General features: G+C 72.7%; 30 protein-coding genes and 1 pseudogene (1 of these 31 cut by a window edge). 25 read left to right on the forward strand and 6 right to left on the reverse strand.

The window, feature by feature from the left end; translation table 11 throughout:
• Window positions 1–250, forward strand: partial view of an OB-fold nucleic acid binding domain-containing protein gene (locus IF83_RS0105190; protein WP_030542824.1) — the 3' portion only. Its footprint begins 152 nt before the window's first position; only the last 250 of its 402 coding nucleotides appear in the window; its start codon lies beyond the left edge, outside the window; the stop codon is at window positions 248–250.
• A 3-nt stretch (window positions 251–253) separates the two neighbouring features.
• Window positions 254–1,192 (forward strand): DUF3159 domain-containing protein, encoded by a 939-nt coding sequence (locus IF83_RS0105195; RefSeq protein ID WP_078843179.1) that lies wholly within the window; start codon window positions 254–256, stop codon window positions 1,190–1,192.
• A gap of 172 nt (window positions 1,193–1,364) precedes the next feature.
• Here the strand turns inward: IF83_RS0105195 and IF83_RS0105200 are convergent, their stop codons facing one another.
• Window positions 1,365–2,036 (reverse strand): potassium channel family protein, encoded by a 672-nt coding sequence (locus IF83_RS0105200; protein WP_030542826.1) that lies wholly within the window; start codon window positions 2,034–2,036, stop codon window positions 1,365–1,367.
• Entirely contained in the window at window positions 2,033–2,701 is a 669-nt protein-coding gene (locus IF83_RS0105205) for a potassium channel family protein (protein WP_030542827.1), read from the reverse strand. The genes IF83_RS0105200 and IF83_RS0105205 overlap by 4 nt, the downstream gene beginning before the upstream one ends.
• A gap of 249 nt (window positions 2,702–2,950) precedes the next feature.
• On the opposite strand from IF83_RS0105205, the gene IF83_RS0105210 reads away from it, so the two are divergent.
• Both IF83_RS0105210 and IF83_RS0105215 read left to right on the forward strand, forming a co-directional pair.
• A complete protein-coding gene (locus IF83_RS0105210) occupies window positions 2,951–5,062 on the forward strand; it encodes an APC family permease (RefSeq protein ID WP_078843180.1) in 2,112 nt (703 codons plus the stop codon).
• Window positions 5,063–5,132: 70 nt separating this feature from the next.
• Complete coding sequence (locus IF83_RS0105215; RefSeq protein WP_030542829.1) at window positions 5,133–6,479, forward strand: class I SAM-dependent RNA methyltransferase; 1,347 nt, start codon at window positions 5,133–5,135, stop codon at window positions 6,477–6,479.
• A gap of 308 nt (window positions 6,480–6,787) precedes the next feature.
• Here the strand turns inward: IF83_RS0105215 and IF83_RS29885 are convergent.
• Window positions 6,788–7,456, reverse strand: a pseudogene (locus IF83_RS29885) (nucleotidyl transferase AbiEii/AbiGii toxin family protein).
• Window positions 7,457–7,461: 5 nt separating this feature from the next.
• Entirely contained in the window at window positions 7,462–7,854 is a 393-nt protein-coding gene (locus IF83_RS0105225; RefSeq protein ID WP_030542830.1) for a hypothetical protein, read from the reverse strand.
• Between the two features lie 709 nt (window positions 7,855–8,563).
• Here IF83_RS0105225 and IF83_RS0105230 point away from each other — a divergent pair.
• Window positions 8,564–9,238 (forward strand): lytic polysaccharide monooxygenase auxiliary activity family 9 protein, encoded by a 675-nt coding sequence (locus tag IF83_RS0105230; protein WP_463607009.1) that lies wholly within the window; start codon window positions 8,564–8,566, stop codon window positions 9,236–9,238.
• A gap of 548 nt (window positions 9,239–9,786) precedes the next feature.
• On the opposite strand, the gene IF83_RS0105235 is transcribed toward IF83_RS0105230, so the two are convergent.
• Window positions 9,787–10,920 (reverse strand): EcsC family protein, encoded by a 1,134-nt coding sequence (locus IF83_RS0105235; protein ID WP_030542832.1) that lies wholly within the window; start codon window positions 10,918–10,920, stop codon window positions 9,787–9,789.
• A 349-nt stretch (window positions 10,921–11,269) separates the two neighbouring features.
• Between IF83_RS0105235 and IF83_RS0105240 the strand changes: the two genes are divergently transcribed.
• From IF83_RS0105240 to IF83_RS0105255, 4 genes are read left to right on the forward strand one after another with little or no spacing between them, the layout of a single operon-like run.
• Window positions 11,270–12,802, forward strand: coding sequence for a TIGR02677 family protein (locus IF83_RS0105240; RefSeq protein WP_244176851.1), 1,533 nt, complete (start codon window positions 11,270–11,272; stop codon window positions 12,800–12,802).
• Entirely contained in the window at window positions 12,799–14,115 is a 1,317-nt protein-coding gene (locus IF83_RS0105245) for a TIGR02678 family protein (RefSeq protein ID WP_030542834.1), read from the forward strand. The genes IF83_RS0105240 and IF83_RS0105245 overlap by 4 nt, the downstream gene beginning before the upstream one ends.
• Entirely contained in the window at window positions 14,112–18,245 is a 4,134-nt protein-coding gene (locus IF83_RS0105250) for a TIGR02680 family protein (RefSeq protein ID WP_030542835.1), read from the forward strand. Before IF83_RS0105245 ends, IF83_RS0105250 begins: the two co-directional genes overlap by 4 nt.
• Window positions 18,242–19,492, forward strand: a complete 1,251-nt coding sequence (locus IF83_RS0105255) for a TIGR02679 family protein (protein WP_030542836.1) — start codon at window positions 18,242–18,244, stop codon at window positions 19,490–19,492. Before IF83_RS0105250 ends, IF83_RS0105255 begins: the two co-directional genes overlap by 4 nt.
• A gap of 184 nt (window positions 19,493–19,676) precedes the next feature.
• Here the strand turns inward: IF83_RS0105255 and IF83_RS0105260 are convergent, their stop codons facing one another.
• Entirely contained in the window at window positions 19,677–20,846 is a 1,170-nt protein-coding gene (locus tag IF83_RS0105260) for a cytochrome P450 (RefSeq protein ID WP_030542837.1), read from the reverse strand.
• Window positions 20,847–20,929: 83 nt separating this feature from the next.
• Here IF83_RS0105260 and IF83_RS0105265 point away from each other — a divergent pair, with 83 nt between their 5' ends.
• The 16 genes from IF83_RS0105265 (at window position 20,930) to pepN (ending at window position 56,814) form a co-directional block, all read left to right on the forward strand.
• Window positions 20,930–21,547 carry a TetR/AcrR family transcriptional regulator gene (locus tag IF83_RS0105265; RefSeq protein WP_030542838.1) on the forward strand — a complete coding sequence of 206 codons (618 nt, stop codon included), beginning with the start codon at window positions 20,930–20,932 and terminating at the stop codon, window positions 21,545–21,547.
• 600 nt (window positions 21,548–22,147) lie between these two features.
• The gene (locus tag IF83_RS0105270) at window positions 22,148–23,572 is read left to right on the forward strand and encodes a non-reducing end alpha-L-arabinofuranosidase family hydrolase (RefSeq protein WP_030542839.1); all 1,425 of its coding nucleotides are present in this window, start codon (window positions 22,148–22,150) and stop codon (window positions 23,570–23,572) included.
• A gap of 924 nt (window positions 23,573–24,496) precedes the next feature.
• Complete coding sequence (locus tag IF83_RS0105280; protein WP_244176853.1) at window positions 24,497–25,060, forward strand: formyltransferase family protein; 564 nt, start codon at window positions 24,497–24,499, stop codon at window positions 25,058–25,060.
• Window positions 25,061–25,154: 94 nt separating this feature from the next.
• Window positions 25,155–25,907: a 2OG-Fe(II)-dependent halogenase WelO5 family protein gene (locus tag IF83_RS0105285; protein WP_208605847.1), complete on the forward strand. Its 753-nt coding sequence runs from the start codon at window positions 25,155–25,157 to the stop codon at window positions 25,905–25,907.
• A gap of 2 nt (window positions 25,908–25,909) precedes the next feature.
• Window positions 25,910–27,013: a branched-chain amino acid aminotransferase gene (locus tag IF83_RS0105290; protein ID WP_030542843.1), complete on the forward strand. Its 1,104-nt coding sequence runs from the start codon at window positions 25,910–25,912 to the stop codon at window positions 27,011–27,013.
• Window positions 27,014–27,026: 13 nt separating this feature from the next.
• Complete coding sequence (locus IF83_RS0105295) at window positions 27,027–27,251, forward strand: MbtH family protein (protein WP_030542844.1); 225 nt, start codon at window positions 27,027–27,029, stop codon at window positions 27,249–27,251.
• Window positions 27,248–27,952, forward strand: coding sequence for a thioesterase II family protein (locus tag IF83_RS0105300; RefSeq protein WP_030542845.1), 705 nt, complete (start codon window positions 27,248–27,250; stop codon window positions 27,950–27,952). Before IF83_RS0105295 ends, IF83_RS0105300 begins: the two co-directional genes overlap by 4 nt.
• Before the next feature lie 34 nt (window positions 27,953–27,986).
• Window positions 27,987–34,253 carry a non-ribosomal peptide synthetase gene (locus IF83_RS0105305; RefSeq protein WP_030542846.1) on the forward strand — a complete coding sequence of 2,089 codons (6,267 nt, stop codon included), beginning with the start codon at window positions 27,987–27,989 and terminating at the stop codon, window positions 34,251–34,253.
• 8 nt (window positions 34,254–34,261) lie between these two features.
• The gene (locus IF83_RS0105310; RefSeq protein ID WP_030542847.1) at window positions 34,262–38,158 is read left to right on the forward strand and encodes a condensation domain-containing protein; all 3,897 of its coding nucleotides are present in this window, start codon (window positions 34,262–34,264) and stop codon (window positions 38,156–38,158) included.
• A 20-nt stretch (window positions 38,159–38,178) separates the two neighbouring features.
• Window positions 38,179–39,528, forward strand: coding sequence for a serine hydroxymethyltransferase (locus tag IF83_RS0105315; protein ID WP_051722475.1), 1,350 nt, complete (start codon window positions 38,179–38,181; stop codon window positions 39,526–39,528).
• Between the two features lie 14 nt (window positions 39,529–39,542).
• Window positions 39,543–43,508, forward strand: coding sequence for a non-ribosomal peptide synthetase (locus IF83_RS0105320; protein ID WP_051722476.1), 3,966 nt, complete (start codon window positions 39,543–39,545; stop codon window positions 43,506–43,508).
• Complete coding sequence (locus IF83_RS0105325; RefSeq protein ID WP_051722477.1) at window positions 43,505–44,398, forward strand: homoserine O-acetyltransferase/O-succinyltransferase family protein; 894 nt, start codon at window positions 43,505–43,507, stop codon at window positions 44,396–44,398. Before IF83_RS0105320 ends, IF83_RS0105325 begins: the two co-directional genes overlap by 4 nt.
• A 30-nt stretch (window positions 44,399–44,428) precedes the next feature.
• Complete coding sequence (locus IF83_RS0105330; RefSeq protein ID WP_030542851.1) at window positions 44,429–50,776, forward strand: AMP-binding protein; 6,348 nt, start codon at window positions 44,429–44,431, stop codon at window positions 50,774–50,776.
• A 191-nt stretch (window positions 50,777–50,967) separates the two neighbouring features.
• Window positions 50,968–52,014: a phenylalanine--tRNA ligase subunit alpha gene (gene pheS / locus IF83_RS0105335; protein WP_078843181.1), complete on the forward strand. Its 1,047-nt coding sequence runs from the start codon at window positions 50,968–50,970 to the stop codon at window positions 52,012–52,014.
• On the forward strand, window positions 52,005–54,098 hold the full coding sequence (locus IF83_RS0105340) for a phenylalanine--tRNA ligase beta subunit-related protein (protein ID WP_030542853.1): 2,094 nt from the start codon (window positions 52,005–52,007) through the stop codon (window positions 54,096–54,098). Before pheS ends, IF83_RS0105340 begins: the two co-directional genes overlap by 10 nt.
• Before the next feature lie 73 nt (window positions 54,099–54,171).
• Window positions 54,172–56,814 carry an aminopeptidase N gene (pepN, locus tag IF83_RS0105345; protein ID WP_030542854.1) on the forward strand — a complete coding sequence of 881 codons (2,643 nt, stop codon included), beginning with the start codon at window positions 54,172–54,174 and terminating at the stop codon, window positions 56,812–56,814.
• Window positions 56,815–57,671 lie beyond the last annotated feature (857 nt).

Genomic DNA, 57,671 nt, shown 5'->3' on the forward strand with positions numbered 1-57,671 from the left:
CCGCGAGGTCGTCAAGGTGACCGGTACGCTCCGCACGGTCACCCAGCGTCCCAGGGCGGGGGTGCCCGCGCTGGAGGCCGAGCTGTACGACGGGTCCGCGCCGCTGGACGTGGTCTGGCTGGGCCGGCGCTCGATCGCCGGCATAGAACCGGGGCGTCGGCTGATCGCGACCGGACGGGTCTCGACGAGCCAGGGCCGCCGCGTGCTGTTCAACCCCCGATACGAACTCCGACCTCCCGGACAGGAGTAGCCGGTGGCGTCCTTCGACAAGCCGACTCCCACGACCGCAGCAGAGACCGCCGGCGAGAGCCCGGACCAGGACCAGGACCAGGGCGCGGACCGGGGCCCCGCGGGGAGCCGGGCCGCCGCCGACACCGCGCTGCTGGAGGCGTTCGGCGGGGTGCGCGGCATGGTGGACACCACCGTGCCCGGTCTCGTCTTCGTCCTCCTCTTCACGATCAAGCGCGACATCAACCTGTCGGCGATCGCCGCGCTCGGGGTGACAGCGGTGCTCGCCGCCGCGCGGCTGGTCCGGCGGGACACGCTCAAACACGCCTTGAGCGGGCTCTTCGGTGTGGCCTTCGGCGCCGTCTTCGCGATGATGTCCGACAACGCGAAGAACTTCTATCTGCCGGGCATGCTCTACACCCTGGGCCTCTCGGTGGTGTACATCCTCTCGGCGGTCTTCCGCTTCCCGCTGATCGGCCTGCTGCTCGGCCCCATCCTGCGGGAGAACCTCTCCTGGCGCACCCGCAACCCGGGCCGCTTCCGCGCCTACACCCGGGCCACGTGGGCCTGGGGCCTCATCCTGCTCGGCAAGTCGGCGATCCTCTTCCCGCTCTACTGGTGGGGCGACGCCACCCAGCTCGGCTGGGTGAAGGTGGCGCTCGGCATTCCGCCGTTCCTCCTCTGCGTCTACCTGACCTGGATCTTCCTGGCCAAGGCCCCGCCGCCGATCGATGTGATCGCCGAGATGGAGGCGGAGGAGCGGGAGCGCGAGGAGCGCGAGCGGGCCCACCACGAGGGGGAGGACGCCTTCGAACGGCTGGCGCACGAGGTCGTGGACGACGCGGTCGAGCGGCTGTCCGGACATGGCGGCGACGGCGGGCAGACCGGCCGCACCGGCCCGGAGGGCGCCGTCCGGGCGGACGGGGCGGAGCCGCCGGCCCGCCGCCGGCACGCGCGCGACTGAGCGGACGCGGGCGGCGCGCGGGCGCTGCCTGTGTTCCGTGTCTGTGTTCCGTACGGCCGAGGGGCCCGGATACCGATGGTTCGACCACCGGTTTCCGGGCCCCTCGGCCGCGTGTCACGGGCGCGTACGCCCCGGGCGCCGTGCCCGCCGTACGCGCCGTCGGGCCGCCGGGTCAGCCGCCCTGACGGCGCACCGACAGCAGTTCCTCCAGCCGCTCCTCACGGGCCGGTGCCGCGACGAACAGCAGTTCGTCACCGGCCTCCAGGGCGTCCTCCTGGCTGGGGACCAGCACCCGCGTGCCGCGGATGATCGTGACCAGCGAGGTGTCCTCCGGCCAGTCCACGTCGCCGACGCGGGTGCCCGCGAGGGCGGACTCGGGCGGCAGCGTCAGCTCGACGAGGTTGGCGTCGCCGTGGCTGAAGCGCAGCAGCCGGACGAGGTCGCCGACGCTCACCGCCTCCTCCACCAGGGCCGACATCAGGCGCGGGGTGGAGACCGCCACGTCCACGCCCCAGGACTCGTTGAACAGCCATTCGTTCTTGGGGTGGTTGACCCGGGCCACCACGCGCGGCACCCCGTACTCGGTCTTGGCGAGCAGCGACACGACCAGGTTGACCTTGTCGTCACCGGTCGCCGCGATCACCACGTTGCAGCGCTGGAGCGCGGCCTCGTCCAGCGAGGTGATCTCGCAGGCGTCCGCCAGCAGCCACTCGGCCTGCGGCACCCGCTCCACCGAGATCGCCGTCGGGGCCTTGTCGATCAGCAGCACCTCGTGCCCGTTCTCCAGGAGCTCGCCCGCGATGGAGCGGCCCACCGCACCGGCACCCGCGATCGCCACCCTCATCGCCGTTCCTCCCCGGGGCCCTCGGAGAAGACCGCCTCGACCTTGTCCATGTCGTCGACGCGCATCATCACATGCACCAGGTCGCCTTCCTGCAGCACCGTCTGGGAGGTGGGCAGTATGGCCTCGCCGAGCCGGGTCAGGAACGCCACCCGCACGCCCGTCTCCTCCTGGAGCCGGCCGACCTTGTGGCCGACCCATTCGGTGGAGACGTGCACCTCGGCCAGTTGCACCGCGCCGCTCGGGTCGCGCCAGAGCGCCTCGGCCCCGGACGGCAGCAGCCGGCGCAGTATCTGGTCCGCGGTCCAGCGGACGGTGGCCACGGTGGGAATGCCCAGCCGCTGGTAGACCTCCGCGCGCCGCGGGTCGTAGATGCGGGCCGCCACGTTCTCCACCGCGAACATCTCCCGCGCCACCCGGGCCGCGATGATGTTGGAGTTGTCGCCGCTGCTCACTGCGGCGAACGCGCCCGCCTCCTCGATACCGGCCTCGCGGAGCGTGTCCTGGTCGAAACCCATTCCGGTGACCCGGCGGCCGCCGAATCCCGAGCCGAGGCGGCGGAAGGCGGTGGGGTCCTGGTCGATGACGGCGACCGTGTGGCCCTGTTCTTCAAGCGTCTGTGCCAGGGCCGAACCGACCCGGCCACAGCCCATGATCACGATGTGCATGAGGACTTACCCCGCGCCTTCCCCTGCCGTTGTGACCTGGACACACATCGCCCATCATCCTTCCGTCCCCGCCGGGGTGCCACTGATCCGTGCTGTCCCCGGCAACGCTACCCCTCCGTGCTCGGGCGGACGCCCTCGCGTACCCGGTCTCACCTCCCGTGTTCCCCCGGTGTTCGAATCGCGTCAAGGAGTTCCGTCATCCGGACCACAGGAGCGGTCGCCGCCGCCGGCGGGCTTACGATCCTCAGCGTGTCCAAACTGACCGACGTGCCCAAACGGATTCTGATCGGCCGGGCGCTGCGCAGCGACAGGCTCGGGGAGACGCTCCTCCCCAAGCGGATCGCCCTTCCCGTCTTCGCCTCCGACCCGCTCTCGTCCGTGGCCTACGCGCCGGGAGAGGTGCTGATCGTCCTCTCCGTCGCGGGGGTGTCGGCCTATCACTTCAGCCCGTGGATCACGGCCGCCGTCGTGCTGCTCATGTTCATCGTCGTCGCCTCGTACCGGCAGAACGTGCACGCCTACCCCAGCGGGGGCGGCGACTACGAGGTGGCCACCACGAACCTGGGGCCGCGCGCCGGACTCGCCGTCGCGGGAGCGCTGCTGGTCGACTACGTCCTCACCGTCGCCGTGTCGATCGCGGCCGGGGTGGAGAACCTGGGCTCGGCGGTGCCGTTCGTGGCCGAGCACCAGACCGCGTTCGCAATCGGCACCATCGTGGTGCTGACCCTGATGAACCTGCGGGGCGTGCGGGAGTCCGGCAAGCTCTTCGCCGTCCCGACGTACGTCTTCGTCGCCGCCGTCTTCCTGATGATCTTCTGGGGGGCCGTCCGCGGGCTCGTTCTCGACGAGGAGATGCGCGCCCCCACCGCGGACTTCGAGATCGCCGCGGAGGAGCAGAGACTCGCCGGCTTCGCCCTGGTGTTCCTGCTGCTGCGGGCGTTCTCCTCCGGCTGCGCCGCGCTCACCGGCGTCGAGGCGATCAGCAACGGCGTCCCCGCCTTCCGCCGCCCCAAGAGCCGCAACGCCGCGACCACCCTGGCCCTGATGGGCTCCCTGGCCGTCACCATGTTCGTCGGCATCATCGCGCTCGCCATGGCCAGCGACGTCAAGATGGCCGAGCGGCCGGCCCACGAACTGCTGCGGGACGGCGTCCCGGTCGGCGCCGACTACCACCAGGACCCCGTCATCTCGCAGGTCGCCGCGGCGGTCTTCGGCGGGGGCTCGCTGCTCTTCCTGCTGCTGGCCGGGGCCACGGCGCTGGTGCTGTTCCTGGCGGCCAACACCGCCTACAACGGATTCCCGCTGCTCGGCTCGATCCTGGCCCAGGACCGCTATCTGCCGCGCCAGCTGCACACCCGCGGCGACCGGCTGGCGTTCTCCAACGGCATCGTGATGCTGGCGGGCGCCGCCGCCGTGCTGGTGTACGTCTACGACGCCGACTCGACCCGGCTGATCCAGCTCTACATCGTCGGCGTCTTCGTGTCCTTCACGCTCAGCCAGGCCGGCATGGTCCGGCACTGGAACCGGCATCTGGCCCAGGAGACCTCCCCGGAGGCCCGGCGCCGCATGCGGCGTTCGCGGGTGATCAACTTCGTCGGGGCCTGTATCACCGGGCTGGTGCTCGTCGTGGTGCTGGTCACCAAGTTCACCCACGGCGCCTGGGTCGCCCTGCTGGGCATGGTGATCTTCTACGGGGTGATGACGGCGATCCGCGGTCACTACGACCGGGTCGCGGAGGAACTGGCCGCGCCCGACGAGCCGGACGACGGGACCACGCGCCCCTCGCGGGTGCACTCGATCGTCCTGGTCTCCAAGGTGCACAAGCCGACCCTGCGCGCGCTGGCCTACGCGAAGCTGCTGCGCTCCGGGCCGCTGGAGGCGCTGAGCGTCAACGTGGACCCGGAGGAGACCCGGGAGCTGCGGGCGGAGTGGGAGCGGCGGGGGATCACCGTTCCGCTGAAGATCCTGGACTCGCCGTACCGGGAGGTCACCCGGCCGACCATCGAGTACGTCAAGGGGCTGCGCCGGGACAGCCCGCGGGACGCGGTCACCGTCTACATCCCGGAGTACGTGGTCGGCCACTGGTACGAGCATCTGCTGCACAACCAGAGCGCGCTGCGGCTGAAGGGACGGCTGCTGTTCACGCCCGGGGTGATGGTGACCTCCGTGCCGTACCAGCTGGAGTCCTCCGAGCGGGCCAAGGCGCGGGCGAAGCGCCGGGCCGACTGGAGCGCGCCGGGCGCGGTGCGGCGGGGGCCGGCGGGGCCGGCGGGCTCGTCCGGAGGGGCCGAACGAGGGCTTCCCGGGCCGGAGTTCCGCACCGACTCCGGTGTGGACGGAGGGCCTCTGCCGGGGGCGTAGACTGGAGGGCTGCGGTCGGCCCGGCCCGCCCCGCTCTTCACCTCACCACCAGCTCAGGAGCATCCCCGCTGTGACGACACCATCCACCCCTTCCGCCTCCGCAGCCCCCTCGCTCGTCGGCGAGGAGTACGAGGTCGAGGTCGGGCCCGTCGCGCACGGAGGCCACTGCATCGCCCGCACGCCCGGCGGCCGGGTGCTGTTCGTCCGGCACACGCTGCCCGGTGAGCGGGTGCTCGCCCGGGTCACCGAGGGCGACGAGAGCTCCCGCTTCCTGCGGGCCGACGCGGTGGAGGTCCTGGAGGCCTCGCCGGACCGGATCCCCGCGCCCTGCCCGTTCTCCGGCCCCGGCAAGTGCGGCGGCTGCGACTGGCAGCACGTGGCGCCGGGCGCGCAGCGGCGGCTCAAGGGCGCCGTGGTCGCCGAGCAGCTCGCGCGGCTGGCCGGCCTGATGCCGGAGGATGCCGGCTGGGACGGGACGGTCGAGCCCGCGCCCGGCGACAAGCTGCCCAAGGGCGAGGTGCCCGCCTGGCGCACGCGGGTGCAGTACGCGGTGGACGAGGACGGGCAGGCGGGGCTGCGCAAGCACCGCTCGCACGAGGTGCAGCCGGTCGACCACTGCCTGATCGCGGCGCCGGGCGTCAGCGAGCTGGGTGTGGAGAAGCGGGAGTGGCCGCAGATCGCGGGGGTCGAGGCCATCGCGGCCACCGGCTCGAATGACCGGCAGGTCATCCTCACCCCCCGGCCCGGCGGCCGGCTGCCGATCGTCGAACTCGACCGCCCCGTCTCGGTGATGCGGGTGGAGGAGAAGGACGGCGGGGTGCACCGGGTGCACGGCCGTCCCTTCGTCCGGGAGCGGGCCGCGGGCCGCACCTGGCGGGTCGGCTCGGGCGGCTTCTGGCAGGTCCACCCGAAGGCGGCGGACGTGCTGGTGGAGGCCGTGATGCAGGGCCTGATGCCGCGCAAGGGTGAGATGGCCCTCGACCTGTACTGCGGCGTCGGCCTGTTCGCGGGCGCCCTCGCGGAGCGGGTGGGGGAGACCGGCGCGGTGCTCGGCATCGAGTCCGGCAAGCGCGCGGTGGAGGACGCCCGGCACAACCTCGCCGACCTGGACCGCGTCCGCATCGAACAGGGCAAGGTCGAGCAGGTGCTGCCGAAGACCGGCATCACCGAGGCCGACCTGGTCGTCCTCGACCCGCCGCGCGCGGGCGCGGGCAAGCAGACGGTCGCCCGCATCGCCGCCCTGGGCGCCCGCCGCGTCGTCTACGTCGCCTGCGACCCGGCGGCCCTCGCCCGCGACCTGGCCTACTTCCGCGAGGGCGGCTACAAGCCGCGCAAGCTGCGGGCGTTCGACCTTTTTCCGATGACGCATCACGTGGAGTGCGTGGCGGTCCTGGAGCCTGCTGCGAAGAGCGCTTGACGTGCGGCTTTGTGGCGCAGGCCGGCCGGCCTAAGGCGGCCACATTCGACGCCTGGAGCGGGATCCCTCCTCTGGAATAGACGCCGTGCCCACTTTCGAAGCCCTCGCCAAGGCGTCGGAGGAGCACATCGTGTTCACGGCGAGGAGAAGCGGTTCATCGTGAACCATGTGGGACAGCACCTGTAGTCGGCCACCGGCGGGCACCTTGCATCCGTGGGCACCCACGGTGACCACCCTGGCGCTGAGCGGTACGGCGGATTTCGGCGCGCAAGCCTCGTAGTCTCATCGCGAGCTCTCTCCGGACGTGATCAGTCGATAGGCGGATCATCGGACTCTTCGAGGAGGCGAGCCGCGAGGTCGTCGGCCCACTCCACAGCCCATGCGCGGAGAGCGGTGATCGTGGCGTCATCGAGGCCATAGGCAGCGAAGGCTTCGTCGTCGGTCCACTCGGCGCCCGTGAGGTTCGACTGCAGATCCTCACGCTCGAAGCGGCCGCGGGCGTGGCGGCGGCCGAACTCCTCGAGTTCGGCATTGGTCCAGCGGCGGGAGGCCGCGAACACGTCGATCAGGTCGCGGGGCGCTCCGCGGTCGGCGAGGGCGCGGACCTTGGTCCCGATCACGTCCTCCTCCGCGAGGACGGGCCCGTACGGGCTCTGGGCGACCGGCCGTCAGAAGATCTCCTTGAGGACGTCGACCTCGCATTCCTGCCCGGTGTCCGGATCGGACACGGTGAAGCGGGCGGACAGCGGGGCGGTCTCCAGCGCGTGCACCTTCCAGCCGTGGGCTTCCAGGCCGGCGCGGAGCGTGGCGGCGATGTCGGCCATGGGCGCCGGGTTCTCGGTGGCGACGTCGAGGTCCTGGCTTGGGCGGTTCACGAGGCGGTGTGCCCGCACGGCGTATCCACCTGTGAGAACCAGTGGATACGGGGAACCGAGCGCGATCACGTCCGCCAGGAGCCGCGTGTGCAGCTCCGGCATGTCCGTCACGCGGCTGCCCGGGTGCGGGAGGCGAGCTGAGGGAAAGCGTCTTCCCAAACGGCGCGCACGGTGCGGCCGACGAGGGTGCGCAGCACCGGCCACAGCTGGAGGAGCAGGTCCTGGTTGAGGTAGCGGGGCAGGTCGTCGTGCAGGCCCTCGTGCAGGACGGTGCGGTACAGGCCCATGCGCTGGCGAGGCTTGGCCAGGTCGTACGAGGTCATCCCCGACCAGGCCATGTGCAGTGGCAGCTCCACGACCCCCCGGGTCGGGCCGTGCAACTCGTCCAGCGACTCCGGCAGCCGCCGCCGGAACTTCTCCCGATACAACTCGAGGTCCTCGGCATCCGCGGGCGAGAAGCCCCTTGATTCGTATGCGGAGTGCTGTGGGCTGGAAGACATGAGTCCATTATGGCGGCCGGAGAGGTGGTGCAGGCCATGATGTGGGGACCGAGGTCTGGAGCGAGCGAGGTGGATCCCTCGGAGTGATCTGGTTGCCGCGGGCTGTTCCGCCCTGAGCAGCACGGACTGTCCGCCGTGACGCTCGTACGACGCTCTGGGCGCCTTCAAGCTGCAGAGCGAGCCGAGAGAGCGTCTCTGATCTGGCTTTCTCTGTGGCTCGCTCAGCCCGGCACCTTTCCGATGACGCACCACGTGGAGTGTGTGGCGGTGCTGGAGCCCGCTGCGAAGGGCCTCTGCCCTGGTGGCTTCCTGAACGCCCGGGTTTCGGGCGGGCGCGTCGACATGATTCCCCGGGTGGACGGCGTGAAGTGCGCCGCTTGTCGGGGGAAAACCGCCTGACCTGCGGTTTCGACCCGTGGCATTGGAGGACGTCGAGGGTGGTCCCCGTCTTCCCGGAGCGGCGTGCAGCAGTCTTGAGGTTTGCCTGACGCACATGCTGATTGTGCGTCAACTTCTACGGCCGAGGCCGGCGTCGGGGCCGTCGGCCGGCTCGGCCGGCGCCCTGGGTCCGTGGTGGGGCGAGCCGCCGCCGCTCCCGCTCGCCGCCCACCCATGTGATCAACTCCGTTTGTTTCATTGACATTTCACTCAGAAGTCGTACCTTGGGAGCGCTCCCATGGCGCTTCGCAACTCGAAGGAGTTCCCCCACATGCGCAATCAGAGCCCTTCAACCGGGCGTTCCCGGTCGGTCCTCCGCCGGCCTCTCCAGGCACTCGTCATGCTGTTCGCTGTGGTTGCCGGCGCCCTGGCCTGGTCGGCCCCCGCCCAGGCTCACGGCACCATCGTCAACCCCGCCACCCGCGCGTACCAGTGCTGGGAGAAGTGGGGCAGCAGCCACACGAACCCGGCCATGCAGGCCGAAGACCCCATGTGTTACCAGGCATTCCAGGCCAACCCCGACACCATGTGGAACTGGATGAGCGCGCTCCGCGACGGCCTCGGCGGCCAGTTCGAGGCGCGGACCCCCGACGGGACGCTCTGCAGCAACAACATCGCGAGGAACGCCAGCCTGAACAAGCCCGGGGACTGGAAGGCGACCAACGTCAGCGACAACTTCACGGTCCAGCTGCGCGACCAGGCGTCCCACGGTGCCGACTACTTCAAGGTCTATGTGAGCAAGCAGGGCTTCGACCCCAAGACCCAGACCCTTGGCTGGGGCAACCTCGACTTCATCACGCAGACCGGCCGCTTCGCCCCGGCGCAGGACATCAGCTTCAACGTCAACACCTCCGGCTACAGCGGACACCACATCGTGTTCATGATCTGGCAGGCCTCGCACCTCGACCAGGCCTACATGTGGTGCAGTGACGTGAACTTCGGCTGAGCCGGAGAGCACCGCACACCGCACACGGCACCGGCCTCTGCCAGGCGCCGGTAAACCGCCGCCCGGCCGGCCGAGCTCCGCCGGGGCAGGGGACCCATGTGGTCACCCTGCCCCGGCGGGGCTTCCTGCGCTCCTGGTGAGAACGCACGCAACGGCCGGTGAGAATTCCCGGCTCCGTCGGCCCACCGGGGCGCGTCGCGCCGCCCGGCCTCCCGGTCGCGGTCCGGATCCCGCGGGTGTCCTCGTCCTCGAACGGCATGGCGTCTGCTCGCGTCAGCCCTCGGCGGTCTCCGTCATGTCGTTGATCAACGGCACGAGGAGCGGGTCGACGGAGAAGCCGGAGGCGCGCATCGGGGGTCCGGCTGGAGCGGCTCGTCGGGGGAGTCGCCGTCACCGGGCAGGCCGTGCGCGCGCGATTCCAGGAAAGTGACGTGCCCTCACTTCCCTGTCGAGTGGGAGGGTTGGTCGCGGTCCGTGCGGTACGCGGCGGGGGCTGGACCGCATTGTCCCGGCGGTCGCGTGAGGACGTTCACCGCCGGGACACCGGTTCAGTGGAGGTCGGGTCCCCCCGCCTCGACGATCTCGTCGAGCACGCTGATCTCCTCGTCGGCGTCTTCCGGCGCGTCGGAGTCGTCGCCGGCAAACGGTCCGGGTGCCTCCTCGTCAGCGAGACGCGGATACTTCTCCAGGAGGAACCGCCGCCGGTACGCCATCTCGGCGGCGTCGACGATGCCCTCCAGAGTGGCCCAGTTGAGGGTGCCGCCGACGACGATCCCGAACGCGGGTACGGCCTTGCCGAGGCCCTTCTTGGTCAAGCGGAAGCCGAACGCCTTCGCGAACTGCTGGGAGACTTTGGTGACGACCGACTCGCTGAGGACGTCCCAGGCCTTGCCGCGGAAGAGTGCCTGGGTGAGCCGCGAGAGGTCGGCCATCGCGGCATTCTTGGCGGTGGCCGAACTTGCCGTCCCGACGTTGACGACAGACATCACGAAGAGCTTCTCGGCAGGCTCTTCCGGGTCGTAGCCGTAGAACAGTGAGACCTGGCCGACGGCGCGGGAAGCGAGTCCGAGGACGGCAGCGGTATCGGCGGCGAACGCGCCCGTGATCGCACCTCCCGAAGGCGCTGCGGCGGCGCCGGCGGAGGCGGCGAGGACGAGCTCTCCTCCGGAGATCACCAATCCCGCGCCCGCTCCCGAGAGCGCCGCGGCGGCCGGGTAGTACCAGCCGGCCCTCCGTCCACGGACGGCGTCGACCTGCTCGAGATCGAGGCGGCGCAGGCCGGAAAGCGACTCGACCTCGTGCCCGCGCTTCCTGTGGAGTGCCACGACGCGTTTGGAGGAGAGTCCCGCTCGCGAGACGCGCCCCAGGGTCTGCCGTATGGACTGAACGGCCGTGCCGCTCCAGTCCGGCAGGGCGTCGGCCGCCCCGCGAGCCCCGGCACCGACCTTCTGAGCGCCCCTGGCGGCCGCTTTCTGTCCACGCGAAACGGCTGACTGGGCACGTGGATGGTTCTCCAGTTGCTTCGCGGCGCGCTTCCCGAGTCTCGCGAGGCCGTTGGCCACATGTTCGCCGGCGTTGTTCATCGCTCGTGACAGTGGGCGGCCCCTGAAGTGCTGGATGGCGCGCCATGCCTCGAGCTCGTAGTCGGAGGGAAGCCGATCGGGCTGCTGCGGGTCGCTCATGGTCCGTGGAGCTCCTGTCTCTGGGACGAGCTGTCGGGCGAGGTGGCGGGGGCTTTGGCCAGGAGGCGGGGTGAGCGTGGAGGTGTAGGTCTCGTCGTCCACGAAGCTTCTCCGGGTTCAGGCCGGCGGCGGCCATGCGGGTCGCACTCGGTGAGAACGAGCCGCTAAGGCCGACGGAAGCGTATCTGTTGACGGTGTTAACGTGCATGCGGTTGTCGGCGTCGGCCCGCATCGGTTGTTCCGGGACTCGCCCCGGAATGTCGGAGTCGGCCTCTACGGTGGAGATTCCGGAGGCCGCCGAGGCGACGGGGGAGGGGAACACAGGCGCGTGCGTAGGATTCCACCGGAGATGTTCCGGTTCACGACGGTGGAGACGTCCGACCTGTACGGGGCGGTCCTGGAGGCCTTCGGTGTGGCCGGCGAGCATCTGGAGACCGCGCTCGGGCTCGACGAGGTGCGCGAGCGGCTGCGCGCGGTGGGCTGGGCGGCGGCGGTCGAGGACGAGGAACTGCAGGAGAAGCTCAAGAAACTCGTGCAGTGGGAGCTCCTGGACGTGGTGCACAACCACGCGGAGAACTACCGCACGGCCGAGGAGTACGAGCGGCGCAACCTCCAGTACTCGCTGACCCGCCGGGGCGAGGCGGCTCTCGCCGGCGTGCGGCACGCGCTGGAGGTTCTGGCCTCCACGGGGGCGCTGCAGACCGCCGTGCTGGAGGCCATCGCCGACCGGCTGGACGAGCTGTTCCTGCTGTCCGGTGAGCCCGCCTCGGCCGATCGGCGTATCTTCACCACGCTGCGCGAGCTGGAGGGGCACCTGGAGGCGCTGGTGGAGAACACCAAGGCGTTCAACGGCGAACTCCAGCGCCTGCTGCGCGCCGAGGGCGCGGACCTGGAGGTGTTCCGCGAGGTCAAGGCCGCGACCGTCGCGTATCTGCGGGAGTTCCTGGTCAACCTCGACCGGCGCGGGCAGGCGATCGCTGCCGCCGTGACCCGGGTCGAGGAGCGGGGGAGCGCCGTGCTGCGCGAGCGAGCCCTGCGCGGAGCCGAGCTGCCGCCGGTGGCCGGTGAGGATCCCGCGGCCGGCTGGCTGGAGAGCAGGCGGGCGCGCTGGGCGGGTCTGCGGGCGTGGTTCCTGCCGGACGACGGGGCGCGGCCCCGGATCGAGCAGCTGCACGACATCGCCCGGCGGGCCATCGTCTCGCTCCTCCAGGTCCTGGAGCGGATCAACGAGTCACGGCGCCGCTCCTCCAGCGCGGTGCAGGACTTCCGGGAGCTGGCGCGCTGGTTCGCCGCGGCCCCCGCGGAGGAGGATCTGCACCGGCTGTGGTCGGCGGCCTTCGGGCTCGGCCCGGCACGTCACGCTCACCTCGCCCAGCCCGACCCGGAGTTGATCCCGTCGTCCCACTCCTGGTCCGAGGCTCCGCCGGTGGAGGTGTCGGCGCTGCTGCGGACCAGTGGACGGACGGAGCGCTTCACGCGCACGGCCAGGGTGCGGGACGTCGCGGCGGTCAGGGCCGAGCGCGCGGAGCGGGCCCGCGCGGAGCGGGCGGAACTCGCCCGTGCCTGGGAGGTGCTGGAGACGGACGGCCCGGTGCGCCTGTCCTCCTTCGGCGCGCTGGATCCCGCCGTTTTCGACCGGCTGCTCGACCTGTTGGGCCGGGCCCTGTCCGCCCGGCCGGACGCGGGCGGCCTGCGGCGCGCCGTGACAGGGGACGGCCGGGTGGAGATCGCGCTGTCCCCGCCTCCCGAGGAGAGCACCGCCGTCCTGCGTACGGCGAAGGGCGCACTGGCCGGACCGGACTACGTCGTGCACATCATGGCGGCGGGCGGAGCGAGCGCCTTCCCGCGCGTCCGCCCCGCGCGGAAGGAGGCGGCCGGATGAGTACCCTCGCCAACCAACTCGCGGCTGCGGAGCGTGAGGAGGTCGCCCGCGCCATCCGTCTCCTGCTGGCCCGGCCCCTGCTGACCGAGGCCGCCGACCCGGCCGGCTTCGAACTGGTACGCCGCCGTCGCGAGCCGCTGGCCCAGTGGTTCGACTACACCTGCGGCTGGAGCCTGGTGGTGGAGCCGCGCCGCGGTTACGCCCGCCTCGGCAAGGTCCGCGCCGACCCGGACGCTTCCCGCCCCGCCCGCAGGGCACGCTCCGGCCGGGCCCCGTTCGACCGCCGACGCTACGTGCTGCTGTGCGTGACCGCGGCGGAGCTGCTGTCCATGCCGATGACGACCATCGGCATGCTCGCCGACCGTGTCGTGCAGGCCACGGCGGCCGACCGTGCGCTGGCCGCCTTCGACCCGGTCCACCGGCCGGAGCGGATGGCGTTCGTCGACGTCCTGAAGCTGCTGGAGTCGTACGACGTGCTGCGCGCGGTCGACGGAGCCACCGAGGCGTACGTCGAGTCCGCGGAGGCGAAGGTTCTCTACCGGGTGGACGCCACGCTGCTGATCCGGCTGCCCGCCGCGCCCGTCGGCGCCTCCCGGCTCGCCCTGCCCCCGGACAACGTGTCCGCGCGGTTCGGGGAACTTCTCGCGGGTCTCGTACAGGAGCGCCGCTACGGCGGCACGCTCGCCGACGGCACGGAGGACGAGGCGCACGGCGAGACCGCCGCCACGGACGCACAACGCAACCTGAGGCTCCGCCACTCGGTGCTGCGCCGCCTCTTCGACGACCCGGTGCTGTACCGGACGGACCTCACCGGCGACGAGCTGGCGTACGTCACCTCCCTGACCGGGCGCCAGATCCTGCGCCGCTCGGTCGAGCAGGCCGGCTTCCTCCTGGAGGAACGAGCCGAAGGCTTCCTGCTCGTGGACCCGGAGGGGCTCGCCACCGATGTCCGCTTCCCCGACGACACGTCCACCGCCCGGGTGGCCGCGCTGCTTCTCCTGGAGCCGCTGTGCGCCGCGCCGGCCGGGCTGCTGCCCGAGCAGCTCGCCGAGGCCGGAGCGGACCTGCTGCGCCGCTTCCCGCGGTGGGCGAAGGCGTATCGGTCCGAGGACGGTGCGGCCCGGTTGTCCGGCGACGCCGTACGCGTGCTGCGTGACGTCGGCCTGGCCCGCCGGACCGGGGGGCGAGTCGTCGCGTGCCCGGCCGCGTACCGCTACCGCCTGACGAAGACGGTGAGTTCGCGTACGGAGGACACGCCGACGGCAGTGGGCACGGCTTCCGGTGACGTTGCCGCAGAAGGAGACCAGCAGTGAGCGTGACGGAGCTTCCCCTCCCGCGGCGGCCGGAGGAGTCCACCGAGCCGTCGGCGAGAGCGCCGGAGGCCACCCGCAGCCGCTGGCAGCCGCACCGCGCGGGCATCCTCAATGTCTGGCGCTACTACGACGAGACGTTCACCTTCCACCAGGGCCGCCTGCTGCTGCGCGGCCAGAACGGCTCGGGCAAGTCCAAGGCCCTGGAACTTCTGCTGCCGTTCCTCTTCGACGCCAGTCTCCGCCCCAACCGCCTGTCCACATTCGGCGGTTCGGAACGCACCATGCACTGGAACCTGCTGGGCGAGGGCACCTCAGGCAAGACCCGCGTCGGGTACGTGTGGATGGAGTTCCGCCGCATCGGCGACGACGGCACTGAGCGGTGGTTCGGCTGCGGGGCGCGCCTGCAGGCGAGCGTGCACACCAGCGCGGTGCACGCCGACTACTTCACCACCGGCTCCAGAGTCGCCCACCCCGGCGGTGTGCTCCTCGTCAACGAGGCGGGACAGCCACTGACCCGGGCGGCCCTCGCCGAAGCCCTGCGCGACCGTGGCGACGTCCACGCCTCTGCCACCGACTATCGCACCGCCGTACGGCGTGAACTCTTCGCCGGCATGGGGGAGCAGCGGTACGAGTCGCTGCTGTCCGCCCTGCTCCAGCTGCGCCAGCCCAAACTGTCCGAACGGCTCGACCCGTCCCTGCTCTCCACCCTGCTGTCACGCGCCCTGCCCCCGCTGGGCGAGGGGGAGATCGCCGAACTCGCCGAGGGCTTCGAGCGGCTGGACCGGCAGCGCGAACACCTCAGGCGGCTCGACGAGGAGGTGACGGCGGCCGAGACCGTCGCGTCCCGGCAGCGCGCCTACGCACGACGGGTCCTGCGTGCGGGTTCGGCCGCGCTCATCTCGGCGACCACCGAGATGGACAACCTCACCCGCGTCGCCCGCCAGAGCGCCGAGGAGCTCGAACAGGCGCTGGCGGAGCGCGAGTCGGCTCAGGGCCGGCGCGAGGAACGGGAGCTGCGCGCACACGCCCTGGAGGAGACCATCGAGGGCCTGCGCGAGCGTGACGCGTACAAGCAGGGCGAGGAACTCGACCGGCTCCGCCGTCGTACCGAAGACACGACAGCCGCCGCCGGGAGGCGGCGAACCGCTGCCCAGGCGGCTCAGGCCCGGGCGAGGGAGGACCGGCGAGACGCCGACGATGCGGCGGGCCAGGCCCGCACACTCGACGAGCACGCGCGCGAAACCGCCGCGGAAGCACACAGGTCGGCCCGTGCGGCAGGGCTGGAGTCCATCCACCACGAGGTGAGGACGGTCCTCGACGCGGACCCCGCGATGGCCTTCCCCGGCGGCACGGGACGCCATCAGGGCCCCGGCGCCCCGAGCCCGGCACCGGAGAACGGGGCGGGACAAGCCCGTCGGCTGCAGCGCGGCGCGGTCACCGTCCGACGCCGGCAGGTCACCCTCGTCACCGAGACGATCGACGAGCACGATCGAGCGGTACGCGACCGAGCCGCCGCGGAGGAACTGCTGGACGAGTCCCGCACCCGGCTCGCGGAGGCGATCGCCCGGCGGGACGAGGCGGCCGGCGCCTGGGACGACGCCGTCGCCGTACAGGCGGAACGGCTGCTCGCCTGGGCTGCGGACTGCACGGAGCTGCGCTTCACCGACTCCGGGGAACTGGCGGCCCGAGCAGCGGCCGAGGCCGAGGTGACGGCCCTGACCGAAGCCGCCGCGCGCCCGCTGGAACAGGAGATCGCCACAGCGGAGGCCACTACCCGAGCCGAACGCCAGGGTCTGCGGGACGAGCAGAGCCGGCTGGAGGAGGAGGTGCGACGGCTCAGCGGTGAGACGGACCTGCCGCCCGTGCCCCCGCCCACCCGCACCACCGTCCGCACGGCCACGGCGGGAGGACCCCTGTGGCGGTTGGTCGCCTTCCGCGAAGGTGTCCCGCTCGCCGTTCAGGCCGCGGTAGAGGCCGCACTGGAGGCGTCGGGTCTCCTGGATGCCTGGGTCAGTCCCTGTGACGGGATCACGTTGCCGGGTCACGACACCCGCGCCGAGGCGGCCCTGGCCGCGACCGTCCCGGGGCCCAGCCTGCTCGAGGTGCTCAGGCCCGAGGAGGACATCCCCGTCCCGGCCGACACCGTGACCCGCATCCTCGCCGGCATCGCGTACGGATCGACCCTGCCCGGCGGGCACCCCGCTGCCGTCTCCGCCGACGGCGCCTGGCGTCTCGCGCTCGCCACCGGGACCTGGACCAAGCCCGAACCGGCCCACATCGGAGCCCTCGCGCGGCAGCGGGCCCGGCAGCGCAGGATCGGCGAACTGATCGACCTCATCGGCGAGACGAACGCCTCCCTGGCCACGCTCGCCGACCGGTTGCGCGACCTCGCCGCTCGCCGTGCCCGGCTGGATGCCGACCGCGCCGCGCGCCCCGACCACCGGGAACTCGCCGCCCGACGGCGGGAATGGGACCGCGCGGAGGAAAGGGTGGCCGCTCGGGACGACGCCGCGCGCGACGCGGCCGCGCGTCTGGCGCGGTGCGAGAGCGAGGTGGCGGGCGCTCTGCGCACGCTCGACCGCCGGGCCGCGGAACACGGGCTGCCCACCGGCCGCGACCGTTTGCGTGAACTCTCCGCTGCCATCGACGGCTTCCGGGACACCGCCGACAGTTGGGTGGACGCCCACCTCGCCGCGACCGCCGCCGCCGACCGGGCCCGCCAGAGGGCCGCTGAGGCAGAGCGATCGCGCAGCACCGCCGAGGAACAGGCCGAGGACGCGACCGCCGCCGAAGCGGAGGCCGCGGGGCTCAAGGCGCGTCTGGAGGCGGTGGAAGCCACCGTCGGCGAGGACTACCGGCAGATCGTCGCACGCGTCGCCGAGGCGCGCGCCGAGCTGCGTCGCTGCCGTGACGAGGCCGGCCGGGAGGCCGAGCTCCTGGTGAGCCTGGAAGGACGTATCGGAGAACTGCGCGCCACCAGCGGCCAGGACGCCGAACGACGGGAACGGGCCGTCGCGGCCCGGGACACCGCGGCGCACCGGTTCCGGAACCTGTACCTGGCCGGGCTGGCGGAGGACGCCGGTATCGCGCCGGACCTCTGTGCCGGCGACGGCACCAGGGCCACCCTGGAGGCCGCGCGCGCCACAGCGGCGAAGTGGCCGAACATCCCGCACGCCCCGCGCAACCTGGGCGACGCCGCGACCCGGCTGTCCGAAGCGGTCCACGAGGCCCGCCGGCACCTCGGCGCCCGCGCCGACCTGGACATGGAACCCGACGACGACATCCAGCTCTTCACCGCCACCCTGGACGGCGTACGCGTGGGGGCGACGGGCCTGCTCAGCACGCTCACGCAGGAGCGCGACCGCAGCCGGAACGACATCACGACCGCCGAACGGCGCCTGTTCGACCAGATCCTCACCGGCGACATCCGCCGCCACCTCGCGGCGCGCATCCGTCAGGCCGGTGAACTCGTCGACCGCATGAACGGGCACCTGGAGCGGGTCCGCACCGCCTCCAACGTCGCCGTCCAACTCGTCTGGGACGTCCGTCCGGACCTTCCGGACGGCACCCGCACCGCCCGCCAGCTGCTGCTGAAGGACCCCGGCCGGGTCACCGAGACCGACCGGGAGGCCCTGCACGCCTTCTTCCGCGCCCGGATCGAGGAGGGCAAGGGCAGTGACACGGCAGCGAGTTGGGAGGAACAGCTCGGGGAGGTGCTCGACTACACAGCCTGGCACCGTTTCACCGTGCGCCTCGACCGGGCGAACGGGGCCGGCTGGCAGCCGCTGACCAAGAAGCTGCACGGCGCGCTCTCCGGCGGGGAGAAGGCCATCGCCCTGCACCTGCCGCTGTTCGCCGCGGTCGCCGCCCACTACGAGGCCGTGCCCCTGGCACCCCGGCCGATCCTGCTGGACGAGGTTTTCGTCGGCGTCGACACCGTCAACCGCGGACAGGTCTTCGCGCTGCTCACCGCACTCGACCTGGACCTCATGGTCACCTCCGACCACGAGTGGTGCACCTATGGAGAGTTGCCCGGCATCGCCGTCCACCAACTCCTCATCGACGGGGAGGACGACGCGGTGACGAGTGCCCGCTTCGTCTGGAACGGCACCGGCCTGGAGGCAGGATGACCCGCCCGGAACCGGACCCGGGCGAACGCACCCTGCGCCGCCCCGAACTCCGCCCGATCTGGCACACGGTCCACGACCGCCTCTCCTCCGGCCGCCCCGTCACACGGGTGCGCCTGGGACCGCTCGACGAAGCCCAGCGCGAAGCCCTCGCCGACCTTCTCGGCCTGGACCGGCTGCCGGACGCCCAGCCCTTTGTCGCCCTGGCACGGCTGGAGGAAGCCGTCACCGAGCTGTGCGGCAGCACCGTGCGCGAAACCGTCACCGAACTCGTCGGCCCTGTCGGTGACCGAGCGGGCGAACGGCGCCGCCAGGAGGAAGAACGCGCCGAGCTGTGGACCTGGCTGGCCGGCCACGACATCGTGAGGGCCCAGCCCGCGCTCGCCGCATGGGTCGCCTCCTGCCGAGCCGCCGGGCTCACCGGAGCTTCACCGGAACGCACCCGGGCCCTGCTCGCGGACGCGCTCACGGTACTCGGGGAGCTACCGGCCCGGGCGGAGCCACTGCCCGTCTTCGCCGCCCGGGTCCTGAACGGTCATGCACACGCACTCGACGACGGCACTCCTGTGTCCACGCTCGTCCTGCGTGCCCTGGCGACCCTTCACGACACCGCCGCGCCGCAGTCCGCGGCGGAGCGGCGGGCACTGTGGACCCGCGCGGGCGTCGCCGACGACGACCTTTCCGCCACCGTTCTCGTCGCCGGCCTGCGCCCGTCCGGCGATGGCCCGCTCGCCCGCGTGTCCCGGATATGTGCCGAGGCCGGACAGGCCGCCGGCCTGACCCTCGCCCAACTGCGCGCCCCGGGCGCGTTCACTCTGTCCGGCGCTCCCGCACCCGTCGTCCACGCCGTGGAGAACCCCAGCATCCTGGCTCTCGCGGTTCGCCGCTTCGGCACGGACTGCCCGCCGCTCGTGTGCACCTCCGGCTGGCCCAACAGTGCGGCCATCCATCTCCTCCGCCTCCTCGCGGACCAGGGCGCCACCCTCCGGTACCACGGTGACTTCGACGGGGAAGGCATTCGCATCGCCGCGTACGTCCTGGACAAGACACAGGCCCGGCCCTGGCGCATGACGGCCGCGGACTACCGTGCCGCGGTCGCCCGCACAGCGCACGGCCCCGGACCCGGCCGGCTGACCGAGGCGCCCTGGGACCCCGAACTGACGCGCGTCATGACCGAACACGGCACCGCAGTGGTCGAGGAGCTGGTGGCCGACGTCCTGTTGGCAGACCTCGCAGCAGAGGTCCGGTAAGGATGCTGCTGAGGCCGGTCCCTGCCGCTCGTGTGACGCTCCGGGAGTGGCAAGCGGCCGGACGATGGCCGCCCGAGGGGTCCCGGACCGGCTTGCGGGCGGCGATCTCCCGCGCCTGCCTGGTCCAGGGCCGGTCCGGCGATGCGAGCGCGGAAGCGGGCGAGGGCGGGGCGCGACATGGCGCTCACCACCTCACCGGCAGCTCGACGAGGCCGCCGGCCAGGACATCGGTACGAAGGCGGAGTTCTTCGAGCGGGACGGCCGGGCTCATGTCCGGAAAGCGGGAGATGAGCTGGGCGAAGGCGACCTCCAGCTCCAGACGGGCCAGGGGAGCGCCGAGGCAGTAGCGGGGGCCGTGGCCGAAGGTGAGGTGGGAGGCTCCGCGGCGGTCCGGGTCGAAGCGGTCCGGGGCCGGGAACGCGTCGGCGTCGTGATTGGCGGCGCCGTTGTCCAGCAGGACCAGATCCCCGGTCCGGATGGTGGCCCCGTGGAGGGTGAATCCGGTGCGGGCGTAGCGGGGGATGCCTCCGCTCGCTCTGCCGGGCAGGCGCAGCAGCTCCTCGACGGCGCCGGGGATCCGGGCGGGGTCGGCGTGCAGGGACTGCCGGCGCTCGGGTTCGGTGAGCAGGACCAGGGCGCCCAGGCCGAGCTGGACGACGGTGGTCTCGTGTCCGGCGAAAAGCAGGGCCATGGCCAGCATGGCCGCCTCGTCGTCGCCGACGTCGTCGACCTGGCACAGACGGCTGATGACGTCGTCCCCGGGCGCGCGACGCTTGCGGGCCACCAGCTCCAGGCCGTACCGGAACAGCGCGCCCAGACCCTGCTCGGAACGGTGCCGGTCGTGGATGTCGGCGGCTGCCTGCGTCCACGCGCGGAAGCGGTCACGATCTTCGTATGGCACGCCGAGCAGTTCGCAGATGACCAGGATCGGCAGGGGGAGTGCGAGGGCCGTGTTGAGGTCGGCCGGCTGTTCCCGGAGGGAGAGGTCGTCGAGGAGTCGGGCGGTCAGCGCCTCGACGCGGGGGCGGAAGAAGCGCATGCGACCCGGCGTGAAGTGGGGCTGCAGGAGCGAGCGCATCCGGGCATGGTCGGGCTGTTCGGTGTCGAAGTTCCCCAGCGGCCCGCCGAAGAGTGCGGAGCGGTTGGTGCGGGCGGCGGTGTCGGGATCCGGGTGGGAGCGGCCGAGCCGGTCGTCGTTCAGCAGTCGTCGGACCTCGTCGTACCCGGTGACGAGCCAGGCGCCGTCGCCCGTCATGGTGCGGACGCGGTGGATGACGCCTGTTCGGAGCAACTTTCTTTGCAGTAACGGTACTTGCAGCGGGACTTCCTGTTCGAAGGGCAGCTGGACGGTCATGATGCCTCCCGGCTCGGTTTTGTTTACTCATGCATAAACAACGTTATATGTATACTCCAGAATCAACAAGAGAGGGGTGTGCGATGGGGACGCAGCGCAAGGAGCCCGAGGGTCCGCAGCCGGTCCGTCGGATGCGCCGGGCCGACCGGCGTGAGCAGATCCTCGACGCCGCCACCAGCGCCTTCTCCCGTTCGGGTTTCGCCGGCACCGGCCTCGACGACGTCGCGGACGCGGCCGGGATCACCAAAGTGCTGCTCTACCGGCACTTCGAGTCCAAAGCGGACCTGTACCGGGCGATCCTGGATCGCGCCTGTACCCGGCTGGCCGGCGCCGTGGGCGGCGATGACTTCGACGACGGTGCGATTCCCGCGCTCGTCCGCGCCGCCGCAGCCGACCCGGACGGCTTCCGGCTGCTGTTCCGGCACGCTGCGCGCGAGCCTGAATTCCGCGATCTGGTGGACACCCTCACCTCGGCGTCCGCCGAGGTCGCCCAGCGAAATCTCGCCCAGGTGCTGCCGGCCGGTCCCTGGCTGGACTGGGCGTCCAGGGTCATCCCCACGTTCACCACCGAAGCTGTCATCGGCTGGCTCGACGCGGGCCGGCCGGACCCCGACCGAGCGGCCGAGCGCATCGCGCGTGCGGTGCACGGCATTATCGACGCCGCCCGTACGAGCAGCGGGGACCGAGGGCCGGATTCCTGAGCCGCCGCAGTGTGCCATGGGCTTGTCGGCACGCCTCGGGCCGGACTGGTCAACAACCTCAACCACGGCCTCACCGCGCGGCGCGGGTGCTCGCACAGCGACGCGGCTCAGGCCTTATCGGGGGATGCGCGACGGGGGCGGATGGCGCGGTCTGGCGGATTGGCGGCTTCGGCCGCTTCCCGGCACGAGGCCGCGACGGGTGGCCGGCCCGCGGCAGGAGCCGGCGGCGTAACGGCGGTCGCGAGGCGGCGGGGCAGCCGGCCGCCGCGATCGTCCGGGCGCCCGGGGCTCGTTGGCAGCGGCACTTGTGAGAAGTATTGACGTCGTTCACCGGTTCCCTATCATTCAGGTTGCTCGATACTTCGACCGTTGTTCGATATCACGAACGCGACGGAGTGGCTTCATCGCACAGCAGGGCATCTCCGGGCCGCCCCCCACCGATCGCCGAGCCGCAAGGGACCTGCCGCATGGGTGTATGTCATGGCCTCATCATCCGCGCCGCTCACAGCCCGCCGCGCGCCGCGCCGCCCTGCACCGACAGTCCGGACGGCCTCTGACGAAGCCAACCGGAACCGCCCCCTCAAGGTTGGGAAACCCCCCATGCACAGAGGAAGTTTCAGCCGCAGGCATCCGTCCGCGGCGCTCGCCGCCGCGGTCGCGGCGGCCCTGGCCACGCTGGCGGCGCTGCTCGTCGCCCCCTCGGCTCAGGCGGCCACCAGCGGCGCCTTACGCGCTGCCGGCTCGAACCGGTGTCTCGATGTGGTGAACGCCGGCCAGACCGACGGCACGTCCGTGCAGCTCTATGACTGCTGGGACGGGACCAACCAGCAGTGGACGCTGACGGACGGCGACGAGCTGACCGTGTACGGCAGCAAGTGCCTGGACGTTCCGGGCCACGCCACCGCGCCCGGTACCCGGGTGCAGATCTGGACCTGCAACGGCGGTGCGAACCAGCAGTGGCAGGTGAAGTCCGACGGCACGGTCGTCGGCGTGGAGTCCGGGCTGTGCCTGGAGGCCGCGGGCGACGGCACGGCCAACGGCACGGCGGTGCAGATCGGGACGTGCGACGGCGGCAGCAGCCAGAAGTGGACCGGCCTGGCCGGGACGCCGACGGACGGCGCCTGTGCTCTTCCGTCGTCGTACCGGTGGACGTCGACGGGCGCGCTGGCGCAGCCGGCGCACGGGTGGGCCGCGCTGAAGGACTTCACCGCCGTGAAGCACAACGGCAAGTACCTGGTCTACGGGTCGAACTACTCGGGATCGGCGTACGGCTCGATGGCGTTCAGCCCGTTCACGAACTGGTCCGACATGGCGTCGGCCGGCCAGAACGCGATGAACCAGGCCGCGGTGGCGCCCACGCTGTTCTACTTCGCGCCCAAGGACATCTGGGTGCTGGCCTACCAGTGGGGCCAGTGGCCGTTCATCTACCGCACGTCGAGCGACCCCACCAACCCCAACGGCTGGTCCGCTCCGCAGCCGCTGTTCACCGGGAGCATCTCCGGCTCCGACACCGGCCCGATCGACCAGACGCTGATCGCCGACGACCAGAACATGTACCTGTTCTTCGCCGGTGACAACGGCAAGATCTACCGGGCGAGCATGCCGATCGGGAACTTCCCGGGCAACTTCGGCTCGTCCTACACGACCATCATGAGCGACACGAAGGCCAACCTGTTCGAGGGCGTACAGGTCTACAAGGTCCAGGGCCAGAACCAGTACCTCATGATCGTCGAGGCGATGGGCGCGAACGGGCGCTACTTCCGCTCCTTCACGTCCAACAGCCTGAACGGCTCGTGGACCCCGCAGGCGGCCGGCGAGAGCAACCCCTTCGCGGGCAAGGCCAACAGCGGCGCCGGCTGGACCAACGACATCAGCCACGGTGACCTGGTCCGCGAGAACCCCGACCAGACCATGACCATCGATCCCTGCAACCTGCAGCTCCTCTACCAGGGCAAGGACCCCAACGCGGGCGGCGAGTACAACCGGCTGCCGTGGCGGCCGGGCGTCCTCACCCTGCAGCGCTGACCTTCCCGGTTCCCGGTTCCCGGTGACCGTGAAGTGGTGCGGTCCGCAGGCGGGCAGGGAGCAAGCGGTTGAGGGCGTACCCGCCTTCACCCGCTGACCGGCAGTCATCACCTTCGAGGAACCCCAGCCGTGCGGCGGCTGGGGTTCCTCTCGCTTGTGGTGCCGGCGTCGCGGCCCGGCCCGTCCTCGGAGAGGCCGGAGCGCCCGGGCCTCGCCGCGGCATGTCCGCCGAGGCACTGGCCGCGCCGGCGGCCCCGTGGCGGTCACCCGGGCCCGCCGGGCCGGGCCCGCCGCCTCCCGGCGGCCGGCGTCAACCGCCGGGCCGCGATCCGGAACCTGCCGCAGGGCAGCGGCGCGCGGCCGGTGGACGGCGCGGGGCCGGTCGAAGAAGCCGCGAAGGCACCCGCCGCGAGCAGATGAGCGGGGGTAAGCGGAATACGTCGAGAAAGCCTTCCGACTTCCGCTGTTAGTTCATCATCAAAGCAAATCGGCGCTTCCCCGCGGCCGCGCCTTCGGCGGCTCCGGACATGATTCGCGCCGGGCCCGCACCCACGGTGTCAGCATGATGACAAATCGTTGAGGGCGCGGTGTGCCCATGTGTACCGTGACTGCGGTGTCGAGACGTGACCGGCCGCGAGAGCGGGTCGCGTGAAAACGGGGGAAAAGTTTGCGGACTCTGTGTCAATGCCGGATGCCGGCCAGCAGAAATAACAGATCTCCTTCTGTGTAGCTCTACGGACAGTCGAACGCGTGGCGTATGACGCCCGTTCAGGCATGGCGAGTTGGAGAAGCGTGAACATCTACATTTCTGGGCGCGGTGCTTTTGCGGTGCAGGTCGCGGAAGCTCTCGACGATGCCGGGCACGTCATTCTGGGGGCCGCCTCTCCTTCGTTGCGCAAGGGGCGAACGGACGACAGCGATCCGATGTCGTGGGACCGTCTCCGGGCCTGGTCGTTTCCGCGTGACATTCCATGGACGGAGGCGGCCGAACTACGGGCCCACCATATAGACGATAAAGTCGACGTCATCGTCGCCGCGCATTCCCATGCGTTCATCGGACGCAAAACCCGGGCGAAGGCCGGGGTCGCCGCCATCGGCTATCACCCGAGTCTGCTGCCGCTGCACCGCGGCCGTGACGCCATCCGCTGGACCATCCGGGACGGCGACCGGGTGACCGGCGGCAGTGTCTACCACCTGACCGAGCGCACGGACGGCGGCCCCATCGCGGCGCAGGAGCATGTGCTCGTGCCGCCGGGGGCGACAGCCGAGAGCCTCTGGCGTGAGCAACTCGCGCCGCTGGGTGTGCGGTTGCTGCTGCGCGTGGTGAACGACCTGGCCAACGACATCCGCATCGAGGTGCCGCAGGACGAGAAGCTGGCCACGTGGGAGCCGTCCATGGACTCGGCCCCGCTGTACAAGCCCGAGCTGATCGCGCTGCCGGGCAACGTCGCCTCCAACGCCGACAAGTGGGCCCTCATCGAGCGGTGACCGGACGGCGCCGCCGGGCGCCCGTCGACAGCAACACCCGACAGGAGGTCTCTTCGACATGCCATTGAACCGCCAACTCGTAACCGTCGATGCCTTGGACGAGCAGGTACTCCAAGACCTCTTCGATCTCAAATGCGTCGCCGTCCGGGTTCCGGAATTCTATGACGCCACGTATTCCAAGTCCCTGGCCGAGCTGTTGTACCAGGAGATCGACGGATCCGCCGGCGCCGGAATCTATGAGAGCAACATCGACTCCTTCTGGAACGTCACCCAGGACGCCGAGCGGCGCGAACGCTACTTCAATGTCGCCCTTCCCCTGCAGCGTCGGCTGCGTCGGCTGAGTGCGCCCTACCCGTCGCCCGTCGACCTGTTGCGGACCACCCTGGACGAGAACTGGCCCGGCGGCGCCACGCTCATGTCGATGTCCGGTCGGAAGATGCCGTTCGGCATTACCAGGCTGTGGCGCACCGGCAGTGAGGGACTTCCCCACCAGGATGTGCTGCGCCGGGAATTCGACGACCCGGTGGCGCACGCCATGGTCGGTCAACTCGGCGTCAACATCTACCTCGACACGGCGGACGAGGGCGGCGAATTGGAGACCTGGAACCACGTCATTTCCGACGAGGAATACGTGGGTATGGCCGACCGGTATCCCGGAAGTTACGGATATCCGAGGGACATCCTTCCGGATGAGGCCGTGCTGATCGCGCCCCAGCCCGGTGACCTCGTGCTCGTCAACACCGCGTGCGTGCACGCCATCCGCAAGATAACCGCGGGCCGACGGATCACCGTTTCCGGTTTCGTCGGCAACCTCGGTCCGGACCTTCCCCTGCGCTGCTGGAGCTGAGCGTGACTCTCACTTCGTCCTCCTCCCTCCCGAGCGAGATCGCCGAGCGGCTGCGCGGCGTCGAGCTGCCCGACCCGCTGGGGTTCGGCCGCCTCATGGCACCGGTGATGTCCATCGCCTACTACCGCGACGGCGCCTGGGAGACCCCGCGGCTCACCGGGCTCGACCCGCTCGGACTGGCTCCCCACACCCAGGCGCTCCACTACGGCCAGGCCATCTTCGAGGGCATGAAGGCCTACCGGAACCTCGGCGACTCCTCCGCGGACGGCCCGTCGCTGCTGTTCCGCCCGTACGAGCACGCCCGCCGGTTCAACCGGTCGGCGGCGCGCCTGGGCATGCCCGAGCTCGACGAGCAGGTGTTCGTACGCGCTCTGGAAGAGCTGGTGGCCGTCCTGGAGCCGCTGGTGCCCGGGCAGCAGGGCCAGTCCCTCTACCTGCGGCCGACCATGTTCGGTGCCACCGCCGACCTCTCGGTCGTCCCCTCGACCGAGTTCTGCTTCCTGGTGCTGGCCACCCCGTCGGACGCGTTCTTCACCGCGCCCATCTCGGCGTGGATCGAGCGCCATTACAGCCGGGCGGGGGCCGGCGGCACCGGCTGTGTCAAGGCGGCCGGAAACTACGCGGCGAGCTTCGCCGCCGCCGCCCCGCTCCGCGAGAACGGCTTCCACCAGCTGCTCTGGCTGGACGCCGTGGAGCACACCTACGTCGAAGAGTTCACCGCGATGAACGTCTTCGTGCGCCGCGGCGAGACCCTGCTGACCCCGCCTCTCTCGGACACCATCCTGGCCGGCATCACCCGGGACAGCCTGCTCGGGCTCGGCCCGTCCTTCGGCCTGCGGATGGAGGAGCGGCAGATCGACATCCACGAGCTGACCGACGCGATCCGGGCCGGCGAGGACGTCGAGGTGTTCGGCTGCGGCACCGGCGCGGTCGTCGCGCCGGTCGAGCTGATCGGCGACGAGACCGGACTGCGCCTGCCGCTGCCCGCCCAGTCCACCGCGCTGGAACTGCGCAAGCGGCTGCTCGACATCCAGCACGGCATCACCCCGGCACCCGACGGCTGGCAGTGGCCCGTCGGAGCCCTCCCCGACGGCCCACAGGCGTAAGGCGCGGATACCGATGAGTCAGACGACCACCGAGCACACGGACGACGCCGGCGACGGTGCCCTGCACGTCGTCGTCACCAACCACGAGGAGCAGTACTCCCTCTGGCCGGCCTACCGGGAGATTCCGCCGGGCTGGCAGGCCCGCACCCCGCCGACCGACCGCCGCGGCTGCCTGGAGTACATCAGGGAGCACTGGGTCGACATGCGTCCCCTGAGCCTGCGGGAGCGCCGCCCGTGATCCTGTTCTGCATCCCGTTCGCGGGAGGCGGCGCCGAGGTGTTCGCCGGCTGGCAGGAGGAACTCGCGCCGGTGGCCGAGGTACGCCTCGCGGAACTCCCGGGCCGCGGCACGCGAATGGGCGATCCGCTGATCGAGGACATGCCGGCGCTGGTCGCCGAGCTGACCGGGCAGTGCGAGGACCTGTCGCAGGGCCCCTTCGCGGTGCTCGGCTACAGCTTCGGTTCGTACGCGGCGTACGCGCTGACGCTGCGGCTGGCGCGACTCGGCCGGCCTCCGCGCCGGCTCTTCGTCGGCGGGTCCCGGGCCCCCTTCCTGCCGCCGCGTGACCCGGCCCGCCACCTGATGACGGACGCGGAGCTCATCGCGGAACTGCGGGCGGTGAACGGCACCGCCCCGGAGGTGCTGGCCAGCGCGGAGCTGATGTCGATGTACCTGCCGATCCTGCGCGCCGACTTCAAGGTCGCCGAGACCTACCCGCCCACCCGGGAGCCGGCGCCCTGCCCGCTGACCGTGTTCGGAGCGAGCCGCGATGTCTTCGTCCCGACCGGTGACCTGTCCGCCTGGTCCCGGCTCGGTGGCGACGACACCGAGGTGCGCGTCTACGACGGAGACCACTTCGTCATCCGCTCCGCGCGATCCCGAATCTGCCGTGCGGTGCGCGCGGACCTCACGCTCGACGCACTGAACGCGGCGTCCTGACCCTGACGAAGCCGGCCACCGAGGACGCCCAGCGATGAACTCTGACGTGACTGAACCCTTCCCCACCTCCAGCGCCCAGCAGCGGCTGTGGTTCCTCCAGCAGCGGCACCCCGAGAGCCGCGCCTACACCGTCACCGAGGCGGTGTGGCTGCGCGGCCGGCTCGACGCCGATGCCCTGGAGCGCGCGCTCGCCGCGGTGATCGAGCGCCACGACCAGCTGCGTGCCGTCTTCGAGTACCGCGACGACGGTCTGCTCCAACGCGTCGTGCCCGTGACGGAGCAGCCGTTCCGGCTGGCCCGGCACAGTGTGCCCCACGACGGCCTGCGCCGGTGGTTCGCCGAGGAGACCGCCGTCCCCTTCGACCTCGCCCGCGGGCCGGTGTACCGGGCCTCGCTGCTCGGACTGGGCGGCGACGAGTGGGTGCTGGCGTTCTGCGTCCACCACATCGTCACCGACGGATGGTCCGCCGAACTGTTCTTCTCCGAACTGGCGTCCGCCTACCGCCAGGCCTGTGACGGGGCCGTCCCGCGGTGGGAGAGCGCGCCGGGAAGCTACCGGGAGGCCGTCGCCGGGGAGCGGCGCCGGCTGGAGTCGCCGGAGTTCGCCGGGCGGATCGACGCGGCGGCCGAGGCCCTGGCCGGCGCGCCGATCGCGCTCGACCTGCCCGTCGACGCCGCGGCGGCGGCCGACCCGCCGCCCGCTGCCGTGCACAGGGTGCGGCTGCCCGACGAGCTGGTCCAGCGCGTCGAGGCGCACGCCGCCGAGTGCGGGGCGACGCCGTTCATGCTGTACGCGGCCGCGTACGCGGTGCTGCTGTCCCGCTGGACCGGTCAGAACGAGCTGGTGTTCGGGCTGCCCGCGGCCGGACGGGAGGACGCCTCGACGCACACCACGTACGGGCTGTTCGTGAACACGCTGCCGCTGCGCGTCCGGCCGGCGCCCCAGGACGACTGGAACACGCTCATCGGCCGCGTCCGCGACGCGGCGCTGGAGGCCTACACCCACGCCGACGTACCCCTGGACCGGCTGGCCGCCCGCCTCGGCGGACTGCCGCTCCAGGCGCTGCTGGTGGTGCAGCCGGACGACATGCCGCTGCCGCGGCTGCCGGGCGTGGAGGCGGCGCGATGGCTCGTCGACCACCACCACGCCAAGTTCGACCTGCTCCTCCAGATCGACCGGGGGCGCGTGGCCGCACCCGGGACCCCACACCCCGAGCACGGCACCTTCGCCGCCCTGGAGTTCCGGGCCGACACCGTCGGCGCGGGGCCCGCCGAGCGGATGCTGGCGCACTGGCAGCAGATCCTGGAGACGATGGCCGGCACACCGGACGCGCTCGTCGCCGCCCTGGAGCCGGAAACCCCCGCCGATCGGGAGCTGCGGACCTCGGCCCGGCGGATGGAGGCGGCACCCGCGCCCCTCGACCCGGTGGCCGCCTTCGAGCGGCGGGCCGCCGAACACCCGGAGGCGCCGGCCGTGTGGACCGGCCGGGTCGCCGTCGACTATGCCGGCCTCGCCGCCCGGACCGGCGCGATCCAAGCCGCGCTCCGGGCGGCCGGGGTGGGCCCCGGCGACTTCGTCGGCGTGTGCCTGCGCCGCTCCCCGGACCTGGTGGCCGCGCTGATGGCGGTGCTCCGCTGCGGCGCCGCCTACGTCCCGCTCGACGCCGGATACCCGCCGGAGCGCCTCCGCTTCATCGCCCGGGACGCCCGCTGCCGCGTCGTCCTCACCCAGCCGGAGACCCGGGACGTCCTGCCCGCCGACGCGGGCCCGTTCCTGGACGTCGCGTCGGTGCCCGCCGTCTCCGCGCTGCCCGGGGCCGTACCGGTGGAGGACGAGCGGATCGCGTACCTCATCTACACCTCGGGCTCCACCGGCCGCCCCAAGGGCGTGGCGATCCCGCACCGCGCCCTGCGGGCCTTCCTCGGCTGGGCACGCGACCACTTCACCTCCGAGGACGTCTCCGTGGTCCTCGCCGGCACGTCGGTCAGCTTCGACCTGTCGGTCTTCGAGATCTTCTTGCCGCTGTCCGTGGGCGGGGCGCTGCGGCTCGTCGACAACGCGCTCCAGCTCCTTGAGCAGCCCGGCACGGAACCCACCCTGATCAACACCGTGCCGTCCGCGATGACCGAGCTGCTGCGCGCCGGCCCGCTCCCGGCCGGTGTCCGCGTCGTGAACCTCGCCGGGGAGCCGCTGCCGCGGTCGCTGGCCGACGCCGTGTACGAACGGTCCGCCTCCGTGCGCTTGTTCAACCTTTACGGGCCGTCGGAGGACACCACGTACTCCACCTGGCACGAGGTTCCCCGCGACGGCTCGGAGGAGCCCGTCATCGGGCTGCCCGTCGCGGGCACCAACGCCTATGTGCTCGATGGCCGGCTGGCCCCGGTGCCGGCCGGCGCCGACGGTGAACTGTTCCTCGGCGGCCTGGGCGTCGCCCAGGGCTACCTGGACCGGCCCGGGCTGACGGCGGAGCGCTTCCTGCCCGACCCGTTCTGCGGCCTGCCCGGGGCGCGGATGTACCGCACCGGGGACCGGGTGCGGGTCACCGAGAGCGGCGAACTGCGCTACCTCGGCCGCTACGACCACCAGGTCAAGCTGCGCGGGTTCCGCATCGAGACGGGGGAGATCGAGAGCCGCGCCCGGTCCGTGGACGGAGTCGCGCAGGCCCTGGCCGTACTGCGCGAGGTCGCGGGCACGCCCCATCTGGTCTGCTACTGGACGGGCCGCGCCGGGCCGGACGCGGTACGGACCGCGCTGGCCGCCGAACTGCCCGCCTACATGGTCCCCCGGTACTGGGTGCCGCTGGACGCCTTCCCGCTGAACGCCAACGGGAAGATCGACCGCGCCGCGCTGCCGGAGCCCGCCCGGGACACCGGCGACGCCGCCGAGCCCGCCACGCCCGCCGAGCGGGAGGTGGCCGAGCTGATGGCCGGGCTGACGAGCAGCGGCCCGCTGGGACCCGGCGCCGACTTCTTCGCCCTGGGCGGGCACTCGCTGCTGGCGATGCAGCTGATGACGGCGGTCCGGGACCGGCTCGGCGCCGAGATCACGCTGGGCGACGTCTTCCGCCACCGCACGGTGCGCGCCCTGGCGGCGCGGATCGATCAGGTGCTCGCCGGCGAAGCGGCGCTGCCGCCCCTGCGCCGCAGGGACGGTGACGGCCCCGCGCCGCTCGCCTTCGCGCAGGAGCGCATGTGGCTGGTGGAGCAGCTGCGGCCGGGCAGCCCCATGCTGAACATCGGCGTCGCGGTACGGATCCGGGGCGACCTCGACCGGGCGGCGCTGGACCGTGCGCTGCAGGCGCTGACGGAACGGCACGAGGCGCTGCGGCTCCGGATCGACCGGGGCCGGGACGGGCAACTCCGCCAGCAGGCCGTGGCGCACCGGCAGGTGCTGCTGCACGACCTGGCCGCCGACGGCGAGGAGTCCACCGCGCGGCTGCTCCGCGAGGCCCTGGCCGAGCCGTTCGACCTGGCCACCGAGGCCCCGGCGCGCTGGCTGCTGATCGAGGAGGCGTCCGGCCGGGACGGCCGGCCCCGCCATGTCCTGGCACTCGTGATCCACCACGTGGTCGCCGATGCCTGGTCGCTCCGGCTGCTGCTGGACGAGCTGTTCTCGGACTACGCCGCCGCGGCCGCGGGGCAGGCCCCGTCGTCCGAACTCCGGCTCTCCGCGCTGGACCACGGCACATGGCAGCGCCGGCACCTGGACCGCCCGGCCGTCGTCCGGCGCGACCTGGCCTACTGGCAGGAGCGGCTGGCCGATCCTCCGGAGCGGCTGCGGCTCGCCTTCGACCATCCCCCGGCGCAGGCGGTGTCCTACCGGGGGGCACGGCTGACCCGGCGGCTGTCCGGCGAGGCGATGGAGGCGCTCCTCGCGGTCGGCCGGGAAGCGGGCGCCACCGCCTTCATGACGGTTCTCGCCCTCTACCAGGGGCTGGTGTCGCGGTTGTCGGGGCAGGACGACATCGTCGTGGGCACGCCCATCGCCAACCGGGACCAGTCGGGCACCGAGGGACTGGTCGGCTGCCTGCTCAACACCCTGGCGCTGCGCACGGACCACAGTGGCCACCCGTCGTTCCGCGACCTGCTGGAGCAGAGCCGGAAGGTCTGCCTGGACGCGTTCGCCCACCAGCAGACTCCGTTCGAGCTGGTGGTGTCGGCGCTGGGCGCGCAGCGGGCCGTCGAGCACACCCCGGTGTTCCAGACGATGTTCCTCCTCGACGGGGCCGAGGTCTCCGCGCCGCGCGTGCCGGGCCTGGAGTGCGCCCGGTTCGACATCCCGCCCGTCGCCACGCAGTACGACGTCACGCTCATGGTGGGCCGGGACGCGGACGGCTGGCACGCCACCTGGGACTACCGCACCGACCTGTTCGAGAGGGACACCGTCGCCGGATACGCCGACTGCTTCGAGATGCTGCTGGAGCAGGCCGGCCGCCACTCCGGCCGGCCCCTGAGCGGCCTGCCGCTGAGCACGCCGGCGCGGGAGCGGGCGGCGCTGGAGCGCGGCCGCCCCGACGCCACCCCCGTCCCCGACACCCTCCCCGCCCTGTTCGCCGAGCGGGTCGCCGCCCACCCCGACGCGCCCGCCCTCCACGACGACGAGGGCGTCCTGAGCTACCGGGAGCTCGATCGGGCCGTGGGCCGGCTGGCCGCGCGCATCGCCGCGCACGGCATCCGGCCCGACGACCGCGTGGCGGTCGTGCTGCCCCGGTCGCGGGCGTCGGTGACCGCGCTGCTCGCGGTCGCCAGGGCCGGCGCGGCGTTCCTGTGCCTTGACCCGGGCCTGCCCACCGAGCGGATGACGTGGATCGCCCGGGACGCCGGCGTGCGGCTGCAGGTGACCGACGCCTCGCTCGCCGACCGGCTGCCGCCGGACGTCGCGCCGGGGATACGGATCGACGAGGAGCCGCGGGACCCCGTGGCGCCGCTCCACGAGGGGGCGCCCGCGACGACCCCCGGGCACCTGGCGTACGTGATCTACACGTCGGGGTCCACCGGGACGCCGAAGGGCGTGCTGCTCACCCACCGCGGCCTGGCGCAACTGCGCGACCTCCACCGCGACCGGCTCGGCGCGGGCCCGGGCGCGCACGTGCTCCAGTACGCCCCGTACTCGTTCGACGCGTCGGTGTGGGAATGCGTCATGGGCCTGCTGACCGGTGCGTGCCTCCACCTGACGCACCCGGACCGGCTGCTGCCGGGCGCGCCGCTGGAGGCGACGCTCGCGGACCGGGGGATCACGCACCTGACGATGCCCCCGTCCAACCTGGCGATGCTGCGGACCTTGCCGGACAGCCTGCGGCACCTGGTGCTCGCGGGCGAGGCGTGCCCGGCGGAACTGGTGCAGAGATGGGGCGCGAAGGTCCGCCTGTGGAACGCGTACGGCCCCAGCGAGGCCACGGTGTGCGGCACGATCCAGGACTGCGCCGGACTGCCGCCCGGCCGGTCGCCGAACATCGGCACGGCGTTCCCCGGCGCGGAGGCGTACGTCCTGGACGCGGCGCTCAACGTGCTACCGCCGGGCGTGCCCGGCGAGCTGTGCCTGGGCGGCCGGGGACTCGCCCGCGGCTACCTGGACCGTCCCGGACTCACCGCCGAGAAATTCGTGCCGCACCCGCGCCCCGCGGCACCGGGCGAGCGGCTCTACCGCACCGGCGACCTGGCCCGGCTGACCGCCGACGGCGAGATCGAGTTCCTGGGACGGATCGACGACCAGGTCAAGCTGCGGGGCATCCGGGTGGAACCGGGCGAGATCGAGCGCACCCTGGCCGGCCTCGACCCGCGGATCGCGGACACGGCGGTGCTGGTGGCGGGTAGCGGCGGAGACCAGTACCTCGTCGGATTCGTCGCCGGTCCCGCCGGGCTCGACCCGGCCGTGCTGCGGGACGGGCTGGCCGCCCGTCTCCCGGGCTACATGGTGCCCGCCTGGCTGGAGCGGCTCGACGCCTTCCCGCTCACCGGCAACGGAAAGCTCGACCGCAGGGCGCTGGCCCGGATCGCGGAGGGCGGACGCCGCCAGGCCCCGGCGACCGCGCCGCCGCGCGGTCCGCTGGAGCGGGAGATCGCCGCGGTGTGGCAGGAGCTGCTGCCGCGGGCGGACATCGGGCGCGAGGACAGCTTCTTCGTGGTCGGCGGCACCTCGCTGACCCTGACCCGGCTCCACGAGCGCATCGACTCCCGCTATCCCGGCGCGCTCAGACTCGTGGACCTGTTCCGGCTGAACACCGTCGCCGCGATCGCCGGCGCCCTGGAAGAGACCGGTGCGTCCGCGCCGGCAGCCGCCGACCTCAGCTTCCGACTGTGAGGCCCCCCATGGACCGTGCCCCCGCCCTGCCCATCGCCATCGTGGGCATCGCCGCAGCGCTTCCGGGCAGCGGCGATGACCTGGACCGGCTCGCCGAGCTGCTGGAGTCCCGCGCCGACCTGGTGCGCCCCGTACCGGACGACCGCAGGCGCGACGCCGGACTCGGCCCCGGCGCGACGCTGTCGGAAGCCGCCCTGCTGGACCGCGTCGACACCTTCGACCACGCGTTCTTCGGGCTGTCGCTGCGCGAGGCCCGGCAGATGGACCCCCAGCAGCGGTTGCTGCTGGAGCTGACCTGCCGGGCGATCTGGGACGCGGGCTATCCGCTGTCGGCGCTGCGGGGCAGCCGTACGACGGTGGTGGTGGGTACCGGCCGCGAGACGTACTCGGAGCTCGCCGACCCGGCCGAGGCCCCCCTGGTGACCGGGCTGCTGCCCGCCGCGCAGGCGGGACGGGTGGCGCACCTGCTCGATCTGCGCGGACCCGCGCTCACGATCGACACGGCGTGCTCGTCCGCGCTCGCCGCCGTGCACGAGGCCTGCCGCAGGCTGTCGTCGGGCGAGGCCGACTGGGCCGTGACCGGCGGCGTGCGGCTGCTGTGCAGCCCGCCCGAGGCCGCCGCGCCGGGCAGCGAGAGCATCGTGTCGCCCGGTGGCCGGTCCCGCAGCTTCGACGCCGCCGCCGACGGCACCGGGCTGGGCGAGGGCGGCGCGGTGTTCCTGCTGAAGCCGCTGGCCCGTGCCGAGGAGGACGGCGACCCGGTCCACGCGGTGATACTCGGCGGTGCCGCCAACCACGACGGCGGGCGCAGCAACGGGTTCGCCGCACCCAGCACGGAGGCGCAGGAGGAGTTGCTCCTGCAGGCGTGGCAAGCCGCGGGTGTGCACCCGGGCTCCCTGGGTCTGATCGAGGCGCACGGCACCGGCACCCGGCTCGGCGACCCCATCGAGTTCGAGGCCCTGTCGGCCGCCTTCGGCCGGCGCACCGAGCGTACGGGCTTCTGCGTGCTCAGCTCCGTGAAGTCCAATATCGGCCACCTGGACTCGGCGGCCGGTGCGGCGGGTCTGCTGAAGGCCGCGGTGGCGCTCCGCAGCGGCCGTCGCTACGCCTCCGCCCACTTCACCGAGCCCAACCCGCTGCTGGACACCGGTCGTTCGGCGCTGCGCCTGTCGACGCGCACCGAGCCGTGGGACGCCCCCGCGCAGCGCCGCGCCGGGGTGAGTGCCTTCGGCCTGACCGGCACCAACGTGCACCTGGTTCTGGAGCAGGCCCCGCCGGCGCGGAGGGGAAGCACCGACGCGGAGCCGCGCCGGGTGCTCGTCCCCGTGTCGGCGCGCAGCGAGGGCGCCCTGCGGCGGCACGCGGGCCGGCTGGCCGCACACCTGCGGGCCCGTCCCGAGCCGTCGGTGCTGGCGGACGTCGCGTACGTGCAGGCGACCGGGCGCGACCACGAGCGGTGGCGGTCCTGTGTGGTGGCGGCGACGGCCGAGGAGGCGGCCGAGGCTCTGGAGCGGCTGGCGGCAGGTGGCACGGAGGTCACCCGAGTGCCGGATGCGACGGCGCTGATCACGCTGCTGCCGGACGAGGACGGGCCCGCCCCGGACGTGGTGCGCGCCTGGGCCGACGCCTTCCCCCCGCTCTCCGCGTGGCGGGACGAGCGGCGGGCGGAGCTCGGCGGTGTCACCGCGGGGGAGCGGGACGCCGCGGAACGGCTGATCGACCGGCAGACCGTGGTGCGGGCGCTGTTCGAGGCCGGTCTGTCCGACCGCATCGTCATCGGGCACGGCAGCGGCAACGTGCTCGTCGACTTGCTGCGGGGCGATTCCGGCCTGCCGGCCGCGGCGCGCGGCCTCGCCGCGCTGGGCGCGGTGGCGGATCCCGACGCGCGGCGCACCGAGACCGTCTTCGCCACCATCGGCGCCGAGGGCGACCCGGTGTTCGTCGCGCCCTGGCGGGGCCGCCTGTCGGAGCTGGCGGGTGAGCTGGCGCCCCGCCACCGGGGCGTGCTGGTCGACGCCGCGGTCGCGCCGGGGCAGGATCCGCGGACCGGGCTGCTCGGCACGCTGGCGGCGCTGTACGAGGCGGGCGCGGAGGTGGACTGGGAGCGCTGCGTGCGTTTCCTGGGCGGATACGGGCGGCGGGCGTCGGTGCCGACCGCGCTGTTCGAGCCGACCCGCTGCTGGATCGAGCCCAGGGCGCGCGGAACGGCCGGCGCGGTGCGGGAGACTCCGGCGCACGAGGCCCCGGCGCGGGAGGCCCCGGAGGAGCCCTCCCGGCTGGCCGAGGACGACGGCACCGACGCCGAGCGGAAACTGGCGGCGATCTGGTGCGCGCTGCTGGGCAGCGAGACCGTCAGCCGCGACGATGACTTCTTCGACCTCGGCGGCGACTCCCTGATGCAGGTGCAGCTCGGCAATGCGGTCGAGCTGGACTTCGGCTTCGACCTGCCGTTCGAGGTGGTGCACGACCACCCGGTCCTGCGCGACCTGGCCGCGTACCTGGCGGGGCGGCCGGCGGACGGGCGGCCGGCGGAGGGACTTCCGGCGGTGCGGGGGCCGGTCCACGACCCGGCGCGCGACCGCGCGCCCGCCACGCACTCCCAGCGCCGCATGTGGCTGCTCCAGCAACTGGACGCGGCCTCCGGCGCCTACAACGTGTCCACCGCCTTCGAACTGGACGGCCCGGTCGACGCGGAGGCGCTGCGGCAGGCGCTGGACGGGCTGGTGGCCCGCCACGGCATTCTGCGGACCCGCCTGGTGCTGGAGGACGGCGAACTGGTCCAGCGGGTGGAGCCGCACGGCACCTGGGACTTCGAGGTGGCCGGCTGGGACGCGACGCGGCAGGACGCCGACGAGCTGCTGCGGGACCACGCGGGCCGCCCGTTCGACCTGGCCCGGCCGGGCGCCGCCCGTGCGCTGTTGCTGGTCGACACGGCCGACCCGGCGCGCGGCCGGCTGCAGGTGGTGCTGCACCACGCGATCTGCGACGAGTGGTCGATGAACCTGCTGCTGGAGGAGCTGACCCGGGACTACGACACGCTGCGGCGCGGCGGCACCCCGCCCGGCGGGGACGGGGAGCTGCAGTTCGCCGACTGGGCGGCCTGGGAGCGCGGGCTCGACGCCACCCCCGCGCAGACCGAGGTGGCGCGCTACTGGCGGGAGACGCTGGCCGGCGCGCCCACCGAGCTGGATCTGCCGACCGACCTCCCGTACGGCGCGCAGCAGGACTACGCGGGCGCCTGGCTGCCCGTGCACGTCGGGGCGGACACGGTGGCGCGGATGCGGGAGGCGGCCCGGGCCTCGGGCGGCACCCTCTTCGCCTGGCTGATGACCGGGTATGCCGCCTGGCTCGCCCGGCTGACGCAGTCCGAGGACTTCCTCGTCGGCGTGCCCGTGGCCGGCCGCCACCGGGCGGAGGCCGAGCGTCTTCTCGGATGCTTCGTCAACACCCTGCCGGTGCGGATCGACGCCGGCGGCGACCCCACCTTCGCCGAGTTGTTCGCCCGGGTGCGTGACGCGCTGTCGGGGGCCTTCGCCCACCAGCGCCACCCGTTCGACGCGATGGTCGAGGAGCTCGGGGTGCCGCGGGACGCGGCCCGGCCGCCGCTCGTGCAGACGGTGCTCTCGCTGCAGTCCGGCGGGGAGACCGGCGACGGCGTCCGGCACCGGCTCGGCGACACCCCGCTGCGGCCGCTGGACCCGGACGGCACGGTCGCCTGGTTCGACGTGTCGGCGGTCCTGTGGGAGTCCGGCGGCGGGCTGTCCGGGATCTTCGCCTACCGCACCGCGCTGTTCGAGGAGGCCACGGTCAAGGGCTTCCGGCAGGACTGGCTGGCCCTGGCCGAGGCCGGCCTGGCCGATCCGCACGCATCTGTTCACGCCTTGCTCGACGACGACGCATGGTGACGGGATCTGAGGAGACAGATATGCACGACAGTCATATCGGGCGGAATCTGGACCAGGGGATCGCGACGCTGCGGCGCGACGACCCGGAGCTGTTCGAGCTGCTGGAGCGGGAGCATCTCCGGCAGACGGAGACGCTGTCCCTGGTCGCGTCGAGCGGCGGCACCGACGCGTCGGTGATGGCGGTCGTCGGTTCCAGCATCGTCAACGTCACGGCCGAGGGCTACCCGGGCAAGCGCTACCACGCGGGGTGCCAGTACGTCGACCGGGCGGAGGAACTGGCCGTCGCCAGGGCCAAGAAGGTCTTCGGGGCCCGCTACGTCAACGTCCAGCCGCACTGCGCGAGCTTCGCCAACCACACGGTGATGCAGGCGCTGCTGAAGCCCGGCGACACGATCCTCGGCATGGCCCTGGACCAGGGCGGCCACCTCACCCACGGCTCGCCCGTCAACCTCAGCGGCAAGCTGTTCGACGTGCACAGCTACGGGCTCGACGAGAAGGGCCTGATCGACTACGGGCAGCTGCGCGAGCTGGCCCTGGAGCACCGGCCCCGGATGATCGTCTGCGGCACGACCTCGTACACCCGGGTCGTCGACTTCGACCGGATCCGCGCGGTCGCCGACGAAGTCGGCGCGTACGTGCTGGCCGACGTCACGCACATCGCCGGACTGGTCGCTGCCGGGCTGCACCCGAGCCCCATCGACGCCGCCCACTTCACCACCACCTGCACGTTCAAGCAGCTGTACGGGCCGCGGGGCGGCCTGATCATGATGGGCCGGGATGCCGACCGGACCGGCGACGGCGACTCCCGCACCCTGTCGCAGCGCATCCAGAGTGCGGTCTTCCCGCTGATGCAGGGCTCCCCCGAGGTGCACACCATCGCCGCCAAGGCCCGAGCCATGGGCCGGCTGCTGCGGCCGGAGTTCAAGGAGCTGGCCGGGCGCATCCGCGCAGACGCCGACGCCCTGGCATCGGCGCTGTCACGGCGGGGGTACGAGGTGATCGGCGGCGGTACCGACAACCACATCGTGCTGTTCCGCGTACCGCCGCACCTCAACGGCTTGGCGGCCGAACGCGCCCTGGAGTCGTGCCACATCCTCGTCAACAAGAACAAGATCCCCGGTGACACGCGCGGCGCGACCGTCGCCAGCGGGGTTCGGCTCGGCAGCAACACCGTCGCCCTGCGGCGCATGGGCCCGGCGCAGATGGAGCGCTGCGCCGCCCTGATCGACACCGTGCTCACCGGCGCACGCGCCCTTCCGGGGGACGGCGCCGAGCTGCCCGGCGAGGTACGCGAGCAGGTCACCGCCTCCGTACGCGAACTGTGCCGGGACTTCCCGCTGCCGTACGTCACGGCCACCGAGAACCTCTAGGGACACCAGGACACATGGCGAAGAACGTCGAGGCGGCCTATCCGCTCTCCCCCCTCCAGCAGGGCCTGCTCTTCCACACCCTGAGCCGGCCGGGCGAACCCACCTACTTCGAGCAGATCCGCTGCAGCATCAGGGGCAGCCTGGACCGGGCGGCCTTCGAGGAGGCCTGGAACTGGGTCGTGGCGCGGCATCCCGTCCTGCGGACCGCGTTCGCCTGGCAGCGGTTGAAGGAACCGCTGCAGCTCGTGGGACGTTCCGTCCGCGTCCCCCTGGACTGGGCGGACTGGCGCGGCCGGCCGGACCCCGAGGGCGACTGGCAGCAGTTGCTCCGAGAGGACCGGCAGCGCGGGTTCGACATGGCGAAGGCCCCGCTGATGCGGCTGATCGCCCGCCAGGTCGACGACGAAACGCACCACTTCGTGTGGAGCCACCACCACATCCTGCTGGACGGCTGGAGCTTCGGCCTGGTCCTGCACGAGGCTCTGGAGTGCTACGCGACGCTGGTCGGCGAGGGCCGGCCGCCGGTGACCGGACCCGCACGGCCGTTCGGTGACTTCATCCGGTACCTGGGGGAGCGCGACGCCGGGGCCGACGAGACGTTCTGGCGCGAGTACCTGCGCGGCTTCGGCGCACCGACCCGGCTCGCCGTCGACCGCGGCCAGGGCGTGCACGAGGGCGGCGGCGGCACCGAGGTCACTCTGTCGGTGACCCTCGACCGCGGGACGAGCGCCACCGTGCAGCAGCAGTGCGCACGGCGGGGTGTCTCACTGAGCGCGCTGGCGCACGCCGCCTGGGCGCGCCTGCTGGGCGCCTACAGCGGCGAGGACGAGGTGCTGTTCGGCTCCACCACGGCGGGCCGCCCGCCGGAACTGCCGGGTGTGGAGCAGATGGTCGGCCTGTTCATCAACGCTGTGCCGCTGCGGGTGCGCATCGACCCGGCGAAGCGGGTCGGCGACTGGCTGGAGGAGATCCAGCGGGACCTGTTCCGGCTCCAGGCGCACCAGTTCACCGGTCTGGCCCGGGTGCAGGAGCTGTCCGAGGTCGAGCGAGGCAAGCCGCTGTTCGAGACGCTGCTCAGCTTCCAGAACTACCCGCTGGACGACGGCCACACCGAGGACTGGGGCGGCATCCGGCTGACCGACTACGGCTGGAGCGGACCGACCAACTACCCCGTCGCCGTCCGCGCCTTCCCCGGTGACGAGGTCATGCTGGTGCTCACCTACTACCGCAACCGCCTGGACGACGACATCGCCGGGGCGATGCTCGACCAGCTGCGGCTGCTGGTCGAGCGCCTGGGCAGCGAACCCGACCGGTTCCTCTGGGAGACCGGGGCGGTGGCCGGCGAGCACGCCGACCGGGTGCTGCGCCGGTGGAACGACACCGGCGCCGACCTGGACCTGGACCGCACCCTCCACGGCTTGGCCGAGCGGCAGGCCGCGCAGCGGCCCGACGCGCCGGCGGTCGTCGCCGGGGACGGCCGGCTCACCTACGCCGAGCTGGACGCCCGCGCCAACCAGGTCGCCCGGCAGCTGAGGGACCTCGGTGTACGGCCCGGGGACCGGGTCGGCTTGTGCACCGAGAAGTCCACGGCCGCCGTCGTGGGCATCCTGGGCGCCATGAAGGCGGGCGCCGCCTACGTACCGCTGGACCCGGCCTATCCCGCCGAGCGGATCGGCTACATGGTGGAGGACGCCGGCCTGCGTGCGCTGCTGACGTGGGGCGGCGGAGCCGAGGTGGCCGCGCGGCTGGACATCCCGTCGCTCTCGCTGGACGCCGACCGGGCTGTCATCTCCCGGCAGCCCACCACCCCGCTCGACCTGACGGTGTCGCCGGACGACTTCGCGTACGTCATCTACACCTCCGGCTCCTCCGGGCGGCCCAAGGGCGTGATGCTCGACCACCGCGGCCGGATCAACAACGTCGAGGACTACTGCCGCCGGTTCGCCATGGGCCCCGGGGACCGCACCCTGTGCGTCTCCTCGCTCAGTTTCGACATCTCCGTGTGCGATCTCTTCTGCAGCCTCAACGCGGGAGGCGTCCTGGTCTTCCCGGACGCCGACCGCGCCAAGGACCCGGAGCACTGGCTGGACCTGATCGACCGCGAGGGCATCACCCTGTGGCACTCGGCGCCCGCCCTCATGGACGCGCTGCTGGACGTCGCCGAGGAGCGCGGCCGGAGCACCGGGGGGCTCCGTCTCACCGTTCTGGACGGCGACTGGATCCCGCTGACGCAGCCCGACCGGGTGCGCGCGTCCTTCCCGGCGGCCCAGGTGGTCAGCGCGGGCGGCGCGACCGAGCTGTCGGTGGACTCCGTCACCTACCCGGTTGGCGCGGTCGACCCGGCCTGGCGGAGCATCCCGTACGGCACGCCGATGGTGAACCAGACCGCGTACATCGTCGACGAGCGGATGGAGCCGGTGCCCGTCGGAGTGCCCGGCGAGCTGTGCCTCGGCGGAGTCGGCCTGGCGGCGGGGTACCTGGACCGGCCGGAGCTGACCGCCGAGAAGTTCGTGCCGCACCCCTGGTCCGACCGGCCCGGCGACCGGCTCTACCGCACGGGCGACCTGGCCCGGTTCGGGCAGGAGGGGACGATCGAGCTGCTCGGCCGCATCGACTTCCAGGTGAAGATCCGCGGTGTCCGGATCGAGCTGGGCGAGATCGAGTCCGTGCTGCGCGAGCACCCCGGCGTGGACACCTGCCTGGTGGCCGCGCCGCCGGACGCCGCCGGGGACCGGCGCCTGGCCGCCTACGTGGTGCCGGCCGGGGGCAGCGCGGGGGAGGCGGAGGACGCCCTCCACGCCGAGCTGCGGGCGTGGCTGCGCCGCCGGGTGCCCGACCACCTGGTGCCCGAGGCGTTCGTCCGGCTCGAGCGGCTGCCGCTGACCGCCAACGGCAAGGTCAACCGGCGGGACTTGCCCGTTCCCCGGTTCACCGTCGCCGCCGCGGACCGTGCGGAGCCGCGTACCGCGCTGGAGGCGGCGCTGGCCGGACACTGGGCCGGCGTCCTCGGCGTCGACCCGTCCGCCCTGGATGTGGAGACCAGCTTCTTCGACATGGGCGGCAACTCCCTGAAGGCGCTGCGCGCCTGCCGCGTGCCCGGCCACACGATCCCGATCACCGCGCTCTACCAGTACCGCAGCGTGCGCGCCCTGGCCGAGCACCTCGGACAGGGGCGCCGGGAGGCCGACGCCCTGGTCCGGCTGAGCGGCGCGGAGCCGGCGCCGGCGGCACCGGCCGTGATCTGCGTGCCGTACGGCGGCGGTCACGCCGGCGTGTACCAGCCACTGGCCGACGCCCTGGCGGACCGGCTCACGGTGTACGCGGTACGGCTCCCGGGCCACGAGCACGACGGCACGGACGAGGCACCGCAGGCCGTCGACGTGATCGCCCGGACCGTGACGGAAGCGGCCCGCGAGCTGAAGGACCGCCCGCTGCTCGTGTACGGGCACTGCGGGGGCGTGGCACTGGCCACCGAGATCACCCGGCTGCTGGAGGCGGACGGCCTCGACGTGCGGCGCCTGATCGTGGCCGCGTCGTACCCGCCCGCGGCGGGCGACGACCTCGCCGACGACCCGTTCGCGGGCCGCAGCGACCGCGAACTGGCCCGTGCCTTCGCCGAACTGGGCGGCTTCAACGACCTGAGCGACGACGAGGCCGAGGTGATCGGCCGGCTGCTGCGGCACGACGGCACCGAGGCGAGGCGCTACTTCCGGCAGGCCCTCAACCGCGCCGCCGAGAACCCGGACGGCCTGCTGCGCACCCCGCTGACCTGCCTGATCGGAGACGAGGACCCTCTGACCGAGGGGTACGCCGAGGGCTGGCACAGCTGGGGCCTGCTCGCTCCGCGCCACGAACTGGCCGTGCTCCCCGGTGACCACTACTTCGTCCGCGCGCACCCGGGCGAGGTCGCCGACCGGCTGCTCGCCGCCCTCGCCTCCACCGAACCGGCCCCCGAGACGCACACCGAGGTGTCCCAGTGAACGCATCGCCGAACACCCCGCCCGCCGGCGACGGCACCGAGGCGGCGGCGCCCGCCCGCCGCCGTCTGGCGGTCATCAACCTGATGCCGCAGGCCGAGATCTACCTCGACTACATGGCGCAGGTCCTGCCCCCGGGAACCGACGTGCGGTGGATCCGGGTCCGCAATCACCCCTACCGCAGCAGCAACCAGGAGATCCTGGCGGCCACCCACCACTACTACGACGAGACAGTCCTGGAGGACTGCGACGCGCTGCTGCTCACCGGCGCGGCGATGGACCTCAACCCGGACTTCACCGCGGCGACGTACTGGGACGAGATCGTCGGGACCCTGCGGGACGCGGACGGCCGGGTGGGCTCCATCGCTGGTGTCTGCTGGGGTGCCCAGGTCGTGGGGAAGGTCTTCTTCGGAATCGAGAAGCAGCACTTCCCGGCCAAGATCTCCGGCGTGATCGAGATGACCAACATCGCGCCGGAACACCCGCTGATGCGCGGCCTCGACGACCGCTACTGGCTGCCGCAGAGCCGGTACGCGCAGATGGAGCCCGAGGCCTTCGGGAAGGCCGTCGCCGACGGCCGGCTGGTGCCGCTCGACTGGTCCGAGGAGTCCGGCCACACCACCGTCGTCTCCGCCGACGGCGCCCACCTGATGCTGCAGGGGCACCAGGACTACCCCACCGAGCGGCTGGCGGAGGAATACCACAACGCGCTGAGGAAGGGCCAGTCGCCGCCCGTCCCGCTCAACTACGACCCCGAGCGGCCGGTGAACCGCTGGCGCGCCAACAACCGGGCGTTCTTCGCCGCGTGGCTGGAGCTCGCCGCCGAACGCAAGCGGGAGAACGGGCTCCCGGCGGCGGGTGCCGCCCCCTCCGCCGTTCCGTCGCAGCTTTGATCCGAGTCCGACCCGAGGAGTGTGCCTGCCGTGCCGACCCGCCCCTTCGAACACGCCACCGACACCGCCGTACTGGCCGGAGAGGTGCTCGCGGCACTGCGCGCCCGCGGCCGCGCCGTCGCGGCCGACACGCACAGCGGCGAAACCCTGGCCGACTGGGTCGACGGACTCGCCAAGTCCCTGGCGGAGTACGCGGCCCGGCCCGGTGAACTGGTCCACGTGGCCTCGGCCGGACCCCTGGAGACGGTGGTCGGCTGCCTCGCGGCGTGGCTCTCCGGTGCCGTGCCGGGTGTGGGGCCGGGCACCGCGGACGGGCCCTCGCGCCTCGTCCTGGACGTCGCCGGGCGGGTGACGCGGTCGAGGGCCGGGGAGCCGGCCGAGGTGGACGCGGCCCTGCTGGTGTCGGAGGACTTGGTCGGCTGCGTCGCCCACCCGCCGGCCTCCCTCGGCCGTCTCCGGCTGCCCGCCCGGTCGTACGGGGCTGTCGCGGTGCTCGCCGACTGGCGCGCCGACGCGTGGCTCCCGCTGGTGCTGGAGGCGTGGCTGACGGGAGTGGAGCATCTGTCGCTGCGGCCCGACGGGCCGGCGGCCCCGGACGCGGACGCCGTGCTGGTGTGCCCGGCGGGGCGGCTCGCCGCGGACCCGGGGCTCGCGGCGGACGGCGCCTTCGCCGGATGGGTGACCTGGGGGGCCGGCACGGCCGGGGCGCCGCGGGCGGACGACGCACGGCTGCACGGCTTCGGCGACCACTTCGTGCTCGCGGCGACCCGCGCGCACACACCGGACGGCGGGCGGGCGCAACGCGGCGAGGTGTACGGGCGCCACCGGGTGTGCAACGCGGCGGGCCGCCCGCTGCCGGTCAACGCCTGGGGACTGCTCGCCCTGGCCGGACGCCTGCCCGTCGTCGGCGACACGGCGGACGCGACCCTCGCCGCGGTACGCGCGGAACCGGCCGAGCGGTCCCGGGTCACCGACTACCGGGCCCGCAAGCGCAGCGACGGCACGGTCGAGTTCGATCTGCGCGGGCTGGACGCGCTCCGGATCGCCGGGCGGCGGCTGTCCCCCGCCGCCGCCGCCCGCGCACTGGCCGCGGCCGGCCTGCCGGACGCCGCGCTCGTGGCCCGCGACCCGGACACCGACCGGGCCCGCCTGGTGCTGTGCGCGACTGGCGACGGCCCCGGCGAGAGGGCCGTGGCGCGGCTCTCGGCCGCCCTGCCCGCGTGGGCGGCGCCGCTGAGCGTGTGCCGGGTGCCCGCGCTGCCGCGCGACGACGCGGGTCGGGTGGACCCGGCCGGGCTGGCGGCCGACGCGCCACCGGACGACCTGCTGCTGGAGCTGGCCGGGCGGGAGCTGGCCGGGGACGGCGGCGAGCCGGTGCGGCTGCGTGCGGTGCCCGTACCGGCGCAGGGCGCCGAACTGCCGCTGCCCGAGGGGTTCGCGGCGGGCGGCGGGCACTATCCGGCGACCCGGCCGGCCGAGGCGAAGGGACCCGGACTGGCGCCGGCCGACGACGACCTGGTGGACCGGCTGCGGAGGGCCGCCGCGACCGACCGCGGCATCCCGCTCGTCGACGGCGAGGGCCGCGAGCACCGGATGTCCTATGCCGAACTGCTCGACCGGGCGTCGCGGGTGGCCGCCCATCTGCGGGCCCGTGGCCTGGGGCACGGCGACGAGGTCATCGTCCACGCGGCGGCGGCGGGCGACATCTTCACCGGCGTGTGGGCGTGCATCCTGATCGGCGTTCTGCCGGTGCCGCTCACCCCGGCCACCCCGTACGACGCCGCGGGCAACCCGCTGTGGCACCTGTGCGGCCCGGACACCATGCTGACCGGCCGCACCATTCTGACGACCGAGGCGCAGCGGGACGCCACGGGCCCGGTTCTGCGGCGGCGCGGCCTGACCGCCGAGCTGCTGACCCTGGAGGAGGCGCGCACCCACGACCCGCTGCCCGCCGGGGAGGCCGCACCCCGCTCACCCGCCCTCATGATCCTCACCTCCGGCAGCACCGGCGCGCCCAAGGGCGTCGCACTGTCCCACCGCAACCTGGTGTCGCTGGCGGAGTCGATCCGGCACGAGTTCGGCCTGGCGGACGAGGTCTCCCTCAACTGGCTGGGCGTCGACCACGTCGGCGGACTGGTCCAGCACCACGTCCGTGACCTGTGCCTGGCCAACGAGCAGGTGCACGCGGACACCGGGTGGGTGCTGGCCGACCCCACCCGTATCCTCGACCTCCTCGACCGGTACCGGGTGACCATCAGCTGGATGGCCAACTTCGGCTTCAACCTCGTCAACGAGCAGGCCGAGAAGATCGCCGAGGGCAGCTGGGACCTCAGTCCGGTCAAGGTCTGGGAGAACGGCGGCGAGCCGGTCACCCACGAGGGCAACCAGCGTTTCCTCGCGCTGCTCGCCCCGCACGGGCTGCGCGGCGACGTCATCAAGCCCGTGTTCGGCATGACGGAGACCAGCTCCGCCATCATCGGCGCGCACAACCTGGTCGCCGGGCGGCAGGACTACGTGCACTGGCTGAGCGACACCGCGCTGGACAGCCCGGTGCAGCGGGCGCTGCCCGGCGAGGGCAGCCCGTTCGCCGAGGTCGGTACCCCCATGGCGGGGATCTCGCTGCGGGTGGTGGACGCCGGGGGCCGGGTGTGCCCCGAGGGCGTGAGCGGACGCATCGAGGTCAGCGGCCCGCAGATCATGAACGGCTACTACCGCAACCCGCAGGCCGACGCCGAGACGTTCACCCCCGACGGCTGGCTGCGCATGGGCGACTGCGGGTTCATGGTGAACGGCAGCCTCGTGGTCACCGGCCGCGAGAAGGACGTCCTGATCATCAACGGGCTCAACTACGCGGCACGGGCCCTGGAGAACACCGTGGAGGCCGTGCCCGGCGTGCGGCAGGGCTGTTGCGCGGCCGTCCCGGTCCGCCGCCCCGAGGCCGTCACCGACGACCTGGCCGTCTTCTACAGCTCGACCGAGGCGGGCGCGGCCGAAGCCGCCGCGATCGAGGCGGCGCTGATCTCCGAGCACAGCCTGCGTCCGGTGGCACTGGTTGAGATCGGCCCGGACGCATGGCCGCGCACCGCCATCGGCAAGATCCGCCGCCCGGTGCTCGCCCAGGGCTTCCACGCCGGGGAGTTCGCCGACCGGATCACCCTGCGCCGCGACAGCGGGATCGGCAACCGCGCCACGGTTCCCGCCTGGCACTTCGTACCGGAGTGGCGGCCGGCCGAGGCACCGGCCGCGGCCGGCGCCGGCCGCGTGCTCTGGCTGGGCGGGCGGGCCCCCGCGGGGGCGTCCCTGTCGGCCGTGCCGGGCGCCCCGTTCGACGGGTTCGACGCGGAGGGCCGGGCGCGTTTCCGGACGGATCACCAGGGGGACGTGAACGCCCTGCTGGACGCGGCGGCCCAGCGGCTCGGCGGCCTGGACGCGGTGGTTGACGCCCGCTGGAACACCCCGCCCGCCGACGACGGCGCCGAGACGGCGGCGCGCGCCCTGCGCGAGGCGCGCACCGCCTGGGAGGCGCTGTTCCGGGCCGCGGCCCGGTGGCCCGAGACGCCCGCCGTGGTGCTGGCCACCCGTGCCGCCGTCGCCGTCACCGGCGACGAGCCGAGCGTCGCGCACGCCGCGCTGCCGGGCGTGGCCGAGAGCCTGGCCCAGTCGCACCCCCGGCTGCGGGTCGCCCTCGTCGACGGCGCCCCCGAGGACGCGCTGCTCCCCGAGTGCGCCCTGCGGGGGACCGGACAGGTCGCCCACCGCGACGGTGCCCGGCTGGTGCGCGGGCTGCGGGCGCTCACCGGGGCGGCCGTTCCGGAGGTGCCCCGCCGGGTGCTGCGCGAGCACGGCGCCTACCTGGTGATCGGTGGCCTGGGTGGGGTCGGCGCCCACCTGACCCAGCACCTGCTGCGGCGCTTCGGCGCCCGGGTGCTGGTCGCGGGACGCGGCCCGGCCGGGCCCGGGGACGCCCGCGGCGGGGTGCTGGCCCACCTCGCCGACCAGACGGGACCCGGCGGGGCCGGCGAGATCCGGTATGTGCGGCTGGACGCCGCCGGCGCGGACGCCCTGCGCGCGGCGATCGACGCCGCCGAACGCGACTGGGGGCCCCTGGACGGTGTGTTCAACCTGGCCGGCGAGGGATCGGTGACCGAACAGCTCGACGCGCTGGCCGCCCCCGACGAGACCACAGCGCCGCGGCTGCTCCAGCGCGCGGAGACGCGGGTGCGCACGAGCCACGCCCTGGAGGAGGCGCTGGCGGACCGCGCCACGCCGCTGGTGGTCTTCAGCTCCGTCAACGGCTTCTTCGGCGGCGCGGGCTTCACCGAGTACGCCGGAGCCTGCGCCTACCAGTCGGCGCATGCTCTGTGGAGCGCCCGGCGGACCGGCCGCACCAGGATCTGCCTGGACTGGAGCATGTGGAAGCAGGTCGGCATGGCCTCCGGCACCCCCTCCGCCGTGGTGGAGCTCGCCCAGCGGCGCGGCTTCGGCAGCCTGACGCCCGCACAGGGCCTGGCCTCGCTGCACACGGCCTTGGAATCCGCCGAGGACCGGCTGCTGATCGGTCTGTCGGCATCCGGCGACGCGGTCGCCGGACTGCTCCCGTTCGACGCGGTCGGCTACGAGGTGGAGGCCGACGGCGTGGACGACCCGGCACGGGTCGCGGCCGCGGTGGGCGTGGACCCCGCCCGGGTGCGCCGGACGCGCACGGCCTCGGCCGCCCGGCCGGCCGCGGCCGTCGGGCAAGGCCACACCGAGGCGCTGCTGGACGTGTTCCGCGACGTGCTGGGGGCCTCGGAGGTCGGCGAGGACGACAACTTCTTCGCCGCGGGCGGGGACTCCATCCGGGCCATCCAGGTGGTCGCCCGCGCGGCCGAGCGCGGCTTCCGGTTCAGCCCGCTGGACCTGTTCGAGCACAAGACGGCCGCGGCCCTGCTCGCCCACCTGGCAGGCCGGGACGGGCTGGCCGGCGTGGCGCTGGACGACGAGGACGACGGGGACCCCCTCTCCCCGGCCGCCGTACCGCCGGTCTTCGGCTGGTGGCTGGAGAAGGCCGGCCGGCGTGAGGTGCGCGACCACCTCACGATGAGCATGCGCTACCGCGTCGGCGGCGGACTGGAGCCCGGGCTCGTGGAGGCGGCGCTGGTCGCGCTGTCCGAGCGCCACGACGCCCTGCGGATGCGGCTGGCCGGGACGCCGGAGGGCCGGCGACTGGTCCCCGGCGAGTCCGCCGCCGGCAGCCTGCGCTTCGAGGTGGTCGAGGTGCCGGCCGGGCAGGATCCCGCGGCGGTGGCCGACGAGGTCGAGCCCGGCCTGCACCGCGGGGTCAGCGCCGAGACGGGTCCGCTGGTCCGCGCCGTGCTGGTCCGCCCCGCCGAGGGGTCAACCGCCGTACTGGTGCTGGTGATCCACCACGCGGCCGTCGACGGGGTGTCGTGGCGGATCATCGAGGAGGACCTGCGGCTGCTGCTGGAGGCCCGGACACGCGGGGCGGTGGCCGAGCTGCCCCCCGTCACGACGGGCTATCTGGCCTGGGCCCGCCGGATGGAACGCCGTGCGGTCCGCCTGGACGGCAGAGCGCTGGCCGACGACTGGGCGGGGCGGCTGAAGGGCGGCTGGGGCAGGCTGCCCGGCGAGCCGGCCGAGCCGCCGCTGGAGGGCGGCACGGAGATCCTCACCCGGAGGATCCCGGCACACCTGCTCGACCGGCTGGGAGAGACCAGCGTGTACGAGGTCCTGCTCACCGCGGTCGGCTGGAGCCTCACCCGGTGGGCGGGCACCGAGGCCATCGCGGTCGATGTCGAGGGGCACGGCCGCCTGGACGGCCAGTCGCCGGTCGACCTGTCGCGCACGGTGGGCTGGTTCACCGCCATCGCGCCCGTCCGCCTCGACCTGGCGGGCTGCGCGGCACCGGGACAGGCGGTGCCCCGGGTACGGCGCGCGCTCACCGAGCTGCGGGGGAGGGACCAGGAGTGGGGACTGCTGCGGCACGGGAACGCCTGTCCGCCGGACCACGCGCTGCGCCGCCTGCCGGAGCGCCAGGTCAGCTTCAACTACCTCGGCGTCTTCGACGGCGCCGGGCAGAGGACCGACCCGCTGTTCGCCGCCGTGCCGGGATCGCTCGGCGCCGAGCAGAGCCCCGAGGCGGAGCGCCACTACCTGATCGACATCGCGGCCGTCGTCGCCGGCGGCGAACTGGAGCTGGCGGTGAAGTTCTCGCCGGCCGTCCACTCCGCCGGTGAGATCAGGCAGTGGCTGGACCGGTGCGAGACGGTGCTGCGCGACCTCCTGGCCGGAGGAGGAGGGCCCGAGGCGGCCGAGATCGATCAGGACGAGCTGCTGCTCGCGCTGGAGGAGGTCAGCCTGGGTTCCGAGGACGCCTGAGTCCCGGCGGAGGGGCCGCCCGCCCCGGGCGGCGGCCCCTCCGCTCCACGGAACGTCTGACGGGTGCGCCGGATCAACCGGCGGGCGGTGTCCGGCCTTTGGTCGGCCGGGGGATCGATTGCCCGCCTGCGCTAGAGTGCTTGGCCGTGTACGGAAAGTTACAGCGATTCGGCCATCGCGAGGAGTGGGGAATGGAAGTCTCCCAATTGGAGAAGACGGCGAGCAGTGCGGCATCGGAGATTGCCGCACTGACCGATGCCGGGGAACTGGAAAAGCATCGGGTGAAATGGCTCGGCGGCAAGGGACTGGTGCGCCGGGCCCGCGCCTCCATCAAGCAGTACGAGGGCGAGGAACGCATCGAGTTCGCCCGTCGCGTGAACCGCGTCGCGGAGGAGATCACCCGCGTCCTGGAGGACGCCGCCGAGCGCATCGCCGCCGAGGCCACCGCCCGCCGGATCGCCGAGGACTGGATCGACCCGTCGCTTCCCTCCACCGCCCCGCGGCGCGGTGCGCTGCACCCGGTACGCGTGGTCGAGCTGCGCTGCGTGGAGATCATGGGCCGGCTCGGCTTCGAGCAGGCCGAGGGGCCCGAAGTGGAGACCAGCTACTTCAACTTCGACGCCCTGAACATCCCGCGCGATCACCCGGCCCGGGACATGCAGGACACCTTCTGGGTCGACGAGCAGCGCCTGCTGCGCACCCACACCACCAGCGTCCAGGCCCGGGTCCTCGCCCGGGCCGGGGGGAAGCCCGTCAAGGTGGTGGTGGCCGGACGCGTGTACCGGAACGAGGCGGTGGACGCCACCCACCTGGCGATGTTCCACCAGCTCGACGGATTCTGGGTGGACCGGGGACTGACCTTCGCCCATTTCAAGGGAGTCGCCGTTCATCTGGCCCGGGAGCTCTATGGCGAACGCCGGGTCAGGTTGAAGCCGAAGTCCTACCCCTATACGGAGCCTTCCGTGGGAATCGACGTGGAATGCGGATTGTGCCGCGGCGGCGGATGTTCCGCCTGCCACGACTCCGGCTGGGTCACCATCATGGGTGCGGGAATGATTCACCGTAATGTTCTGCAGGAGTTCGGATACGACCCGGAGGAGTTCTCCGGATTCGCCTTCGGCTGGGGACTGTCGCGCATGACGACCCAGATGTACGGCCTTTCGAAACTGCGCCCCATCTACCGCGGTGACCTGCGCCTGCTGCGTGCCCTGGACGGGAGGCCCGCGCTGTGCGTGTGAGTCTCGCCCTGCTGCGCCGCCACCGCCCCCAACTCCCGGCCTCCGCCCGCTCCGCGTGCGAGGTGCTGGAGGACGTCGGCATCGAGGTCAAACGCCTCCAAGAGACCGCCCAGGGCGACGTGGTCACCCTGGAACTGCTCGCCAACCGGGGCGACCATCACTGCTATGCGGGCATCGCCCGGGAGCTCGGCGGCCGGTTCGAGGTCCCCACCCCCCTGCCGCCACTGGCGCCGCTGACCGCGGACGAGTCCGCCGCCCCGGTCGTGGACACCCCCACATGCCTGGCGTTCGGCGTGGCCCGCTGCGCCCTGGCCGAGGGCGACGGCGCCCGGCTGCCCGACGAGTGGGCGGACGCCCTGCGGCTGAACGACGAGTACACCGGCCTCCTCCCCGTCGACGCCGGCAACCTCGTCGGCCGCGAGATCGGCCAGCCGCTGCATGTCTACGACGCCGACCGGCTGGCCGGCCCCCTGCGGGTGCGCCCGTCCGCGGAGGGCGAGACGGTCCTGCTCCTCGACGCCGACGCGCCGGTCGCGATCCCGGCCGGGCTGACGGTCGTGGCCGACGACGAGGGCATCGTGGCGGTCGCCGGCGTCATGGGCGCCCGCCGCGCCGCCGTCACCGAGTCCACCCGCCGCCTCCTCGTGGAGTCGGCGCTGTTCGACCCGGTCGCCGTCCGCAGGGCCGCCCGCGCGCTGAACCGCCAGACCGCCGCCGCCACCCGCTTCGAGCGCGGCGGCGACCCGGACCTGGTCCGGGCGGGTGCGGCCCGCGCGGTGGCGCTGCTCGACGAGTGGGGCGCGCTGGCCCCGGACTCGCCCCGCACCTGGGCCGAGGCCGCCTGCCCGCCGGATGCCCGGCTCGCGCACCGGGAGATCAGGCTGGACCTCGACTCCCTCGACGTGTACTACGCGGTCCCGTTCGACCCCGCGGCCGTCGAGCGGCGGCTGACCTGCCTCGGCTTCTCCGTGCGGAAGGACGACGAGGAGGACCGGGTGCTGCGGGTCCGGGTCCCGGGCCACCGTCTGTGGGACGTCTTCAACCCCGAGTGCCTGTACGAGGAGATCGGCCGGATGTGGAGCTTCGACAGCTTCCCCGCCGTCCTCCCGGAGACGGGCGGCGGCAAGGCCCCGACGCCCAGCCAGCGGACGCGGACGGCACTGGAGCAGGTGCTCGTCGGCTACGGCTTCTTCGAGGTGATCACGGACGGCTTCTACAGCCGTACCGCGCACGAGCGGCTGGGCGTCTCCGCCGGGTCGCCGCTGGCCCGCCACGTGGAGCTGCGCAACGCCATCGACCGCAACTTCTCCCTGCTGAAGAACAACGCCCTGCTCCAAGGGCTCGACATCGCGGACTACAACCAGCGGCGCAGCCTGACCTGCGGCAAGTACTTCGAGTTCACCCACCTCTTCGAGGCGGTCGGCGCCGACGACCACCGCGAGCGGCCCGTCCTGTGGGGCATGCTGTGGGGCGAGGAGACGCACGGGGCATGGCAGAACGGGGGCCAGGGCTTCGACTTCTGGTACCTGAAAGGCGTCCTGGAGGAGATGGCCCACGCCTGCGGCTCCCGGCTCGGGTTCCGGCGGGCCTCCGAGGAGTCGTCGCCCATGGCGGAGCTGATGCACCCCACCCGCTTCACCCACCTCCTCGTCGACGGACGCGAGGCCGGACTGTGCGGCGAGGTCCACCCGTCGGTGACCGCCAACTGGAAGCTGCGCACGGACCGGGTCCTGTACTTCGAACTGGACTGGACGGCCCTGGCCGCGGCCTCGGGCACGGCCTCCGCCGAGCCGGCCGCCGACATGCCCGAGTACCCGCTGCTGCGGCGCGACGTCGCCTTCCATCTGCCGGTCGGCCTGACGACCGACGAGGTGCGCGAGGAGATGGAGGCCGTCTGCCCGCTGGAGCTGGCGTGGGCCCGTGTCACCGATCTCTACGAGAAAGGGGATGTCCGGGCCCACACCTTCGAGCTGGCCTTCGAAAACGACAACACGGTCACGGCCGAACGGGTCAACAACGCCATGAGCGCCATCACTGCGCACGTCCTCGGCACCTTCCAGGAGCGAGGCGTCTACCAGCGGTAATGCCATCCCTGGCGCGGTGGACCACCACCACGGTGGCCACCGCGCCGGGCCGGACCACGAGACAGGACACACGGTGAGCAAGACCAGCGACCACCCCGCCCTCGTCCGCCGGCGTGACTACCGGCCGCCCGCCTACCTGGTCGAGAGCATCGATCTGACCTTCGAGCTCGATCCCGCCCGCACCCGCGTCACCGCGCGCACCGTGCTCCTGCCCCGGAGGACGGACGGCGAGTCGGAGCCCCTCCGCCTGGACGGCTGTGATCTGAACCTGGAGTCGGTCCACCTGAACGGACGGGAGCCGGGCCCCGGAGACCTCGCCCTCGACGCCGGCGGGCTGACCCTCCCGCCCCAGAGCGGACGAACCGTCCTCGACGTCGTGACCGTGCTGGAGCCCAAGGCCAACACCGCCCTCACCGGCCTCTACGCCTCCGGCGGGACCCTGCTCACGCAGTGCGAACCGGAAGGGTTCCGCCGCATCACCTACTACCCGGACCGGCCCGACGTCCTGGCCGCCTACACCTGCAAGCTGATAGCCGACGAGGAGCAGTTCCCCGTCCTGCTGTCCAACGGCGACCGCCGGGACTCGGGCCGTCTGGCCGACGGCCGCCACTGGGTCACCTGGGCCGACCCCCACCCCAAGCCGAGCTATCTGTTCGCGCTGGTCGCCGGCCGCCTGGGCCACCTGGAGGGCTCCTACCGCACCCGGTCCGGACGCGACGTCACGGTGCGGGTGTACGCGCAGGAGAGCGCGCTGCCCCGCTGCGCCCACGCCCTCGCGGCGGTCGGGAAGGCCATGGCCTGGGACGAGGAGAAGTTCGGTCTCGAGTACGACCTCGACACGTACACGCTGGTCAGCGTGGACGACTTCAACATGGGCGCCATGGAGAACAAGGGGCTGAACATCTTCAACAGCCTCTACGTCCAGGTGGATCCCGAGACCGCGACCGACGACGACTTCGCCGCGGTCGACACCGTCGTCGCACACGAGTACTTCCACAACTGGACGGGCAACCGGGTCACGTGCCGGGACATGTTCCAGCTGTCCCTCAAGGAGGGCCTGGCCGTCTACCGGGACGAGCGGTTCTCGGGGGACCTGCGCAGTCCGGGCGTCCAGCGGGTGCGCGACGTCCGCGCCCTGCGCGAGCGGCAGTTCACCGAGGACGCCGGACCACAGGCCCACCCCGTGCGCCCGGACGAGTACCGGGAGATCAGCAACTTCTACACCTGGACCGTCTACAAGAAGGGCTCCGAGGTCATCCGGATGCTCCACACCCTCTTCGGAGAGGAGGGGTTCCGCCGGGGTCTGCGGCTCTACCTGAGTCGGCACGACGGACAGGCGGCGACGTGCGACCAGTTCGTCGAGGCCATGGCCGAGGCCAACGACGCGGACCTGACGCAGTTCATGCGCTGGTACAGCCAGGCCGGCACCCCGGTCCTGGACGTTGAACCGGAGTACGACGCCGAGGCCCGCACGTACACGCTGGTCGTGCGCCAGTCGTGTCCCCCCACCCCGAAGCAGCCGGAGAAGGAGCCGCTGCACATCCCCCTGGCCGTCGCGCTGCTGGGTCCGGACGGCCGCCGCGTGCCGCTCCGTCTCGCGCACGAGGACGCCCCGGCGGGTACCGAGCGGGTCTTCGAGCTGCGGCAGCCGGTCACCACGCTCACGTTCGCCGATGTCCCGGCCCGGCCCGTGCCGTCCCTGCTGCGCGGCTTCTCCGCGCCGGTGCGGGTGCGGGCGCCCCTGACCGGCGGGGAACGGATTCTGCTCGCCGCGCACGACGACGATCCCTTCGTACGCTGGGAGTCTCTCCACTCCTACGTCACCGAGCTGCTCCTCGAGCGCTACCGCGCCGGCGGCGCGGAACCGGTGCCGCTGCCCTCCGCGTTCACGGACGCCCTGGCGCGCCTGCTGGGCCCCGGGGGCCCGGAGCCGGCGGCGGCCGCGCTGATGCTGGAACTCCCCGGGTTCGACGCGCTGTTCGGTGCCCTCGACCAGGTCGATCCGGTCCGCTTGGCCGATGTGGTGCGGACCACCCGTGCGGAGCTGGCCCGGACGCTGCACGGACCGCTGCTGGAGTGCTACCGCAGGCTGGACGACGGCCGCCCCTACGTGTTCGACGCGGAGCAGTCCGGCCGGCGCGCGCTGAAGAACATGTGCCTGTCCTACCTGGCCGAGCTGGACACCTCCGAGGTGGCCGGGCTGCTGCACCGGCAGTACGCGGAGGCGGACAACATGACCGACCGGATGGCGGCGCTCACGGCGCTGGCCGACCGCGCCGATGGCGACGCCGTCCTGGAGGAGTTCGGCCGGCGGTGGCGGGACCATCCGCTGGTGCTGGACAAGTGGTTCACCGTCCATGCCAGGAGCCGCCGCCCCGACACGCTGGGGCGGGTCCGGCGGCTGATGGACCACCCGATGTTCTCCGCCGCCAACCCCAACCGGGTCGGAGCGCTGATCATCGCCTTCTGCTTCGAGAACCCCCTGGGTTTCCACGCCGCCGACGGTTCCGGCTATGCCTTCGCCGCCGAGCAGATCCTCGGCATCGACGCCGTCAACCCGCAAGTGGCGGCGCGTCTCGCGGGATGCTTCAACTCATGGCGGGCACTGGACCCGTCCCGACGCGAGGAAGTCCTGCGAACGTTGCGGTCCCTCGAAAGATTCGAAGGTTTGTCCGCGAAGACCTCGGAAATTTTGGGTAACGCCCTGTCGGCGTGATGGTGTTTCCGAAAAGCCATTCTTGAGTTACCGCATTCGGGTGACTTACCATCGGGGTCGCCTGAGTTCTCGGGGGGAACCGCAGGCCGACCACATTCTGAAGTGAATCCGTATCGCTTCTACGGGGGGATCGATGACTTCGTCACAGGCATGCCCAATTTCCGAGGACGACCTCAAGCTGCTGAATTTGTTGGTGACTTACCCGAGCGATGAGCCCATAGCGCGCCATCTGGACGTCAGTGTCCGGACGGTGCGGCGGAGAATAGCCCGCATCATCGAGGTGCTGGGCGTTCAGAACCGCTTCGCCGCCGGAGTCGCCGCGGCCCAACTCGGGTGGGTCTCCTGCGTGCCGTCGGTGCGCCGGCCGGGGCCGGAGAAGGTCTGGATGTTCCCCACGACTCCCCCTCCTCCGGGTGGCCGGTTATCTCCGGCCGGACCCGGGAGTTACGAGTCGTCTCGCCGTGAGGACATGGCCGGAATCTCCGCGCCGGTGTACTGAGGAGCGGAGTCCGCGCGACTCCGGAGCCGTGCGGCGCGGACCGGAACCGGAATGCGGGACAACCCTTGGCGTTCGGCTCCTCCTCGCATGAACCGGAGGCAGACGAAAGGCGGGAAAGCGGGGCCGTGCTCCGAGATACGGCTCCGCCGACCGTGATGCCCATTTCCGGGCCTCCGCCAGGCCTGCTGCCTCCTCGCCGTCAGTCCGGGCCGACGTGACGTCGGTGAACCGGCGCTCGGATCGCGTCGCCGTTCCCGGGCCGGCCGGGGAGGGGCCGGGCCACGGCCACCGGGACCGGGCACCGGCGGCGATGTCAGTGCCCCCTCCTAGAGTTCAAGCACTACTCGGAGAGCAGCGG

Origin of the sequence: Streptomyces albus subsp. albus (genome assembly GCF_000719865.1) — a bacterium.
GTDB classification, from domain to species: Bacteria; Actinomycetota; Actinomycetes; order Streptomycetales; family Streptomycetaceae; genus Streptomyces; species Streptomyces albus_E.

What these genes read in the sequence shown, in the direction of transcription:
- IF83_RS0105200 (WP_030542826.1), bottom strand. Translation starts at nt 2,036, where the DNA reads ATGAGGGTGGCGATCGCGGGTGCCGGTGCGGTGGGCCGCTCCATCGCG.
- IF83_RS0105205 (WP_030542827.1), bottom strand. Translation starts at nt 2,701, where the DNA reads ATGCACATCGTGATCATGGGCTGTGGCCGGGTCGGTTCGGCCCTGGCA.
- IF83_RS0105225 (WP_030542830.1), bottom strand. Translation starts at nt 7,854, where the DNA reads ATGTCTTCCAGCCCACAGCACTCCGCATACGAATCAAGGGGCTTCTCG.
- IF83_RS0105230 (WP_463607009.1), top strand. Translation starts at nt 8,564, where the DNA reads ATGCGCAATCAGAGCCCTTCAACCGGGCGTTCCCGGTCGGTCCTCCGC.
- IF83_RS0105235 (WP_030542832.1), bottom strand. Translation starts at nt 10,920, where the DNA reads ATGAGCGACCCGCAGCAGCCCGATCGGCTTCCCTCCGACTACGAGCTC.
- IF83_RS0105240 (WP_244176851.1), top strand. Translation starts at nt 11,270, where the DNA reads ATGTTCCGGTTCACGACGGTGGAGACGTCCGACCTGTACGGGGCGGTC.
- IF83_RS0105245 (WP_030542834.1), top strand. Translation starts at nt 12,799, where the DNA reads ATGAGTACCCTCGCCAACCAACTCGCGGCTGCGGAGCGTGAGGAGGTC.
- IF83_RS0105255 (WP_030542836.1), top strand. Translation starts at nt 18,242, where the DNA reads ATGACCCGCCCGGAACCGGACCCGGGCGAACGCACCCTGCGCCGCCCC.
- IF83_RS0105260 (WP_030542837.1), bottom strand. Translation starts at nt 20,846, where the DNA reads ATGACCGTCCAGCTGCCCTTCGAACAGGAAGTCCCGCTGCAAGTACCG.
- IF83_RS0105265 (WP_030542838.1), top strand. Translation starts at nt 20,930, where the DNA reads ATGGGGACGCAGCGCAAGGAGCCCGAGGGTCCGCAGCCGGTCCGTCGG.
- IF83_RS0105270 (WP_030542839.1), top strand. Translation starts at nt 22,148, where the DNA reads ATGCACAGAGGAAGTTTCAGCCGCAGGCATCCGTCCGCGGCGCTCGCC.
- IF83_RS0105280 (WP_244176853.1), top strand. Translation starts at nt 24,497, where the DNA reads ATGTCGTGGGACCGTCTCCGGGCCTGGTCGTTTCCGCGTGACATTCCA.
- IF83_RS0105295 (WP_030542844.1), top strand. Translation starts at nt 27,027, where the DNA reads ATGAGTCAGACGACCACCGAGCACACGGACGACGCCGGCGACGGTGCC.
- IF83_RS0105305 (WP_030542846.1), top strand. Translation starts at nt 27,987, where the DNA reads ATGAACTCTGACGTGACTGAACCCTTCCCCACCTCCAGCGCCCAGCAG.
- IF83_RS0105310 (WP_030542847.1), top strand. Translation starts at nt 34,262, where the DNA reads ATGGACCGTGCCCCCGCCCTGCCCATCGCCATCGTGGGCATCGCCGCA.
- IF83_RS0105315 (WP_051722475.1), top strand. Translation starts at nt 38,179, where the DNA reads ATGCACGACAGTCATATCGGGCGGAATCTGGACCAGGGGATCGCGACG.
- IF83_RS0105320 (WP_051722476.1), top strand. Translation starts at nt 39,543, where the DNA reads ATGGCGAAGAACGTCGAGGCGGCCTATCCGCTCTCCCCCCTCCAGCAG.
- pheS (WP_078843181.1), top strand. Translation starts at nt 50,968, where the DNA reads ATGGAAGTCTCCCAATTGGAGAAGACGGCGAGCAGTGCGGCATCGGAG.